Origin of the sequence: Microbacterium istanbulense, assembly GCF_037204145.1 — a bacterium.
GTDB classification, from domain to species: Bacteria; Actinomycetota; Actinomycetes; order Actinomycetales; family Microbacteriaceae; genus Microbacterium; species Microbacterium istanbulense.
The window spans coordinates 507,118-563,190 of sequence record NZ_JBBDGN010000001.1; the positions used below are offsets into that span (position 1 = coordinate 507,118).

A 56,073-nucleotide genomic window follows, 5' to 3' on the forward strand; every position below is an offset into this window, starting at 1 on the left:
GCGGGGATGCGTGAACACCGGCACCCCGGCTTCGCCGGTGAGGTCTGTCGCGAAGATCTTGTCGTCTACGTCGCCGGAGCCGCGCTGCAGCAGGAAGATCGACGAGGCGGGCGTGCGGAAGGTCGTCGACAGGTCGGCGCTCGGCCCGCCGCCCGACGACGTCACCCCGGCGACGTTGACGGTGTAGGTCGTCGAGTCATCGAGCGGGACGGTGAAGCGGATGCCGACATTGCGGCCCGCTGCATCGACCGTGAACGGCACCGCAGGTTCGACCGTGACCTGGTCGGGGTCGATCGCGGCAAGGGACTGGTTGGCGGTGAGGATGACCCGACTGCCGGACGTGTCGATCGCCTGTGCCTCGTTGACGTCGACGCTGCTGAGCCGTGGGCCCTGGACGAGGCTGACCACGCCGAAGCTCACGACGAGCACGGCGAGGACGCCGAGGGTGGCGAGCATACCGAGACGGAACCGGCGCGAGGGGGCCGGCCCTTCGTCTCGCTGCGCTCGCTCAGGGACCGAGGGGGTGAGGGCTGGCCCTTCGTCTCGCTGCGCTCGCTCAGGGACCGGAGGGGTGGGGGCGGGCCCTTCGTCTCGCTGCGCTCGCTCAGGGACCGCGGGGGTGAGGGCGGGCCCTTCGTCTCGCTGCGCTCGCTCAGGGACCGAGGGTGTGGGGGCTGGCCCTTCGTCTCGCTGCGCTCGCTCAGGGACCGGAGGGGTAGGTGTGGGCCCTTCGTCTCGCTGCGCTCGCTCAGGGACCGGAGGGGTGAGGGCGGGCCCTTCGTCTCGCTGCGCTCGCTCAGGGACCTGGTTCTGCTGGGTCGCTGAGCTTGTCGAAGCGTCCTGAGCGTCCTGCTCGGCGCGGAGCGCCCGCAACTGCGCCCGGGTGAGGGGCTGCTCACCGGATCCGTCAGTACTCATACGGATCCTTCGGCTCATCGATCGCGACGACCTCGGTCGGCTCGATGCGCAGCGTGCCATCGGCATCCGCCCGCACCGTACCGGTGACCTCGATCCAGTCGCCCGCCGCGTAGTCCCCGTCCGCCGCCGCGACCGGCACGGATGCCGGTCGCGCGTCGATCACACAGTGCGTGATGACCATGCGCGTGAGGTTCACCTCGCCCGCCTCGGCCGGGGTGACGAAACCGGTGAGCGTCACCGTCGCGCCGTCGTAGGCCTCGGGCCGCGTGGCGGTGGCGAACACGCTCGCCCATTCGCCGACCCCGAACGTCGTCGTATCGGCGACGCCGAGCGCGACGGTGTCTGCTCCGTCGAAGAGCACGGTGGCCTCGCCTGCGCGGGACATCGCCAGCTCAGCCGACAGCGACGCCGGCGGCAGCAGCAGCGCGGCCACGACCGTACCGGTGGCGATCACACCGCCCGAGACGACAGCGGCGGTCGCGAGGGGCCGCCTGGCGCCGGCATCCGCACCGGCCTCCCCACCGTCGTCGACAGGCGCGTGCCCGTGATCGTGCCCGTGATCGCCCTCGGCGCCCAAGGGCAGCGTGCAGGTCCACACCGCGATGGCGAGCGTGATCACGGCCGAGATGCACGCGAACCAGACGGTGTCGGGACTGATGTACAGGTTCAGGCGACCGGTGAGGCCGAGCCCGAGCGTGACGACGGCGATCACCGAGGCCAGGCCCACGCCGAGCCACCGGTTCACGAGCGAGCGGGTGCGGTCAGACAAAGACGTTCACCCCGATCCCGATCGCGCAGGCGGCGAGGATCACGACGCCGACGATGCCGGCGATGATCCGGCCGGTGAACGTGGTGCGCAGCAGCGCGATCATCTTCACGTCGACGACGGGACCGACCAGCAGGAAGGCGATGATCGCGCCAGAGGAGAAGGTCGAGGCGAACGACAGCGCGAAGAACGCGTCGACGTTCGAACAGATCGCGACGGTCATCGCCAGCGCGACCATCGCGAGGATCGACAACACCGGGTTTGACCCGATCGCGATGAGCACGTCTCTGGGCACGAGCACTTGCACGGCACCCGCGAGCACCGAGCCGATCACGAGGGCGGGCATGACCGCGCGCAGCTCGACGAGGAACTGGGTGAGGCTGCGGCGCACCGGGGTGCCCGGTTCGTGCTGCACGTACTCGCAGGTGGCGACGAAACGCTGCGTGAGCATGCCCTGCGGGTCGGGGTGACGGCTGTAGATCCAGCCGATGAGGTTGGCGATCGCGTAGCCGCCGAGCAGTCGGGCGATGAGGATGCCACCGTCCCAGCCGAACGCGGCATGGGTGGTGAGGATGACGATCGGGTTCACGATGGGCGCGGCCATGAGGAACGTCAGCGCGTCGGAGGGCGAAAGGCCCCGCATCATCAGGCCGCGGGCGAAGGGCACATTGCCGCATTCGCACACGGGGATGAACATGCCGAGCGCGGAGAGCACCGCCCGCCGGCCCCAGGCATTGCGCGGGAGCCAGCGCTGGACGGCATCCGACGGCAGCCACACCTGCACGACGATCGAGAGCACGACGCCGAGGATCACCCACGGCAGCGCCTCGATTAGCACGCTGAGCGTGAGCGTCAGGCCGTCCTGCAGACGCGTGGGCAGACCCGTCGGGAACAGCGCAGGTGCGAAGAGGTCGAGCAGCACCAGCACGGCGAGGATGCCGAGCCCGATGCCCGCCCCCGTCAGCGGGGAGACGCGCCGGGTCGGTGCGTGGCGGTGCGGGGTCGGCGCCGTGCGGGTCCCCGTGGTCACCCGGTGGCCTCGCTGTCGCGCAGGTTGGAGCACGAAGCGCACAGCCCGAAGATGTCGACGACGTGCTCGGCCTCACGGAAACCGTGCAGGGCGGCGGTGCGCTGCGCCCACTGCTCGACGTCCTTGGCCTCGATCTCGACCGTGAGGCCGCAGTTGCGGCAGATCAGGTGATGGTGGTGGCCCTGCGTCGTGCAGGCGCGATACAGCGCTTCGCCCTCGGGGCTCTGCAGTGAGTCGGCCTCGCCCGAGGCGGCGAGACCCGCGAGAGCCCGATAGACCGTGGCGAGCCCGATGCCGGTGTTGGCCTCACGGAGTCCCGCGTACAGCGACTGGGCGCTGACGAAGCCGCGGGCGTCGGCGAGCGCATCGCGCACGCGCTCGCGCTGCCAGGTGTTCCGCTGAGCCATGCATCGAGTCTAGGGCGCGCCGCTCGGTCGGGGCTGGGAGCGGCGCATCCCCGTGCGATCGTCAGTCGTTCGACTCGTCGGATGCGTCCGAGTCGGATGCAACAGAGTCGGATGCCAGCTCCGCTGCGTCAGCATCCGCATCTGCGTCGGCATCCGCATCTGCCGTGGCACCGGCGAGGATGCCGTCGGGGCGCACCAGTTCACGCACCTCGGCCATGAAGCTGGTCATCTGCTGCTGCTGCCAGCGCAGCTGGCGGGTGCGATCCTCGGCATCGCGCAGCACCCCGGTGGCGTGCGTCGTGACCGTCTCGACGATCTTCTGCGCCTTGGCCCGCGCACGCTCCAGCGTCTCGCGTGCCTTGACCTGGGCCGCCGCCTCGACGGCCTGCGCCTGCGTGCGCATGAGTCGCTCGTGGTCCTCGGCCTTGGCCGAGATGCGCTTGGCGTGCTCGAGAGACGCGGCCACCTGCTCGTTGGCATCCGCGGTGATGCGCTCGGCGTGCGCGACGGCCTGGTTGTGCAGCACGAGGAACTCCTGCTGGGCGTCGTCCTGGCGGCGGGTGAGGGTCTCTTCGAACTCGAGCACCCGGGCGTTCATCTCGCGCACCTCACGCTCGGCATCCGCCCGCAGGTCGGTCGTCTCGCGGGTGACCATCGCGCGCAGCGCGGCGGCGCCCTTCTCGGCCTCGGTGCGGACGGTCGCGGCCTCGCGTTCGGCCTGCACGACCTTCTCGGCGGCGTGCGCGCCCTCGCGCTCCAGACGCGCCTGGTGCGCGGTGTACTCGGTGTCGATCTTGAGCCGCACCTGGTCGGCGTCGTGCTGCGCCTGCGTAGCGATCCGGGCGATATCGGCCTCGAGCTCGGCGCGCTTGGCCTCCGTCTCCTCGCGGGCGGCGGCAAGCAGGCGCTCGGCCTGGGTGGCGGCGTTACGGATGAGCACACCCGCCTGCTCCTCGGCCACGCGCAGCACGGCCTCGAACTGGGCGCGGTTCTGCGGCTCGTCGTCGCCGGCGGGCGCCTCGGTCAGCTCGGCCGTCAGGGTCTGCACCTGCGCGGCGGCATTCTGCGCCTCGGCACGGGCCGCGGCGAGCTCGTCCTCGAGGCGGGAGATCTGCTCGAGGTTCTCCGCCTGCGCCCGCTCCGCTTCCTCGGCGCGGACGGCCTCCGCGCGCTCGAGTTCGGCACGGTGTCGCGCCTCGACCTTCTCGAGATCGCCCGAGACCCGGGCGAGCTGATCGCGGAGCGTCGCGATAGCGGCATCCACCTCGGCCTTGTCGTAGCCCCGGAATGCCTGCGTGAACGATGAGTGCTCACGGGGAGCATTCACCAGCAGCTGGTCGAAGAAGTCTCCCTGTGGGGACTCGTTGGGCGTGTGTGAATCGCTCATGGCGACACCTCTCTGATGTGTACTCCTGGCCCCCGCATCAATGATCTCACCCAGTGGGCACGCGCAGACACCCGCGTCGATCTGTGACGTCGCTCAGAGACGACGCACGCGCTGCTGGCGGCGCCCGATGACCCAGCACACGGCGTAGATGAGGAACGAGATCGTCGTGATGTAGGGGCTCACCGGCAAGGTGCCGGCGAGCGCCAGCAGGATGCCACCGACGGCCGAGACGAAACCGAACAGGGCGGCCAGCACGGGCACGGCGACCGGCCCTGCGGTCACGCGCATGGCTGCGGCGGCCGGGGTGACCAGCAGCGCCATCACCAGCAGGGCGCCGATGATGTGCACGCTGACGGCGACGATGAGTCCGAGCAACACCATGAAGGCCAGGCCCACCACCCGCGTCGGCACGCCTCGAGCGGCGGCCGACTCGGGGTCGAGCGAGTCGAAACGCAGCGGGTTCCACATCAGCAGCAGACCGAGCAGCACGATCACGCTGATGCCGATCAGCCACCCGAGATCGGGGCTCGACACCGAGACGATCTGGCCGGTGAGCAGGCCGAAGCTGTTGGCGCTGCGCCCGTCGTAGAGCGATAGGAAGAGGATGCCCAGACCCAGGCCGAAGGGCATCAGCACACCGACGATCGAGTTTCGGTCGCGGGCCTTGGCGCCCAGCAGCCCGATGAGGATCGCTGCCACGAGGGCGCCGGCGAGGGAGCCGGCCACGACGCTCCCACCGAACAGCAGGGCTGCGGCGGCGCCGGCGAAGGATAGCTCGCTGATGCCGTGCACGGCGAAGGCGAGATCGCGCTGCATCACGAAGACGCCGACGAGGCCACCGACGAGGCCGAGCACCGCTCCGGCGATGATCGAGTTCGACAGCAGGGCGAGCAGGGCTCCGTAGTCCTGGAACGAGAACACGTCGCTCCAGTCGATCGCGAACGGCATCATTCCAGACCGTCCTCATCGTGTTCGTGGCGCGCCTCGGCATCCGGGGTGCCGACGACGACCAGCCGGTCGCCCGCACGCAGCACGAACACGGGGGTGCCGTACAGGTCGGTGAGCACCCGCGTCTGCAGCACCTCGTCGGGGGTGCCGAGCACGAACCGGCCGCCGGCGATGTAGAGGATGCGGGTGGCGAGCCCCAGGATCGGGTTCACGTCATGGGTGACGAACAGCACGGCGGCATCCCGCTCACGGCGCTGCCGCTCGATCACCTCGGTCACCCCGCGCTGGTTGGCGAGGTCGAGGTTCGACAGCGGCTCATCGCAGAGCAGGAGCACCGGATCATCGGCGAGCGCCTGCCCGACCCGCAGCCGCTGCTGCTCGCCGCCCGAGAGCAGCCCGACCCTGCGCTCGGCGAAGCGGGTCGCCCCGACGGCTTCGAGCAGGCCATCGACGCGAGCGCGGTCACCGCGACGCGGGATCGGGAACCCGAACCGGGTGCCCTGCACGCCGAGGGCGACGAGGTCGCGGGCGCGCATGCTCGTGTCGACGGGCAAAGACCGCTGCTGAGCGACGTAGCCGATGCGGGGGTCGCCACGGCGCACCGGGGCGCCGTCGAGGCGGATGCTGCCCGCCGAGAGCGGCTGCAGGCCCAGGATGCTGCGCAGCAGAGTGGTCTTGCCCGAGCCGGACGGGCCGAGTACGGCGATGAACTCGCCGGGATGAACGTCAAGGTCGAGTCCTGACCACAGTTCGCGGTCGCCACGGCGGAGCGCCGCCCCCTGGATCTGCAACAGGGGCGCGGGGGCGCCGCTCACTTGTCGAGGGCGGCGGCGAGGTCGGTGATCGCGGCGCGCATCCACTCAGCGTACGACTGATCGGAGGCGAGCAGTTCCGTGAATCCGACGACGGGGATGCCGGCATCCTTCGCGGCCTCCTCGACGCGGTCGGTCTCGGCGCCGCCGGTCTGGGCGTTGCTGAGCACCGCGTCGACATTGCCGTCTTCGATGAGAGTGAGGGCGTCGAGCAGCACGGCCGGCGCGACGTCGTTGCCCTCTTCAACGGCTGAGGCGAAGCCTTCGGGGGTGACGTCGTCGAGGCCGACGGCAGCGGCCAGGGGACCGGGCAGCGGTTCGGTGATGATCACCGGGTCGCCCTCGACCTTCTCGTGCAGGGCCTCCTGCTCGGTCTCGATCGCGCCCAGCTCGGCGATCAGCTCGGCGGCGTTCGCCTCGTAATCGGCAGCCCCCTCCGGGTCGATCGCGGTGAGATCGGCGGCGATCTGCTCGACGACGTGGGTGATCGTGTGCACGTCGAACCAGACGTGCTCGTTGAAGCCCTCGATGTGGTCGTGGTCGTCGCCCTCGTGCTCCGCGTGCTCCTCGGGCTCCTCTTCGATGACCGCGTCAGGGTAGTCGTGCGCGTACTCGGCGGCGATGATGACGGTGGCATCCGAGCCCTCGCGCAGTTCGTCCATGAAGCTGTCGTAGCCGCCGCCGTTCTCGATGACGAGGTCGGCGTTCTGCACGGCGAGGCGATCGCGGGCGGTCGCCGAGTAGGAGTGGGGATCCTTCGCGGCGGAGTCGATGAGCGAGGTGACCTCGACGTGGTCGCCGCCGATGGAGGCGGCGAGGTTGCCGTAGACGTTCGTGGATGCCACGACCGAGACCGTGCCGTCCTCGGCGGTCTCGCCTGCCGTCGTGGCCCCGTCGGCCGAGGAGCATCCGGCGAGGGTGAGGGCGGCGACAGCGGTCAGGGCGAGAGCGGGGAGGCGTCGGGTCATGTCTCGAGGCTAATGCATATGAGAATCGTTCTCAACTAGCGGGGGTGATGGATGCCAGCGGAAACACGGATGCCGACCCACCCCCGCTGCAGGGTGAGCCGGCATCCAGTCTCCGGTCGTGCTCAGTGTTCGACGATCCAGACCGTCGACTCACCGGCAACGGCGCCGTCCTGCAGGGGCGTGGTGGCCAGCACCACGCGTCCCTCCCCCAGCTGCAGCGGATACGGCTCCGTGCCGAAGTTGGTGACCACGGTCCACCCGCCCGGCCGCGCGAAGCGCAGCACGTCATCGCGTCCGGTCGGCTCCCAGGCCAGCTCCTCGTCGGTCTGCAGCGCGTGGCGCAGGTGCAGAGCGCGACGATAGAGGTTGAGGGTCGAGTCCGGATCGGCATCCTCGACCGCCACCGCGAAGTCGGTGAACCAGGCCGGCTGCGGCAGGTGCGCACCGTCAGCGCCGAACCCGAAGGACGACCCGTCTGCCGACCAGGGCAGCGGCACGCGGCATCCGTCCCGGCCGAGGCCGTCGTATTCCCCGCCGCGGAAGAAGGCCGGATCCTGGCGCTGCGCGTCGGTGATCTCGGCCACCTCGTGCAGACCGAGCTCTTCGCCCTGGTAGAGGTACGTGCTGCCGGGCAGGCCGAGCAGCAGCATGCTGGCCGCCTGTGCGCGGCGCAGCCCCTGCTCCCGGTCGATCTGCTCGGCGGGTCCGCCGGCGGCGACCCACTCGGTGCCCTGCTTGACCGGTCGTCCGTTCAGAGCGGGCAGGCCGTACCGGGTCGCGTGGCGGGTGACGTCGTGGTTGGAGAGCACCCACGTGGTCGACGAGCCGGTCTGCTTCGCCTGCTGCAGATTGTCGGTGATGATGTCGCGGAACTGCGCGGCATCGAAGTCGGCCTCGAGCAGGTCGAAGTTGAACGCCTGGCCGAGCCCCTCCGCAGAGGCGTACTTCGCCCGACGCTCGGGGCTGGCCACCCAGGCCTCGGCGACGGCCGTGCGCGGCGGGTCATACTCGTCGAACACCGCCCGCCACTCGGCGTACACGTCCTGCACGTCGTCGCGGTCGAACAGCGGGTGATCCCCCGTGCCACGCTCGAGGGCTTCGAGCTCGGCGCGACTTGGCAGCGGCTCCGTGAGGTCCTTCGTGAGCATGTGCGCCACGTCGATGCGGAATCCGTCGACGCCGCGGTCCGACCAGAACCGCAGGGTCCTCACGAAATCGGCGCGCACCTCGGGGTTGGCCCAGTTGAGGTCGGGCTGCTCGACGGCGAAGTGGTGGAAGTACCACTGCCCGTCGGCGACACGCTCCCACGCCCCGCCACCGAAGGTGGAGACCCAGTCGGTCGGCGGCTCGGCGCCGTCGACGCCGGTGCCGTCGCGGAAGATGTACCGGTCACGCGCGGCCGAGCCGCGCCCCGCGACCAGCGCCTCCTGGAACCAGGCGTGCAGGTCGGAGGTGTGGTTGGGCACGATGTCGACGACGACCTTGATGTCGCGCTCATGCAGCGCCGCGACCAGCGCGTCGAAGTCGGCGAGAGTACCCAGGCGCGGGTCGACGTCACGGTAATCGGCCACGTCGTACCCGCCGTCGGCGAGCGCCGACGGATAGAACGGGCTCAGCCAGACCGCGTCGATGCCGAGCTCGGCAAGGTAGTCGACGCGGGAGAGGATGCCCGGAATGTCGCCGATGCCGTCGCCGGAGGCGTCGGCGAAGCTGCGGGGGTAGATCTGGTAGACGGCGGCCTGACGCCACCAGGCGGCGGTGTCGGCCCTGCGTGCCTCAACGAGAAGCGCGTCGGTCATGAGGGGTGGTGCTCCTTTTTCTGGGGGTATCGAAGGATCAGCCCTTGACGGCGCCCTGGGTAACGCCCTCCATCACCCAGCGCTGAGTGAAGAGGTAGGCGACGATGGCGGGGGCCATGGCCATGAGGTACGAGGCGAACGAGACGTTGTAGTTGTTGCTGAACTGAGTCTGGAACAGGTTCTGCCGCACCGGAAGGGTCTGCAGGGCCGGATCCGAGATGATCAGCGACGGCATCATGAAGTCGTTCCAGGCGTAGAGGAAAGCGAAGATGCCGACCGTGGCGCTCATCGGCGCCAGCAGCGGGAAGATGAGCTTCCAGAACGTCTGCCAGGTGGTGGCACCGTCGATGCGGGCGCTCTCTTCGAGTTCGAGCGGGATCGACCGCAGGAACGCGGTGAACAGCAGCACGCTGAAGCTGAGCTGGAACATCGTGGCGAGGATCACCACCCCGAGCGGATTGTCGAGGCCGACCCGGCCGGTGAGCTGGATCTGCGGCAGTGCGACGACGGGGAACGGGATGAACATGGCCGCCAGCAGGTAGAAGAACGACCAGCGGAAGAGGCGGCGATCCCAGTTGCGCACGATCGCATAAGAGGCGAACGCGGCGAGGATGATCGTCGCGATCACGGTGCCGGCGGTGACCAGCAGCGAGATGCTCGCGCCGACGGGGAACTTCGTGAGGTTCCACGCCTCGACGAAGCCCTCGATGCTGAACGGTGCCGGCCACGAGAACGCCTGACCGTCGACTGCCTGGCCTGTGGTCTTGAACGCCATCGTGATGGTGACGTACAGCGGCAGCAGCACGGTCACAGCGCAGAGGATGAGGATGATGGTCGTCGACCAGCTCACCTTCTCCATGCGCACGCGGGGCTTGCGTCGCCCGGTGGCGATCGCCTCGGTGGAGAGGCTGGTTTCGGGGGTGATCAGTGCCTGCGACATCAGAGTGCGTTCCTTCCGCGGGTCAGCGAAAGCTGAAGGAGGGAGATGAGGATGGCGACGATGAAGAAGATCGTCGCGTTGGCCATCTGGTAGGCGTAGTCGCCACCGTTAAACCCGGCGATGATCGTCATCGCGATGCTGCGGGTGGAGGTGCCGGGGCCGCCGTTGGTCAGACCGACGATGATGTCGTAGGCGTTCAGGAAGCCCTTGAAGCCGAGGATCACGTTGATGACCACGTACCCGGCCACCAGCGGCAGGGTGATGCGGAACAGCTGCTGACGCTTGGTGGCGCCGTCGATGGATGCCGCCTCGTACACGTCACCCGGCACCGCGAGCAGACCCGCGATGTAGATGAGCATGGTGCCGGGGATGGCCTGCCAGGCGGTCACGATCACGATCGCGACCCAGGCGAGGTCGGGGTTGGCGAGGAGGCTGGTCTCGAGCCACGGGATGCCGAGGGCGGTGCCGGCGGCGGGGACCGAGTTGGAGAAGAGGAAGTTGAAGACGTAGGCGATGATGATGCCCGAGATCACCATGGGGATCACGAAGATCGTGCGCAGCCCGGTCTTGAAGCGGATCTGAGAGGTGAGCCCGACCGCGAGCAGGAAGGCGACCACGTTCACGACGATCACGGTGGCGATCGAGAATCCGAAGGTGAACAGGTAGCTCTGCAGGATGGCCGGGTCGCTGAAGAGGGCGATGTAGTTCGTCAGCCCGTTGAAGCTCCAGTCGCCGATGCCGATGGAGTCGGTGAAGCTGAAGAAGATGCCGATCACACCGGGCACGGTGATCGCCAGGGTGAACAGCACCAGGCTCGGCAGCAGGAACAGGTAGTAGATCGGCTCGACGCGTCGGCGGCTGCGCCGCGTGGTGCGGTCGCCGGCGGTGACGATGGTGCTCGTGGTGCTCATCGTGCGGACTCCTCGGTCTCGGCCGCCGCGTCGGCGTCGCTCGCGGGGGCGGGGGCGCGGAAGGCCACGCGTGCCCAGTCCGCATCCATGGTGCGCAGGTACGACTCCGGGCTTCCGCCGAGGATCATGGCCTGCGCGTAGTTGAAGACCGGGATGGTCTTGGGCACGAGCACCGAGGGGCCCTGGTAGATCTGGCCGTTCTCGTAGTACTCGATCATTCCCTCCACGCGCGGGTCGTCGGGGGCTGCGGCATCCGTCGTCGGCGTGAAGCCGAGCTGGGAGGCGTTGTAGGCCTCGATGTTCTCGGGCAGGTAGAGGTACTCGAGGAAGTCGCGCGCGGCATCCTGGTGACGCGATCCCTCGGGGATCATCGCGGCGAGGTCCATGTTGACGCGCACGGCCAGGTCGGCCGGGTCGTCGGTCATCGGCAGCGGGAAGGTGCCCAGCTCGAGGTCGGGGGCGGTCTTCGCGATCTCGCTGAAGGCCCAGGGACCCTGCAGGTACATCGCGGCCTCGCCGTTGGAGAAGGCGAGGTTGCCGTCGCCGTAGCCGCGGCTGTTGGCGTCTTCGTTGGTGTATGCGGCGAGCTGGACCATCTTGTCCATCGGCTCGGCGTAGTCCTTCTGGAACGACACGGCCGAGTCCGGGCCGACCTCGGTGCCTTCGGCGGCCATGCCGTCGAAGAACTCGATGACGTCCATCGAGCCGCCCAGCGAGTAGTCGTACCAGCCCTGGCCGACGGTCCAGTCGTCTTTGAAGGTGCCGTAGAACGGAGTGACGCCGGCATCCTGCAGCGTGTCGGCGACCTCGATGAGCTCGTCCCACGTCTGCGGCACGTCGAGGCCGTTGTCTTCGAAGATCTGCTTGTTGTAGATGACGGATGCCGCCATGACCGAATACGGCAGGGCGCTGGTGCGACCTTCGCAGTAGCCGTACTGATCCATCAGCGGCTGCAGGTCTTCGCGCGTGCTGGCCGCGGCCTCCGTGTCGGCGAGGTCGGTGAGGGCGCAGCGCTGCACGAAGCGGGCGATCTCGTAGTTGTAGTTGGCGAGCATGATGTCGGGCGGGTTGCCGCGCACGAAGCTCGCGGAGACGACGTCGACACCCGAGGTGTCCATGACGACCTCGACGTCGTCCTGTGAGGCGTTGTACTCGGCGACGAGCTCGGTCATGAACTCGAGCGCCTCGCGCTTGCTGAACGTGAAGCGGATCGTCTCTCGGCCGTCAGCCGAGCAGCCGGCGAGGCCGGCGGCGGCGAGCACCACTGCCGCGGTGGCCGCGCCTGCGCGCAACGTTCGTCGTGATCTTGAAGACACCGTCGTCCCTCCTGTCGTGGCCGGCGTCCCTACCGGCCGTCATTAGGTTCGATTAGTAGATTTACTCACCGAATCAAATGCGTACGGCATACTCTGACAGAGCACCCGCCGAAAGGTCAAGACCCGTGACCCCCACTGCCCCCGATCTCGGCACCGGACGCGCCAGCCTGGGCCCGGTGCTGGATTTCGCGTGGGGGCGCACGGCCTTCACCGCGAGCGATGCGATGACGGCGGCATCCCTCACCCGTTCTACGACGATCGATGCGATCGACACGCTCGTCGGTATCGATGTGCTGCACGAGCTGCCGAACGCCAGGGATGCCGGCGAGTACCGTGCCGGGCGGCCGGCGCGACGGTTCGAGTTGCCCCGCGATCTGGGCGCGGTGATCGCGATGGATGCCGGCGACACCCACCTCTCGGTGGCGCTGGCTGACCTGCATGGAACCGAGCTGGTGCGCCGCCGTAGTGACCTCGACCCCGAGCACTCGGTGGGGCAGCGGCGCCGGGCGATCCTCGACGAGCTGGAGGCGGCGCTGGCGGCATCCGGTGTCGCCCACGATGACGTACTCGCGCTGTGCGCAGGGGTGGCGGCGCCGGTCGCGCGAGATGGGTCATCACCGCCGCATCCGGAGAACTTCTGGGAGCGGACGAATCCCGGACTGGTCGACCTGCTCGCCGGCTGGGCGCCGGTGGTGCAGGTGAAGAATGATGCGCAGCTCGCGGCCACCGCCGAGGGGTCGATCGGCGCGGCGATCGGATGCCGCGACTACATCGCCCTGCTGGCCGGCGAACGGCTGGGTGCGGGTGCGGTCGTCGACGGGCACCTGCTGCATGGCGCACACGGTGGCGTGGGCGAGATGTTCGTGTTCGACTCGGTGCGCGGTGTCGACTCGGTGTTCGGGCTCGGGCCGGTGACGGTGACCGAGGCCGAGAAGCTGCGGGACGCGGGTGACCTGGATCCGGCGAGCGCGCTGCTGGCACTGCCCGAGCCGTTCGAGGCGCGCGACGTGCTCGCGCTGGCGGCGGCGGGAGACCCCGACGGCCAGCGGGTCGCGAATGCCGTCGGTCGGCGCCTGGGGCGTGCGATCGCGGTGCTCAGCAACATGTTCGACCCGGAGCGCGTGATCATCTGCGGTGCGATCGCCGACGGTATCGAGCCGGTGCTCGAGTCGGCGCGGCGCACGGCCCGCGGCATCCTGCATCTGCCGGCACCGGACCTTGTGCGCTCGGAACTCGGTGCCGACATCGTGCTCACCGGGGCGATCTCGACCGCCCTGCAGAGCGCGCGCGAGATCGCGCTGCCACGGTTGGCGGAGGAGCGGTTGCGCAGGCGCGCGGGGCGGTAGTTTCGGTCCCTTCCCGGTCACTGAACGGAATCTGGGACGAAATGCGGGAAACCTGACATGAACCCGGTAACACGACAGATCGGGAGACGGACATGGACAACGACCTCCTGCGGCTCCGCGCCGCAGACCCTGCCGCGGGTGAACCTTCGCACGACAGTGCGCTCGCCTCGGCGGCGCGCCGCTACGCCCTCAGTGAGGTGCGCCCTCGACGCCGTCGCCGCCTGTGGCTCGCGGCCGGCGCCGCGGGTGCGCTCATCGTCGCGCCGGGTGTCGCGCTTGCCAGCGGCGCTCTGAGCATCGACTTCGGCAATTGGGAGGGCGGCGGGCCGCTGGCGACCTCCGGGCCGGTGTTCAATGCCGACGGGGACACCTGCGGCCTTGCCCTGTGGATGACACCGGTCGACACGATCGGCGAGGACACCGACCACGACGGCTACGTCGACGTGTGGAATGTGGAGGTGGCGTCGGTCGAGAAGGGGCCGCTGATCGGACTCACCGATGAGGCCGTCGCGTCCGAGGAGACACCCACGTACTTCGTCTTCGCCACCTTCCCCACCGACGCTTCGGTGAAGTTCCCGACGACGTTCGCCCAGTCCGACTATGACGAGGTCGCCGCCTGGGCGCAGGCACAGGACTGGAATGACGAGGCATCCGAGATCCTCCGCGCACATGGCGGGGACGGTACGGCGACGTCGCTGATGCTCGACGCGGTGCGCGCCGAAGCGGCCGAAGCCGGTTTCGATCAGGACGTCACTGCCGCGCTGCTGCTGGCAGAGACGTGCACCGGCCGTGGCTGACGCGCGGGATCGGCTGACGCGCCTGGTCGGCGCGGAGGCGGCGGGGCTGCTGGCGTACTTCGTGCGGCGCGTCCCCAACCGGGAGGATGCCGCTGACCTGCTGGGCGAGACGTTGCTCGCCCTCGCTCGTCGCCCTGACCGGATCCCGGACGATCCGGAGGGCGCTCGGCGGTGGGCGTTCGGCGTCGCCCGCACGGTGCTGCGGGCGGGGCGGCGCACCTTCAGCATCCGCACCGCGCGTGATGCCGCGGCAGCGGAGCAGTTGCGAGATGCCGCCCTCCTGAGCATCAGAGAGATCGGCGGCCCGGAAGACACCGAGCAGCGCGCCGTGCGCGAGGCGGTTCGCATGCTGCCCGAGCGGGACCGTGAGCTGCTGATGCTCGTGCACTGGGAGGGCTTCAGCATCGAAGAGGCGGCCGCCCTTCTCGGGATGCCGGGCTCGAGCGCCCGCACCCGACTCGCTCGCGCCCGCCAATCATTGGCGGCGCGTTTGGACGTCAGCGATCGAGTCCAAGCCGTTCAGACGTGAGGGCGCAGGTCCGGCGCGGGCGCTGACGGGCCGCGCACGCCGGCCCTGCGCGCGAGTCAGAACGGTGCGACGACAGCTGCGGGCTCAGGGGACACTGCCGGCGGAGGTGCCGTCGCCGGCCTCTGCCGCAACGGATCGAGGGCGTTCTCGCGTTCGTGCGGATCACCCTGACCCGACAGCCCGGACGGAACGAACATGACCCGTCTCGGCGCGTGGTCGGTGTAGGTACGGCCCTGCGGGCTCGTCCATTCGACGCTCCAGTCGGGGAGCTGCCTCGCCGTCCAGCGGTGCCCGTCGGGTACATCGGGATGCTTGAGCACATGATGCGCCTTGCAGAAGTGGGCGAGATTGTCGGTCGCCGTGCGTCCGTCGCGCGCCCAGTCCTGGTTGTGGTCGATCTCGCTGCGCCAGACCGGCATGCGGCACCCGGGGAAGCGGCAGTGCTCATCTCGCGCCTTGAGGAAGCGGCGCATCGCCTCGGTGGGCGTGTAGGTGTCGGTCTCGCAGACCAGCCCGGTCGGGTCGAGGAACAGCCGCGTCCATCCGGTGTTGCGGCCGGCCACGGCGCGGGCGGCGTCAGGGTGCAGTGGACCGTGACCGTCGAGCTGCGCCGGCGCGTCGTCGAGGTCGGCGAGCGTGGTCGCCGCGACTGTGACCTGGATATGGCCCTGGATGTTGTCGAGCCCGCTGCCGTGCGCCTCGCTCGGATCGGCGGCGAGCAGCAGATCGGTGAAGATGTCGGCGCGCACCTGATCCGTCGTGCGATCGTCGGCGGCCACCTGGATGATCGACGTGCTGTTCGGGTCGAGCTGCGGGTCGGTCGGCCGGGGCATCTCGTCGCCGGGGCACCAGCCCAGGTCGCCGAAGATGCCGTCTGGCTCGACGAAGTCGGGGTCGGTGGATGCGTCATCGGCCGGGTCGATGACATCGAAGACGGGGTCACGGCGTTCCGGGTGGCGCCGCAGGTCACGAGCGATGCGCGTGAGGCGGTCGAGGATCGCCGTGGCGAGGTGCTCGGGCAACACCGCCTGCAGCAGCGCGAGTCCGTCGCCCACGGAGCGAACCGTCACACACCGCTCCTCGCGGGCGCGCGTATGCCGCTCGACCACGGTCTCGCGCGCCAGGGTGGCGGCGATCTCGGCCACCTGCGCGCGCGTACGCGCCGGCGTCTCGCGCTCCGCCACCACGAGGGCGGCCGCCTCGAAGACCTCACGGGTGTCGGCATCCACGACGCCATCGCGAATCGCCTCGGTGATCACGAAGCTCGCGCGCACGACCTCGCGCACATGTGCGGCACGCACCACTCCCGCCTCGAATGCTGCGCGCAGCGCGGGGAACTCCTCGTGCACCGCGTGCGCATCACAGAACGCGTGCTCGACGGTACCCTTGGCGACTCGGCCCGCCGCCGAGAACTCGGCGATCATCGATCGCCAGATCGCCTCACGGTGCAGCGGCGCCTCGCTGATGTCGCTCTCCATCAGCATCCACCGCCGATGGAGCACGTCTGCGGCCCGCGCCTCGAGCACCGCCTTCTGCCGCTCGAGCTCGACCCACTCGTCCAGCAACGCAAGGTGCGTCGCCGGTTCGAGGGATGCGGTGTTGGACATAGCACCAGTTTAGAATATAGCTACGATACTCGCTAGACCTGAAGGCGTAGAATACTGGAACTATAGACGCACGCGTGTGGAAAGCCTCGTGTGATGTACGTTCAGACCGAGGAGTCCGCCATGTCACAGAAGCTGTTCGAACCTTTGACCCTTCGCGGAGTCGAGTTCCGCAACCGCATCTGGGTTCCCCCGATGTGCCAGTACGCCGTAGAGAAGCACGACGGTGTCGCGACCGATTGGCACCTCGTGCACCTCGGCTCCTTCGCACGGGGTGGTGCCGGGGCCATCATCGTCGAAGCGACGGCCGTCTCACCCGAGGGCCGCATTTCCGCGAAGGACCTGGGCCTGTGGAACGACGAGCAGGCCACCGCGCTGGCGCGCATCGTGTTGTTCGTGCACTCGCAGGGAGCGGCAATCGGGATTCAGCTTGCCCACGCGGGGCGCAAGGCCAGCGTCTGGCCTGCCTGGAACGAGCAGGGCGCGGAACGTCGACACACCAGCGTGCCTCTCGACGAGGGAGGGTGGGAGACGATCGGCCCCTCCGCGCTTGCGTACGACGGATATGCGCGGCCCCGCGAAGCCTCTCTGGCGGACATCGAGCAGATCGAGCAGTCCTTTGTCGATGCGTCCCGCCGGGCGATGAGCGCCGGATTCGACTTCATCGAGATCCACGCAGCGCACGGATATCTGCTCCACGAGTTCCTCTCGCCGCTGTCGAACGCACGCACCGACGAGTTCGGCGGATCGTTGGAGAATCGCGCGCGACTGCTCCTCCGAATCGTGCAGTCCGTCCGGCGCGAGATCGAGGAGGACGTGCCGCTTCTGGTGCGGCTCTCCGCAACCGACTGGCTCGAGGACGGCCTCTCGATTGACGACACCGTTCAGATCGCTTCCTGGCTCCGGGAGCAGGGCGTGGATCTGATCGATGTGTCCTCAGGGGGAAATGCGCCCGCCCCCATCAAGGTAGGGCCCGGATACCAAGTCCCGTTCGCCGCCGCTGTCCGACAGCGGAGCAGCATCCCGACCGCGGCCGTGGGGCTGATCCTCGATCCCGGCCAGGCCGAGCAGATCCTGCTCACCGGTCAGGCAGATGTCGTGCTCCTCGGCCGAGAGGTGCTCCGCGACCCGAACTTCCCGCTCCGTGCCGCGCGGGAGCTGCGATACAAGCACGCCCCTGTTCCGTTGCCGTATCTGCGCGCGTACGCCTGAGGCCGGGTGACCGCGCTCCGGCGCAGAGCCTTCCGCGGCATCTCCCAGGAGCTCAGAGTGCGTTGCGGGGTGTAGTTTCGGCTACCGGTCATTCGTGATGCGAGATGACGTGACCCCTGGCCGCACCGACGCGGTCCGCGGACCGTGCCGCGCGGGCGAGCAGACGTTCCGGTGTTGGGTGTGGGGCAACGCCGTGAGTGTGGCGGATGACGATTGAGGCCGTCTGCTCGTGGTGGCGTTCTGCACCGATGTGCCTAGGCAGTCCCCTGTACTGTGAGTTCAGCTCGTCCGTGGGGACGCGAACTAGGGGGTCGATGGTGTCGTCTGCGACGCGAACTCGGGCGGATCTCGCTGCTGAGTATACGGATGACAAGTGGCGGGAGCGGTTCCTCGATCTGCGAACGCTCGTGCACCTTCTCACCCAATCAGTCATCGGAGCCGACTTCAAGACCTCGGATGAGGTGAACCGTGCCATCGTGCTCAGCGACTCGGGAAAGAAGCTACGCGACCAGCTCATCACCAAGGAGTCCGTGGACACGAAGGACGCGAATCTGCTCTGCCTGCTGTCCCTCGCGCACGTCGACCCGCTCATCGACATTGACCGGATCGACATGGACCGGCTCATCGCTGGATTCTCCGAGCTCATCAAAGAGAAGCGCATCCTGTACCCGCTGATCTTCGGCCGGGAGCTCTACGACGCCGCCGCCGAGCAATTCCCGAAGGAACGCCGCTTTCTCAAACATGACGACACGATGGCTCTCCTTGAGGCACGATCGCAGGGCGTTTTTCACGACGGGCACTTCCTGATAGGACCCTTCGGGCTCCACCGACTCGACTTTGAACGTCGGCTATACCCGACCATCGAGATCCCCATTCAGCACTGCAGCGACATCGCGTGTTCAGCGGTGCACCGAGTGCGACTGACGACGAGTCGGGAAGCTGGGGTCAACCATCACCGACCAGCGGTGAGCCGCATCCTCCGGCTGGCCGCCCACGACCCGTCCGACTGGTCCGGCTTCGCTACAGACCTTGCTCGGGACCGCCACAACCCGTACGAGATCAATGATCTCTCGACGTTGCCGTATCTTCTCGGCGACGGCCTCGGTGACGCTGAGCTGCGGACGCTGCTTCAGAGAGTTTGGGACACGAGCAGTGGCCGCACCTACGCCTGGTCGAACGCGTTCGGTCTCTCCGGCGACATCTCAAAGTGGTCGGAAGACTTAGATCGTGCAAGCCTGCTGAATCTCCTGCTGACTGAGACCGATGAGTTCCTTGCGGAGGCACTCGACGCGCTCGTCCGTGACGGGGACATCGTCATCCCTGACGGGGAAGTCTGACGCCCGGTCGTCAATCACCGTGCACGTTCAGGTGCGTGGCAGCTACGGTCGGAGTTGAGCAGCATGGGTTACCGGATCATTCCCAGCAGCTCGACGGTCACTCTCCTTCGACTGACATCCCTAGCCCGATCTCTCTTCGACTCCACCTCGGCGACGGAGATGAATGATCTCGCCTGGCTCCTGCGCGGACGACCCGGCGAGACTACCGAGGACCGCCTCGAAGGCTTCCTACGCAACGCGAGCCCGCGCGAAATCCTAGAAACTCTGGTGCTGTCACGCGAGGAAAGCGCGAAGAAAGCTGCGGAAAGTCTAGGCATTGCGATGGGCGGCGATGACGAGAGCTTCCTCGATTCGATGCTCTGGAAGCTCGGGTTCGTCCCCAATCGCCGGCCGGACGTCCGCGACAACTACTGGAAGAACCACGCCCGGCTGGAGAGCTTCGTCGCCACCGCGCTGGCTGCGACAGAATCCACGGAGGAGGAGTTGCGCGCGATCTCCTCGAACTACTTCGTCGCGTTGGAAGAGCATCTGTTCGATTCGCTCATCTTCGCGACGTGGGCGCTGCTCACAGACCACACATTGAACGGCCGACCGTTTGAATTCCACCTGAAGTCAGCGCGCGAGTTCACTATCGAGCGGCTGAACGCCTCCGTCTTGCGAAAGGCCGGTGCGGAACGGAACGACCTCAGTGAAGGACCGAGTCTGCAAGAGATCGTTCAAGGATTCCTGCGGCTTTCCAGTCACCTTGATGAGCTTCGCCACCACGAGTCTGACCACGCGCGGCATCAAGACGACTATCCGCGCTTTGTCGCCCAGACAGACCTTCAGCGGTTCCCGTTCTCCCACACACTGCCGTATCTGGACCTCACCGCGGCGTCTCAGGTCGGGCTTCGCGAGATTCTCCGGGATGTCGGGACCAAACTCAACGACTCCGGTATCCTCAGCGCGCGAAACGGGCTACTGCACGCAAAGGGGAAGCAGCGGACACCGACAATTGCTGAGGTGAAGTCTGCGCTCGACGGTGCGCGGGTCGTCCTTCGCTCGCTCGAGGAGATCGGGTGCGTGCGAACCACCTTCGAAGTGGTGTCCAGCGAGAGCGACCAGTGGGGCCGGTCCTCGACTCTGCTTCGCGCCAACGGGACGGAGATCCGCCTTACTGGGCCGTCCACGTACGAACTTGTCGGCCTGCCTTCGCTGCACCGCAAGGTTTACCTCATGCAGGGGGCAGTCTTTGCGCCGCCGAACGAGATGCTGCGCTTCCGCGAAGGGTTCGACTCGGACTATGCCGAGTACTGGAGAGACTTCATGAGGCGCCCGGAGCCTGCGAGCCGTCCGCCTGGAACGCAGCTCGCCGATGCCGGAGCGGAGATGGAAGCGACCGGCACGAATAGCTGAGCTACGCGGGCGGCAAGATGCGAAGCTGAGGACGCTCGTCCACCACGCCGAGTACCTCGCGCACCCGCGCGGGCTTCCATCTGAGCTCGCGGGCTAGGTTCGCGATGGAGTACCCAGTCTCGTCGGCGAGCGTCGCGGCTTGCCTGAGCATGCTCGGCATCTCTCCGGGAAAGTTCGAGACGGGCTCTGCTGGGTCACCGCCTGCAGCTCGGAGCTGATTGAGACGCTGATAGCCACGGCGCACCGACACCTCGGACACCGTTCCCGTCTCCTTCATCCGGATGAGAAGCGAGTCCACGGAAACGCCCCAGTGCTGGGAAAGGGTGGCGAGCTTCGGCAAGTTGACGGTGCGCGGCAACATGTTGGTGATCTGCGCGCGGGGGGTCAGCAGCTCAGCGGCGAACTGGTCTGCCTCACGTTCCTGTTGCGCGTCGCCCGGCGCTGCATCACGGTGCAGGATCAGGTGCCCGAGTTCGTGCGCGACGGTGAACCTATGCACATACACGGACATCGCACGTTCCGGTGTGATGACCACCACGGGCCGCGGCAGGTGCGAGGTTGAGAAGGCTCCGACTCTCGCCACGTCGGCGCTCGCCAGCGACAGGATCGACACGATGAGCCCGCGGGTCTCGAGTTGGGCGACCAGGTGCTTGATGGGCTTCGCCCCGAAACCCCACCTTGCCCGTAGGTCCTGCGCCGCAGCGGCAGGGCTGGTGATGTCGAGGTCGAGCGGCAGCGCGAGTTCGGGAAGCCGCACTCGCCGCTCCAACGCGTTCGCGAGCTCCCACACCTGTTCAATGAACGCCAACGCCTTCTGGCGGTCGCGGGTGGTGGTCGACCGTAGGCTCCGGAAATGCGCCTTCATCCCGTCCACGCGGGTGAGCGGTCGACCGACAGTGAGCGTGAAGAAGTCCACAGGGACGTCGAGCACGTCACTCAGCGAGGCCAGAACGTCTGGCCTCGGGCTCATCTGCCGCGACTCGTACTGCCCGATGGCAGCCGGGGTTACGCCGATCTGCTCGGCCAGCTTCGCTTTGGACAGGCCAGCGGCGTAGCGCGCCTGTGTCAGGCGCTCCGCGTCGAAGGTGCCACCGGCAACGGCGGGGTCGATGGAGGAGAACAGTGAGAGTGGTGGCTCCCAGTCAGTCATCGGACCCTCCCTGCGCTTCCTTCACCTCCAGGATGGCGGTGGGGACGTCTCCGCTGTCGAAGCTCTCCTCGGCGTTCACGTCGACGAGCGCGACCGAGGCAAGTTCCATGAGCGATTCGCTGGTGGAGAAGACAAGGAAGCCGTCCTGGCCGAGCTTCGCCTCACCCCACATCACATTGTGCAGGCCGGAGGAGTTGCTCGCGTAACCGACGACCACGACGCGCGAGTACTGACGCATCACTGCGTCGAGCGCCTCGTGCTGGCGCTTGTCGACGAGTTCCATCTCCTCGGCGGTCAGCTCCGGGTGTTCGAACCCGAGATCGAGCTGCTGACCGCGCTTGTCGTTGACCGTGCGGAACAGGGAGACCCGTGCGTCAGATACGGCGAACTTCCGGGAGCCGATCTCGACGCCCGCGTCGCGGGAGTACCGCCAGGGGAACAGGACGACGTCGCCGAACGCGACCACCGAGTATCCGGCGCCGGGCACCGGGACTCGCTCGGCGGAGGGGAGCCGGCCCAGCTGGGATGCGAACTCCTTCAGGCACCGGTGCCAGATGTTGCCGTAGACGCCCTGGTGCTCCATGTCGGCCTCGACCTGGGCGTTGGCGAGCTTGTCGTGGCATTCACGGACGATGGCCGGAGCCAAGGTCCGGACCTGCACACCATCGGCACCGAACGTCTCAACGGCCCACAGGCGACCTTCGTTGTCTTCCATCGCGTCCCCTTCACTGTTTGTCCCCGACCGAACACTATAACTTCATTTTCAGACAGAAATAGAACATTTGAGAGGGCGTGCCTCCTAGCACCTGGTCCCGCTATGGACTACCTGGCGTGTGCAACGAGAGGGGCATCGATAGAGCGATTCGGTTAGTTTGCGCCAGGGTAGAGGTTTACGCCGAGCGCGAGTTCAAGCTGCGAGATCGTCCGAAGGTCTGGCCACACAGATCCTGCGAGTACGTGCCGGATGGTGCGCTCATCGACACCCGCGTCCCACGCCAACCCGCGCACGCTTCGATCTCCGATAGCGGCGCGAAGGTTCAGCACGAATCGGCGAACGGTTTCACCGGCCGGGTCTGTACTCGAGGTCTCAGGCCAACGCTCGACGAGGGCGGCGGGTGGCTTCCGGGGCATTCGGTCCATCATCAGGGCTCTCCTGTCGCCTCTGACAGCGATCTCAGTGATCCCATGGAGCCACTATCGAATCTGGAGCAGATCCGATTTTCTGGAGCAACTTGGATGTTCCGTTGCCGTATCTCCGCGCGTACGCCTGAGTCCGGGCGTCAGTCGACCAGCAGTGCAGGCTCCTCCAGCACCGAGGCAACATCCGCGATGAAGCGACTCATGCCGTCGCCGTCGATCACCCGGTGGTCGAACGACCCTGCCACCGTGGTCACCCAGCGCGGCCGTACCTCGCCGTCGACGACCCACGGCTTCTGACTGATCGTGCCCATGGCCACGATGCCTGCCTCGCCCGGGTTGATGATCGGGGTTCCGGCATCCATCCCGAACACACCGATGTTCGTGATCGTGATCGTGCCGCCCTGCTGATCGGCGGGGCTCGTCTTGCCCTCACGTGCGGTGAGCGTCAGACGGTTCAGCGCACGGGCGAGATCCTTCATGCCCAGATCCTGGGCGTCCTTGATGTTCGGCACCAGCAGGCCGCGCGGCGTCGCGGCCGCGATGCCGAGATTCACATAGTGGCGCAGCGTGATCTCGGCGCCGTTCTCGGTCTCGACCCACGCGGCGTTGACCATCGGGGTGCGCCGGGCGGCCCAGATCACGGCACGCGCCATGATCAGCAGCGGCGACACCCGGATGTCGGCATAGTCAGGCGAGGCCTTCAGCCGCTTCACGAGCTCCATCGTGCGGCTCGCGTCGATCTCCTTCCACACCGTCACGTGCGGGGCGGAGTACGCGCTCTGCACCATCGCCGAAGACGTGGCCTTGCGCACGCCCTTGACCGGGATCGACTCGGTGCGCCCATCCTCTCGCGGCGCGCGCTCGGCGCCCGCCGCATCCTGCGACGCCTGCTCAGAAACCGCAGCGACCGGCACGGTCTCCTCGCGCACATCGCCCCACTCGGGCGTCTCGATATTGCGAAACACGCTCGCCTGTGAGGCGTGGCCCACGACATCATCACGCGTGACCTCGCCATCGGCGCCCGTCGGCGTCACCTGCGTGAGGTCGACGCCCAGATCGCGTGCGAGCTTGCGGATCGGCGGCTTCGCGATCACACCGACGCTGGAGCGCACCGGGCGCTCGGCCGGGCGCTTGCGCCGCGAGGTGGCCCCTCCCCCGGTGCCGTACCCGACGAGCACCGCACCGCCGCCCTCTTCAGCGGCCGGAGCCGCCGGCGCGGCGGGCGCGGCCGGGGCGGCATCCGTCACGAACGTGATGATCGGCGCACCCACCTCGACCGTCGCGCCCTCGGCGGCGAGCAGCTCACCGACGGTGCCGGCGTGCGGCGAGGGGAGCTCGACGAGCGACTTGGCCGTCTCGATCTCGCAGATGACGTCGTTGATCGCCACGGTGTCGCCGGGGGCGACCTTCCACGTGACGATCTCGGCCTCGGTGAGGCCTTCACCGACGTCGGGAAGGGTGAAAGTCTGAGTGGTCATCGCGAGTCCTCTCGGATGGATGCGGATGAGGTGCGGGGCCCTTCGACAAGCTCAGGGATCCAGGGTGGTGCGGGGCCCTTCGACAAGCTCAGGGACCCAAGGTGGTGCGGGGCCCTTCGACAAGCTCAGGGACCCAAGGTGCTGGGGCCCTTCGACAAGCTCAGGGACCCAGGAGCGGTGTCAGTAGGCGAGGGAGCGGTCGACGGCCTCGAGGATGCGATCGGCATCCGGCAGGTACGTGCCCTCGAGCTTGGCGGGAGGGAACGGCGTGTCGAAGCCGGAGACACGCAGCACGGGAGCCTCGAGAGCGTAGAACGCGCGTTCCTGCACGGTCGCGGCGATCTCACTGCCCAGGCTGGTGAACCCGGGCGCCTCCTGTGCGTAGACCATCCGCCCGGTGGATCGCACCGAGTCGAGGATGGGCCCGTAGTCGACGGGCGAGAGCGAACGGACGTCGACGACCTCGCAGCTGGTGCCCTCGGTCTCGGCGAGCGCGGCCGCCTGCAGCAGCGTCGTCACCATCGCGCCGTGCCCGACAAGGGTGACGTCGTTGCCGCGGCGGACGATCCGCGACGCGTGCAGCGGCAGCGCGGATGCCTCGAGGTCGACCTCACCCTTGGGCCAGTACCGGCTCTTCGGTTCGAGGAAGATCACCGGGTCGTTCGAGGCGATGGCCTCCTGGATCATCCAGTACGCATCGTTCGGCGTCGACGGCGACACCACCCGCAGGCCCGGGGTGTGCGTGAAGTACGCCTCGGGGCTCTCCTGGTGGTGCTCGACGGCGCCGATGTGCCCGCCGTAGGGGATGCGGATGACGATCGGCATCGACACCGCGCCCTCGTGCCTGTTGGTGATCTTCGCCAGCTGCGAGGTGATCTGGTCGAAGGCCGGGAACACGAACCCGTCGAACTGGATCTCACACACGGGGCGGAAGCCGGTCATCGCCAGACCGATCGCGGTGCCGACGATGGCCGACTCGGCCAGCGGAGTGTCGAGCACGCGACGGTCGCCGAAGTCGCGCTGCAGGTGCTCGGTCACCCGGAACACGCCGCCGAGCGCGCCGATGTCCTCGCCCATGAGCAGCACGCGGTCGTCGTTCTCCATGGCCTTGCGCAGGCCCGCATTGAGCGCCTTCGAGAAGGGCATGTTCTCCAGAGTCACTGCTGGCCTCCCTCGAACGATGCCTCGTAGTTCGCGAGCCAGGCGCGCTGCTCATCCATGAGCGGATGCGGGTCGGTGTAGACGTTCTGGAACATCGTCTCGTGCGTCGGTGCGGTGAGCGTCAGGGTGCGGGCGCGCAGGTCTTCTGCCGCATCCGCCGCCTCGGTCTCGACCTCGTCGAAGAAGGATGCCCCAGCACCGCGGTTCTGCAAGAAGGCCCGCATCCGCGCGATCGGGTCGCGCTGCGCCCAGGACTGCTCCTCGTCAGAGCCGCGGTACTTGGTGGGGTCGTCGCTCGTCGTGTGCGCACCCATGCGGTAAGTGACCGCCTCGATCGCGCGCGGGCCGAGCCCGGCGCGCGCCTGGTCGAGCAGCGCGCGGGAGACGGCGTAGCTGGCGAGCACGTCGTTACCGTCAAGCCGCACCGAAGGGATGCCGTAACCGGCGCTACGGCCAGCGAGCGGCACCCGCGACTGAGTCTCGACGGGCACCGAGATGGCCCAGTGATTGTTCTGCAGGAAGAACAGCACGGGGGCGTCGTAGCTCGCGGCGAACACCATCGCCTCGTGCACGTCACCCTGACTGGAGGCACCGTCGCCGTAGTAGACGACGACGGCCTCGTCACGCTCCGGGTCGCCGCTGCCGGTCTTGCCGTCGAACGCGAGCCCCATGCCGTAGCCCGCCGCGTGCAACGTCTGCGAGCCGAGCACGAGCGTGTAGATGCGGGTGTTGCCGTTCTTCGGGTCGGTGGGGTCCCATCCGCCGTGCGAGGTGCCGCGCATGAGCTTGATGATGTCGACCGGGTCGACGCCGCGGATGCGGGTGACCACGTGCTCACGGTACGAGGGGAAGATCGTGTCCTGGCGGCGGGCGGCGTGCGCGGATCCGACCTGGGCTGCTTCCTGGCCGCGGCTCGGCGGCCACAGGGCGAGCTGCCCCTGCCGCTGCAGATTGGTGGCCTGGGTGTCGATGGCGCGGATGACGACCATGTCGCGGTAGAACTGCTCGAGTTCGGCATCCGTCAGGGCGTCGATCAGGGGCAGGTACTCGTCGGCGGCGGGCGACGGAGCGTAGGTCCCGTCCGCTTCCAGGACGCGAACGAGGGGCATGTCGGTCGAGGTCACGGTCATACGCTACCGCCGTCGGCATGCCAGGGCGCGTATAACTCGGGACCCCTAAGAGTCGCTCGGAAGGCGGAACGGCGGGCAATCCGCCGGGATCAGCGCAGGGTCGCGGCGGTGCGCAGCACCCGCTCGATCGACTCGTGCTCGCCGACCGAGACGCGGATGCCGTCGCCGGCGAACGGCCGCACGATGAGGTCGGCGGCGTCGAAGGCGGCGGCCGCCTGCTCGGTGGCATCCCCCGTGGGCAGCCAGACGAAATTGCCCTGCGCATCGGGCACGTCCCAGCCCTGCGCGCGCAGCCCGTCGACGAGCAGGGTGCGTCGGGCGACGACCTCGGCGACCCGGGCGAGCAGTTCGTCTTCGGCGTCGAGGCTGGCGATCGCCGCGTGCTCGGCGGCCGAGGTCACCGACAGCGGGATGCCCGTCGAGCGCGCCCCATCGAGCACGCGCGGGTGACCGATGGCGTAGCCGACGCGCAGACCGGCGAGGCCGTAGGCCTTGGAGAAGGTGCGCAGCACGACGACGTTCGGATACGCCTCGAAGATCCGCTCCGCAAGCCCGTCGACCGCGTCTTCGGCGGTGACGAACTCGGCGTAGGCCTCGTCGAGGATCACCAGGCAGTCGGCGGGCACCCGCGCGATGAAGTCGGCGAACTCGGCGCTGGTGATGATCGGCCCGGTGGGGTTGTTGGGCGTGCAGACGATGATCGCGCGCGTGCGGTCGGTGACGGCATCCGCCATCGCCGGAAGATCGTGCCGCGCGCCGTCCGTGAGCGGCACGGGGATGCCCGTGGCGCCGGCGACCAGCGGAAGACTGGGGTACGCCTCGAACGAGCGCCAGGCGTAGATGACGTCATCGCCCACCGAGGCGGCGGCGAGGATCAGCTGCTGCAGGATCGACACCGAGCCGGCCGCGACGTGCACGCCGTCGGGGGTGACGCCGTAGCGCTCTGCGAGACGGGCCCGCAGGGCGCCGGCCGTGGCATCCGGATAGCGGTTGATCGGTGCGGTGTGCGCGAGGGCTTCGACGACAGAGGGCAGCGGATCGAAGGGGTTCTCGTTGCTGGAGAGCTTGAACGCGTTCTCCCCCGCCTGCTTTCCCTGGCGGTAGGGCGGCAGGGCGGCGATCTCAGGACGGATGCGGGGCAGGATCGGCTCAGTCACGGGATCAGTCTAGGTTCCGGCCGCGGCCCTTCGACAGGCTCAGGGACCGTCGACAGGCTCAGGACCCTTCGACGGGCTCAGGAACCCAAGGGGGGCGTGACACACTGGTGGCACTATGCGCTTCATCATTCGCGTCGTCATCAACGCCTTCTCGCTCTGGGTCGTCTCGCTGATCTCCGTGCTCGCGGTCGACATCACGCCGTTCCCCCCGGGCGAGATGCTGCAGCTGGTGCTCACGCTGCTCGCCGTCGGCGCGATCTTCGCGCTGGTGAACACGATCATCGGCACGGTGATCAAGGTGATCGCGTTCCCCCTCTACATCCTCACCTTCGGCCTCATCGCGCTGATCGTGAACGGCTTCCTGCTGTGGCTCACCGCTTGGATCACCTCGGGCTTCGGCTGGGGCCTCACGGTCGGCAACTTCTGGTGGGGGATCGTCGCGGCGCTGCTCATCGCGATCATCAACGGCATCTTCGGTTTCATCCTGCGCCCGCAGAACAAGCGTCACGACTGACGCCGGGCACCCGCTAGAAGGGCCGCTTGGCCTTGTAGTCGGTCGAGGTCACACTCACCGCCTCGCTCAGCTGCGCGCGGCGCTGCTGGATCGCGGCGGCACGCGGGTCGCTGGACGCATCCAACTGGCCTGCGGTCGTCAGGTACTGCTCCATCATGTGCGGATCCAACGGCGAGTCGAAGTTGATGAGATCACCCTTGTCGCCCTCGCGGGTGACGATGATGCTGTCGCTTGATCCGGTGGTGCCCGCCCACCCGCCGCCGGCGAGCGCGGCCACGGGGTCTGCCGTGTGCGCCAGCTGCATCAGTGTCTGATCGTCTCGCAGCCCGGGCACGGTGGGACTGCCGATGAGCGTGATCTCACCGACGTTGTACTCGTCGCCCACCGCCAGGTACGTCGCCACGATGCCGCCCTGTGAGTACCCGACGACATCAAGAGGCTCATCGGGGCGCACGCCTGCCATCTCCAATGCCTGGCGCGTGGCTTCGAACGAGGCGAAGTTCCGGCGGGCATAGCCATCCCAGTTCGACCCCATGTCCCAGGGCTCCACTGACCCCGCCCAGAGACTCTGCGTGCCGGCGATGTACACCTTGTGGTGCCGAGTGCCGTCTGCGAACGTGTACGTCTCCACCCGCACCTGGGCGTCGGAACCGGTCGGCAGCCGCTTGAGCGTCTGAACGGTGCTCTTCGGTGGCCCGGAGGGGGTCGAGCGGGCGACCTCCGCGACCACGACGGGCGGTTTCGGTCCGCTCAACGCTGTGCCCTGCGGGACGATGCCGGCGTGACGATCGGCGAGGTCGGTGACCGCCTTGTTCGCGAGGCCACCGATCGAGATCCCCATCAGCACGCTCGAGAGCACCAGATCCCAGGATTGCGAGCTCAGTCCGTCGAAGCGCCTCCCCTCCCAGTCGGCGACGACCTGATCGGCCAGCTTCACCAACTGCGGGTTGGCTGCGGTCAGGGCCTCGATGCGCTCCTGCAACCTCATGGATGCGCGCGCATCATCGATTGCCAGCATCTCCTGCCGCGAGCGCAGATCGACCAGCTCGTAGACATCCGCCATCTCGCGTGTCGCAGCCACCTGACCGCGGCAGATCACCGCGTCGTCGGTCAGCTTTCCGGACATGCCCGACATCATCCCTGCCGTCATATGGAACGCCAGCGGAGCGCGCGACAGCGTGCTGAACACCAGATTCTCCGCACGGCTCAGTTGGGCGGCCGCCTCATCCAACCGGCATCCGATGCCGTCCAAGCGCGCCGCGACCAGCCGCAGGGTCTCGGTGTCAACCGCGATCGCCCCACCCGAGCGGATGTCGACGTCGTCGCCCATCACGCCACCATCGCCGCGACGCCGGCGCGTAGAGCTCGCACGCGGTCGGCGTAGACCGGGACGTTGTCACCATGCACCGCGAGCACCCGCCGCACCTCGGCCGGCCCACGACCCTGCTGGCTCACATCCCAGGCCGCATCCGCCGCCAGTTGCCGGGCTTCCTGCGCCGCGACGGTGAGCTCACCCAGCGCATCGTCGAGAGCACGGAGGGCGGCGAAGCACGCCCACAACTCGTCGGAGGTCAGGGCTTCAGAGCTCAGTGCGTCGTACATGACGTCACTCTGCCGCGCGCGGCATCCCCGCCGGGTGCCGCATCTCGGCGGCTGTGGACAACCGCTGCGTCAGAAGGGATGTGGACAGGCAACCCTCGCCGGGCACAATGGAGGGGTGACATCGTCGGATCCCTTCCGCGTCATCTTCGTCTGTACCGGCAACATCTGCCGCTCCCCCATGGCCGAGGTGGTGCTGCGCGCCCTCAGCGAGGCGCGCGGGCTGTCTGACCGCGTCATCTCGCGCAGCGCCGGCACCGGCGACTGGCACGTCGGCGAGCGCGCCGACGCCCGCACTCTCCATGCGCTCGACCGGCGCGGCTACGACGGCGCCGCCCACCGGGCCAAGCAGTTCACCACGGCATCCTTCGCGGATAACGACCTCATCGTCGCGCTCGATCGCACACACGAGCGGGTGCTGCGCTCCTGGGCGCGCACCGACGACGACGAGGCGAAGGTCACCCTGTTGCGCACCTTCGACCCGCAGGCCACCAACATGGATGTGCCCGATCCGTACTACGCCGCCCCGGAGATGTTCGACGCCGTGCTCGGTATGATTGAAATCGCGACCCGCGGGCTGTTCAGCCAGCTCGAACCGGCTGTGCGGATGCCGCATCCGACGCCCCGCGCCTGAGCAGGCGCCCAATCAGGAGGACTCCCCTGACTTCTCAGCCCTCGCTCCCCGTCCAGCCGCTCAGCCCCCTCGACGGACGCTATCGCGCCGCGGTCTCGGGCCTCGCCGACTATCTGTCCGAGGCGGGCCTGAACCGCGCCCGTGTCGAGGTCGAGGTGGAGTGGTTGATCGCGCTCACCGACCGCTCGCTGTTCGAGACCTCACCGTTGTCGGATGCCGACAAGGAGCGCCTGCGCGCCCTGTACCGCGACTTCGGACAGGCCGAGATCGACTGGCTCGCCAAGAAGGAAGCCGTCACCCGCCACGACGTGAAGGCCGTCGAGTACCTGGTGCGTGACCGCCTGGCATCCCTCGGCCTCGACCGCGTCGCCGAGCTCACCCACTTCGCGTGCACGAGCGAAGACGTCAACTCCGCCTCCTACGCGCTCACCGTCAAGCGCGCCGTCGAGGGCGTGTGGCTGCCCGCCCTGGATGCCGTGATCGTGAAGCTGCGGGAGCTGGCCGTCGAGCACGCGGATGCCGCGATGCTGTCGCGCACGCACGGCCAGCCGGCCACGCCGTCGACCATGGGCAAGGAGCTCGCCGTGTTCGCGTGGCGTCTCGAGCGCGTGCGCGCCCAGATCGCGGCGAACGACTACCTGGCCAAGTTCTCGGGAGCCACCGGCACCTGGTCGGCGCACCTGTCGGCCGACCCCGACGCCGACTGGCCGACCATCGCCCGCGAGTACATCGAGGGCCTCGGCATCGACTTCAACACCCTCACCACGCAGATCGAGTCGCACGACTGGCAGGTCGAGCTGTACGACAAGATCCGTCACGCCGGCGGCATCCTGCACAACCTCGCCACCGACATCTGGACCTACATCTCGCTGGGCTACTTCGCGCAGATCCCCGTGGCGGGCGCGACGGGCTCGTCGACCATGCCGCACAAGATCAACCCGATCCGCTTCGAGAACGCCGAGGCCAACCTCGAGCTCTCTGGCGCCCTGCTGAACTCGCTGTCGCAGACCCTGGTCACCAGCCGCCTGCAGCGCGACCTCACCGACTCGACCACGCAGCGCAACATCGGTGTGGCCCTCGGCCACTCGCTGCTCGCGCTGGACAACCTGCGCCGCGGCCTGAACGAGATCTCGCTGTCGCGCGATGTGCTGCTCGACGACCTCGACCACAACTGGGAGGTGCTGGCCGAGGCGATCCAGACCGTGATCCGCGCCGAGGTCGTCGCCGGCCGCTCGACCATCACCGACCCGTATGCCCTGCTCAAGGAGCTCACCCGCGGACACCGCGTGGGTGCGGCCGAGCTGGCCGCATTCGTCGAGGGGCTCGAGATCGGGGATGCCGCGAAGCAGCGCCTGCTCGAGCTCACCCCCGCCACCTACACCGGCATCGCGGAGCGCCTCGCCCGCTGATCCCGGCCCTGTCGTGTGCTGACCCCTTGCCCCGTCGCGGGTGAGGGGTCAGTTCTTGTCGAGTCGCGTGCGGTGCGCCGCACGCGGTGTTCACTAACGCTTCGGAAACGACCATTCTGGATGCACTTTTGAACACCGCGCGCGCGGGGTTACCCTTCGCGAGGAGGGGATCGTGCGCGGAGCGAGATGGGCGGGGGCGGCAGGGCTCATCGTCGTGCTCAGCGGATGCACGGCATCCCCCGCCGCGGTCGAATCGGAGGCCACCACAGCGCCGACGACCCTGGCCGACGGCCTGGACGCCCCGTGGTCGGTGGTGCCGCTGCTCGACAATGAGGATGCCCCCGGCGCGCTCATCTCGCTGCGCGGCGACGGCACGGTGCTCGAACTCACCCCCGACGGGGCGCTGCGCGAGGTCGGGGTGGTGCCGGGCGTGGTCTCCGGCGGCGAGTCCGGTCTGCACGGTCTCGCCGTGTGGGAGGAAGGCGACACCCGCTGGCTGTATGCGTATCACGGCGCATCCGGCGACAACCGCGTGGTGCGGATGCCGCTGACCGGCGACCCTGGCACGCTCGCGTTCGACCCCGCCGCCACGCAGGTGGTGTTCTCGGGCATCCCGCGCGCGGGCAACCACAACGGCGGACGGATCGGCTTCGGCCCCGACGGGATGCTGTACGTCACCACCGGCGACGCCGGGCGATCGGAGACGGCCCCTGACCCGAACGCGCTGGGAGGCAAGATCCTGCGGCTCACGCCCGAGGGCGAGCCGGCACCGGGCAACCCCTTCGACAACGCCGTGTACAGCCTGGGGCACCGCAATGTGCAGGGCATCGCCTGGGACGACGACGGCACGTTGTGGGCGAGCGAGTTCGGCCAGAACACCTGGGACGAACTGAATCGCATCGAGCCCGGCGGCGACTACGGCTGGCCCGCGCACGAGGGCATGGCGGATGCCGAGGGCGTGATCGATCCGGTGACCGTGTGGGCGCCGAGCGAGGCGAGCCCGAGCGGCATCGCCGCGATCGACGGAGTCATCTATGTGACCGGCTTGCGCGGCGAGCGCCTGTGGGTCGTCGATCCCGACGCCGACCCTTCCGGCTGGGCCGTCTTCACCGGCGAGTTCGGCCGCCTGCGCGACGTGGCGGCCGGGCCGGACGGCACGCTCTGGCTCTTGACCAACAACACCGATGGCCGGGGTGACCCGCGCGAGGGTGACGACCGCCTGCTGCAGGTGACGCTGCCCGAGGGCTGAGCGAGATCAGCGACCGGACGAATCGGAGGCGTCGGTCGTGGTGTCTCCGGCATCCGTCGTGCCCGCCTCGGGCTCGTCGTACAGCACCGGGCGGTCGACGGTCTTGGTGACGTCGGCCGGGTCGACCGCGAGCATGAGCATCGAGAGCCCGAGCAAGGTCACGATGAACGCGCCGCCACCGATGACCAGGCCGAGGCCGATCGGGGTGAGGCCTTCGTACGTGCCGTTGGCGATCGCGAGGTTCACCCGCGAGGTGAAGGCGCCGGTCGACACCAGCGTCACGACGGTGGCGAAGACGCCAGCGGCCAGCGCCAGGCCGACCAGGTGCAGCGGCCGCAGAATCTCGCGGCGGGTGGGCTTCTCGTCGGTCATGCGCGTCCTCCACGGTCGGCGTCGGTCACGCGATCGCTCTGCGTCACGGGGTCGGTGGGGTTGTCGGCATCCGCGACGGTCGATGACGCGGCGGCAGTGGCACGGGGGGTGAGCGCGGCGATGCCGAGGAAGACGGCGACGATCGCGGCGTAGCCACCGAAGATGCCCACGCCGAGGATGATGCCGGTGAGCTCGAACGAGCCCGCCTTCTCGATCACGTACGGCTGCACGAACCCGGAGGGGATCAACAGCAGTGCGACACCGAGCTCGATCGTCAGCGCGCCGATCGTGATCGCGTCGCGTGCGCCCTCTTCACGGCGGTGGCGGATGCCGGCCAGCAGCTCGACCAGACCGGACAGCAGCGCCCAGCTGATCACCAGCACGAAGAACAGATCTTCCGTGCGCCAGCTGGGCACGGATCCGGCCATGCCCGCGGCCAGGGCGATCGCGGCCATGAGCACGGCGGGCCAGCGGCGACCAGACGGGTAGACGAGCCCCGCAGCGAGACCGAGCACCACCGCCGTGACAATCGCGAAGCCGCCGAACACCGACAGGCCGACCGCGGCGGAATGGTCGGGAGAGAACGTGACCATCAACGCGGCCACGGCCGCGAGAACGGCGCGCGCGAACTGCACGTTACGCGCCGTGAACGGGCGAGAGGGGGCGGGCATGGCGATTCCTTGGTCGACGACAGTTCCAGTCTACGACGGGGCCCGCACTCCCGAGGGTGGGCGGGGTTCGACGGCACTCCCCAGTAGACCGTCGAACCCCGATCCATGCAGAGCGAACGGGGGGTTCGCCCTGCGAGGGGCGAGGGGGCGGAGCGCTTGGCGCCGGGCTGCCGACTCCCCTACCTGTGATTTCGAGTGCCGACCCTCCCCAGAGGCGACCCCGACGGGTTCACGTATGCCAATCTAGGCGAGGGATCTTCACATACCGAGGGGGCACTGTGACGGAGATTCAGGCAAGCAGTCCGCGCGCGCGCCCGTTCGCGACAGCGCTGCGCGAGGGCATCGACGCACGCGGCGTGACACTGGCCTGGTTGCGCGAGCGACTCGCTGAACGGGGCAACCCCGTATCCATGGCCACGCTCAGCTACTGGCGCTCGGGTGCCAGGCGCCCCGAGGGCGCGCAGTCGCTCACCGCCATCCGCGACATCGAAGACCTGCTCAACCTCGACGCGGGGTCGCTGCGCAATCTGCTCGGCGCAAGTCAGCGCACCGGCCCCCTGGGCACCAACACGTTTCCGCTGAACGCGGTGGATCTCGAAGAGCGGGTGCGTCAGACGTTCCTCGCGATGGGAGCGAGCTACCCCGACCCCACCCGCGAGCTCACCGTGCACTCGATCAGCGACATCGGCCCCGATGGCGCCCTGCAGCGCCGCACCACGCGGATGCTCGTGCAGGCCACCTCCGGCACGGTGACCGCCATACCGTTCGTAGAGGTGTCGCCCGGCATCCCCGTTCCCGCGCCGCGCTTCGAGGCGATCGCGGGCGGTCGGGTGTCGGTGCTGCATTCCGACGCGACCAATGAGGTCCACGGAATGATGTTCGAACTCGACCGCCCCATCACGTCGCCGGCGACCGCGATGATCGAATGGACGGTGGAGTACCCGGACGGCGGTGCCGCCGAGACCGATGAGATCGGCCACGCCGTGGCGCTGCAGTCGCGCGAGCTGGTGGTGTGGACGCGGTTCCATCCCGACGCCCTGCCCGACTGGGTCGAAGAGGTCGATGAGACCCCGCACGACGTGAACATCGTGCGCCGCGACCTCCAGGGCGCCCACTCCGTGCACGCTGTCCGGCGCGGTTTCGGCCCTGGCGCCCTGGCGATCCGGTGGGGTTACGGCGAATGGACTCCGCGCCCGGAGAGCTGAGCAGGCCATACTCTCCTCTAGGACGACGTCGTCACTGCCGCGGCGTCGCGGAGCCGCCTGGGGAGGCACCATGAGCACCGCCGACGAGTATCTGCGTCGTGTGCGCCGACATCTCTACGCGATCGCACCCAACCGACGGCGCGAGGTGCTCGCCGACCTGCGGGCGCACTTCGCGGATGCCCGAGAGCTCGGCCTGCCGATGGACGAGGTCGTCGCGAACCTCGGCAGCCCTGATGAGGTCGCCGAACGCGCCCGGCTCGAGTTCGGTGGCGAGAGCGCGCTGGCGGACACCGCCTGGCGCGCGCTGGTGTGGGCGGCGGTCAGCGCGGCGGTGGTCACGGCCGCGGTCATCCTGTTCCTCTCGCCCGGCGATCTGTTCGGGCCGCATGTCGCGCCGTATGCGGCGACGCTCAGCACACCCGTGATCGTCGCCGTACCGGTGCTGCTCGCCGCGGCCGCGCTGCCCTTCCCGTTGCGGATGCGCACGGTCGCCACCGCCGCGGCGGCCGTGGCGCTCACCTTCGCCTGCGTGATCGGCGGCATCGAGGCGGGCGCGTTCTTCGCGCCGAGCTGCCTGCTGCTGTGGGCGGCACTGGTGACCTGGGTGCGCCTGCGGGGCGACGGCTTCGGTCCGTTCTGGCACCTGGGCGCGGCACTGCTGGCGATCGCACCTGCCGTCGCGATCGCCGTCACCTGGCCCGCAGCCCTGGCCGGCACCCTGCGCCGCGCCGCCGCCGAGTCTGCCGCAGGCTTCGACGTGTTCTCGCCCGTGCCGTGGACGTGGGCGAGGCTGGCGGTGGTCACGCTCAGTGCCGCGCTGATCGCGTTCGGCATCCGTTTCGGTGGCTGGATGCTCGGGGTGGTGGGCGGCATCGTGATGGTGTTCGCTCTGGTGGCCGGCGGCCCCCTGACGCTGGGCATGCTGGGCCTCGGTGGTCTGTGGCTGACCATCGGTCTCGCTCACGCCGTCGCGACTCCGCCCCGCGACTGAGCGGCGACGCGGCGCGCGGCACGACACACAGAGACGGGGCGAGCGGATCGTGTCCGCTCGCCCCGTCTGGGTCGGTCGCCTAGGCGGCCGAGGATCGCGCGTGGCTGACGCGGTGTCCGATCCAGAACCCGATCGCGATGAGACCGAGCAGAGCGATGCCGAGCATCCAGGGGAGCATCGACGGGGCCGCCTCCGCGGTGCCGGTGGCCAGCTGGCCGGAGCCGTCGGCGATGCGCGTGTTGCCATCGGCCAGAGCGGATGCCCCGGTCGCCAGGTCTCCGCCGCCGTCGGCCACCTTGTTCGCACCGTCGGCGAGTTCCGCTGCGCCGCCGGACAACTTCTCGATGCCCGCGTTGAGCTCCGTCGCACCGGAGTGCAGCTTCTCGGTGCCGTCGACGAGCTTCGTCGCACCGGCATCGAGCTTGTCGGCGCCCGCGGCGAGCTTCTGATTGCCCGCATTCAGACGGGTCGCGCCGTCGGAGAGCTCGACGATCTTGCCGGCGAACTCAGAGGCACCGGACGAAAGCGTGAACGTGCCGGCCGACAACTGGCTGGCACCGTCGGAGAGGCGCGTGGTGCCGGCCTTGAGTTCGGTAGCGCCCGACGCCAGGCGGGAGGTGCCCGCCTTGAGCTTGGTTGTGCCGGCGGCGAGGTCGGTGGTGCCGGCCTTCAGCTTGCCACTGCCGTCCTTGAGGGCGGCTGCGCCATCGCTGAGCTGAGTCGTGCCGGCCTTGAGCTCGGAGGCACCGGCGGAGAGCTTGCTCGTGCCCGCCTGCAGGCTGCTTGCACCCTGCGCCAGGTTCGCGTTCCCTGCACTGACCTGGCTGGCCCCTGCCGAGAGCTGCTGCAGACCCGACTCGAGCGTGCCCGCGCCGGCGGCGAGGTCGGCCGCACCGGCGCTGACCTTCTTTGCGCCTGCGGCGAGCTGCGGTGCGCCAGCGCTCGGGTCGGCGAGCCCGACGGTTCCGGGCCACCCCTTCGCGGCGTCGCCATTGACCAGAGCATTCGCTCCTCCGGCGAGCTGCTGGGCGCCCTGCGATGCACCGATCAGGCCCTGAGCGAGCTTGGACGCCGCGGCCGTCGGCGCGGCCATCGCGTCGACCTGCTGGTCGACGCCTGCGGCCAGCTGTGCGAGCTGTGCGAGCTGCGCGTTGCCGGGGTCGGCGGCCGACAGCGCAGCGAGCTGGTTGGCCAGCGTCTGGGAGTTGCCGGGGGCGGATGCGGCGAGCTGGGCGAGCTGATCGCCCGCTCCGGCGAGCGTGCGCACGTCACCGGTCACCCCGGCCGAGAGCGATGCGTTGAGGTCGTTCGCCCCGGCGAGCAGCTGCGACGAGATGCCGTGTGCGGCGGTCACGCCGGCACTGATCTTCTCGGCACCGGCAGCGACCTGCTCTGCTCCGGCCTTCAGCTGCGTGGCGCCGGCGTTCAGCGCCGTGGAGCCGGTGTAGGCCTGGCTCGCTCCGGCGTCGACCCGCGCGGCACCGCCGGCGAGGGTGGAGGCACCAGCCGACAGGGTCTGCGCTCCCGTGTTCAGCTCGGCGGCACCCGCATCCAGGCGCGCGGCCCCGTCGGCGGCGGCCGTGCTGCCCGCAGACAGCCGCGCCGCACCGGTCGCGAGCTCGGCAACGCCGGCGTCGAGTCGACCGGCACCCGCGTTCAGGTCGGTCGCACCGGCGTCGAGTTCCTTGGCCCCGGCACGGAGCGTGGTGACGCCCGCATCGAGCTGCGACGCACCCGCGCTCAACTGTGCGGCGCCGGACGACGCCTTCGACGCGCCGGCCGACAGGCGCTGGGCGGCGGCCTCGGCCCGGTTCGCACCCGCATCCACCTTGGCGGCACCGGCCGCCGCGGTGTCGGCACCGGATGCCAGCGTGCTCGCTCCCTCCGAGAGCGTGGTCGCCCCACTGAGGGCCGTCGTGAGTCCGTCACGAAGCTTCATCGAGCCCTCTTCGGCGCTGCCCGCACCGGCCGCGAGCTTGTCACTGCCGGCTGCGACCTTGTCCGCGCCGGCAGCCAGGCTGTCCGCCCCGTCGACGAGCTTCGCCGACCCGTCGGCAGCGGTGGTCGTGCCCGCGGCCAGTTCGGATGCTCCAGCGGCAATCTTGCCTGTCGTGGCGAAGTACACGAACAGCATCGCCGCCAACAAAAGGCTGATCACGATCACGGTGATGCGCATGCCGAGGCCATGCGCGTGAGGTTTTGCGCTCGTCATTGAGAGACTCCAGAGGGTAGAGGCGACCTTGCCTCCGGCGAGTGTAGGGTCGCGCCTCACTCGTCTGACCGAGGTTCCCGTTCGGAACCAAGTTCCATGCGTGTTGAAACTCAGTTTCTTGTATAGGAGTCACAAAAGCACAGTGCGGCATCCTTCACCGCACTCTCCTTCTCTGCGCGTGTTCGGAGCGAACGCCCGTCAGATCGTCGCCGGCGCCGGTCGGCGCAGCACCAGGCGGGCGATGCCACCCAGCACGAGGGCGACCGCCAGCGCGCTGAGCGACACGAACACCGGCATCCACTCGCTCGCAAACGACGCCGACAGGCTGAGCATCGTTCCCACGATCCACACGCCGACGGCACCCCCGCACAGCCCCGCTGAGCCGCGCGCCATCGCGAACGCCGCGATCAGTGCGCACACGAGGGCGATCACCGCCCCCGCGATTCCCACCGGTACGAACACCGATCCGAGCGTGCTCGTGACAGCCAAAGTCGACATGGCAGACCCCCCAGTCATCGCGCGTCCCACAACGCGCTTCCAGATACAAGGTTACGCGGGAAAACTCCCGCCAGCATCCCCCGTTCGGGCGACACGCCTCATCCCTGAGGATGACTCTTTCGCGCCCGACGCAGCCGCGACAGCCGCGGCGGCACGACCTGGATCGGCGCGGTGATGACGCCGTCCACGACCATCGAGCCGTCGGTGGGTCCGATGACCGGAATCTGGGTCGTCTCGGTGACGAAATCGGGGGTCACCGGCATCCGTCCCAGCATCTTGTGCGCGGCGATGTACGACGGGATGAGCACGGCGAGCGCACCGATCCACGCGAGGGGGTTGCTGAGCACCACACCCACGAACCCGAACGCACCGCCCAGCACGACGGCGGCGATCACGCGCGCGACCAGCTCGATGACACCCGTGACCGTCGGGATGAGGGTGCGGCCGAGGCCTTGCAGGGCACCGCGGAACACGAACAGGGCGCCCAGGAAGACATAGGTCGCGCCGTTGATCACCAGCATGAGGTGTGCCATCTCGACCACTTCGTCGGATCCGTCGCCGATGAACATGCGCACGAGCGGCGTCGCGAAGAGGATGAGCAGCGCACACAGCGCGATCGAGGCGATCAGCGACATCCACAGCGCCTGGATCGTGCCCCGGCGGATGCGGTCGGGGCGCCGAGCGCCGATATTCTGCGCGACGTACATCGAGACCGCGAGACCCAACGACTGCAGGAAGGCCACGCCCAGGCTGTCGACGCGGGCGGCGGCGGTGTAGGCGGCCACCTCTGCGGAGCCGAGCGTGTTCAGCGCGACCTGCACGGTGAGCGTGCCGATCGCGATGATGGATGCCTGAAATCCCATCGGCAGGCCGAGGCGCAGGTGCTCGGCGAGATCGGCCCGGCTGACCCGCCAGTCGCCGCGGCGCAGGTGCAGCATGGGCAGCTTGCGCCACAGGTAGAGGTAGCAGAGCACGACCGAGACGAGCTGCGCGACGACCGTCGCGAGGGCGGCGCCGGCCACTCCCCACCCGAGGGGGCCGACCATGAGGATCACCAGGCCGACGTTCAGTGCGCACGAAACGGTGAGGAACACCAGCGGGGTGCGTGAGTCACCGATCGCGCGGATGATCGCCGAGAGGTAGTTGAAGAACATCATGGCGCCCGCGCCGATGAAGCTGACCTGCGCGAAGACGGTGGCGTCGGCGAGCAGCTCGGGCGGCGTCTGCAGCAGCACAAGGGCGGGGCCGGCGAGGAACGGGGCCCCGACGGTGAGGATCACGCTCGTGATCGCGGTGAGCACGGTGCCCGCGGCGACGGACCGGCGCACGCCGTCGGCATCCCGCGCGCCGAATGCCTGGGCGGTGGGGATCGCGAAGCCCGAGGTGAGACCCCAGGCGAACCCCAGCAGCAGGAACAGCAGGGCACCGGTCGCACCGACTGCGGCGAGGGCGTTCACGCCCAACTGGCGGCCGACGACGATCGCATCGGCGAACTGGTACAGCTGCTGCACGATGTTGCCCAGCAGCAGGGGGACGCAGAAGAAGAGGATGACGCGCCAGGGGCGTCCGGTGGTCAGGGTGGTTGCCATGGGGATTCCGGAAGAGAGGGGATGGATGCCGGATGCCGGCGGCCCGCTCGGCATAGTTGTCAATTGTATCGAATCGATTCGAGTGCATGCGAGGGGCGGGTGCGGATTCGGCCCGTCGGGTGCATTCCGGAGCATGATGGACGGGTGGCCGTTCCTCTCGCTGACATCACCCGCATGCCTGACCCGCAGTACGTCATCGTCGGCGACGGCGTGAGTCTGGCGACGTACTCCTGGGGCGACCACGATGCCCCGACCGTCGTGATCGTGCACGGCTTCGCTTCGAACACGCGCGACAACTGGGTGCTCACCGGTTGGATAAGAATGCTCGAGCGCGCCGGGTATCGGGTGCTCGGCATCGACCAGCGCGGGCACGGACTGAGCGACAAGCCGCACGACGCCGATGGCTACACGGTGCGCACGCTGGCATCCGACATCGAGCAGGTTCTCGACACCTTCCTCCTCGATGAGGCGCTGTACGTGGGCTACTCGCTGGGCGCCCGGGTGGGGTGGCAGGTGGCGCGCGACCTCGGCGACCGCATCCCGCGCGCCGTGCTCGGCGGAGTGCCGGATGGCACGCCGCTCGCCCGCCTCGACATCGATCAGGTGCGGCAGTACATCGCAGACGGCACGCCCGTGACGGACCCCGCGACGCAGAGCTACATCCGACTCACCGAACGCGTGCCGGGCAACGACCTGAACGCCCTGCTGGCGCTGGCGCTCGGCATGCGGGCATCCCACTCGATCGACCCCGAACCGTCGACCGCGCCGCTGCAGCCGATCCTGTTCGCCACCGGCGCGGAGGATGCCGTGATCGAGGGGTCGCGCACCCTGGCATCCGCCGCCCCGCAGGGCACGTTCTTCGAGATCCCCGGCCGGCACCACTTCAACGCGCCGGGATCGCGGGCCTTCCGCGAGGCCGCGCTGGCGTTCTTGGCGGGGTGAGCGTGCGGTGAGCGCGAATGCACCGGGGATCGCGTATTCACCGACATTTCTGCTCACCGCGTGCCCGCTGGCTACCCTGAGGGGTGATGTTCGACAGCCCGCTCGCCGCCTCGCCCTATGAGGTGCTGGGCGTCGACCCGGCCGTGGGCGACGACGACCTGCGCCGCGCCTACCGGGTGCGGCTGCGACAGACGCACCCGGACACCGGCGGGGATGCCGCGGTCTTCATCCGCGTGCAGCACGCGTGGGAGCTGATCGGCACAGCCGAGGCCAGGGCACGGTACGACCGGGGGCGTGATGAGGATGCCCGCCGCCGCTGGGCAGGCCCGGCGTCTCGCGCGGCATCCAGCGGCACCCGGCCCCGCTCGCGCGTGCACGGACAGGCGGGCGCCTGGCGCCGACGGCGCTACCTCCAGCTCGCGGCCGACTGGGCGGGGCACGAGCTGTCGGAGCACCAGGCCTACGACCCGACGTTCGTGCGCACGGCGCCGTGGGAGGTGCGCCGCATGCTCGCCGACGCCCTGGCCGAAGAGGCCACCGGTGAGATGGTCGCCGAGCTCGGCATCGGCTTCACGGTGTGGCACGACGTGGCGGTGGGAACGGATGCCGCGCACAAGCTCGACCATGTGGTGCTCAGCCCCTCGGGTCTGTACGCCGTGATGTCGGAGGATGTCGGCGACACGGTGCGGTTCCGCCAGGGCGAGGCGATCGGGCAGGCCCTCGGCGGCAGCACCCCGATCGCCGACCTGCTGGGGCGAGCACGTGCAGTCGCCAGGACGGCGAAGGTGCGCTTCGGCGGGGCCATCCTCGTGCTGCCCGATGACGATCTCGATCAGGTGGTCGTGCCGCTCGGCGAGCGCCGCGGCATCCCGACCGTGGCTGTGCGGCGCTCGGCGCTGCGCGGCATCCTGCGCTCGGGAGTGCCAGGGGCGCGCACGATCGGCGGCAATGAGCTGTTCGATGTGCGCACGCGGCTGCAGCAGACGGTGCGCCTCGTCTGAGCTGGGCGGGGGCGGGGCCGAGACGCCGCTCCTGCGCCGAAACGCCTGTGCTGCACGGGCGTCTCGGCGCAAAACAGGCGTCTCGAGGGGAGGCCCCCGGTAGGGTCATCTCGTCAGCACAGGCCGTGCTGCACCTGAAGGAGTACACGGATGACCGACGTCCCCGCACACATCACGATCGAACGCGACATCGCAGCCTCGCCCGCTGCGGTCTTCGAGGCCTGGACGGATGCCGGCTCTTTCGCACGCTGGTTCGGCACCGAGGCCGTGCAGATCCCGGCCGAGTCGCTCGACTTCGTCGCCGAGCCCGGACGCACGTGGACCGCCCAGATGGTGCTGCCCGACGGCAACACCATCGACTGGACGGGCGAGTTCCGCGAGGTCGAGGCGCCGAGTCGTCTCGTCTTCACCCTGACCGACCAGCCGGCCGACGACGCGCGCGCCGCCGTGACGGTCGACCTCTCCCCCACGGACGAGGGCACTCACCTGCGGATGTCGCAGGAGACCCCCGGCTTCACTCTCGAGCAGCAGGAGGGACTCGTGGCCGGCTGGCAGGGCTTCCTCGACGTGCTCGCGGAGATCGCCGCCGGTTGAGACACGGGAGCAGCGGATGCGACGTGGTGCGCTCGCGGTCAGCCTGACCGCACTGGGACTGGGGCTCAGCGCCGGCTTCGCGCTGCGCGTGCGCCGGCTGCTCGAGGCTCCGCGCGACCTGCGCCACGTCGGGCTGCTGCTGCCCGTGAACGTCTACAACGGGCACATGCTCAAGCTCGGGCGCGTGTTCGTGCCGCGCGGCGACGCCATGCTCGATGACCCGATGGTGCGGCACGTCGAGATCCCCGGCGGCCTCGACGGATACGTGAACGACCCGCCGTGGCGCACCAAGCCCGGCGGCGCGGTGCTCTGGCTCCACGGCGGGGGGCTCATCGCCGGCAAGCCGGAGCTCGAGCAGGTCACCGCGCACACCATCGCGACCGAGCTCGGTGTCTTCGTGCTCAATGCGCGGTACCGGCTGGCTCCGGAGCATCCGTTCCCCGCGGCATCCGACGATGTCTTCGCGGCACTGAAGTGGATGCACGACAACGCCGACGAACTCGGCATCGACCCCGCACGGATCGCCGTGGCCGGCGAGAGCGCCGGGGCGGGACTCGCGGCAGCGCTCGCGCAGCGGGCGCTCGATGAGGGCCTGCCGGTGGCGTTCCAAGCGCTCGTGTACCCGATGCTCGACGACCGCACCGCCCTCGCGCTCGACCACGAGGGGCGGGGTTCGGTGATCTGGACACCGCCGTCGAACCGGTTCGCGTGGACGGCCTATCTCGGGCATCCGCCGCGGCTCGACGCTCCGCCGCCGTACGCCGCCGCCGGACGCCGCGAAGACCTCACCGGTCTGCCCCCGGCGTGGATCGGCGTGGGCGACCGCGACCTCTTCTACGCCGAGGACGTCGCCTACGCCGGCCGGCTCGCCGACGCGGGGGTTCCCGTCGAGGTGCTCGTCGAACCGGGCATGTACCACGGGGCTGATGAACTGGCCTCACACGTGCCGCGCATGCGGGCATTCCGCGAGGCCATGCGCGATGCCCTGCGCCGCGCGATCGGGTGAGCAGACGCGCCCGGGTTCCGAGAGTCGACACCGCGGCATCCTGCCCTCTACTGTCACTGTCATGGACAGCACAGTGGCGTGCCTCACCACCTGGATGCCGCGGCAGCGGTGGTACGGCGCGAAGGCGCGCGATCCCCAGTTGCGGGTGGTCGCGGCGTGGGATCTTCCCGACCCGTTCGCGGCCCGGGGAACGCCCCGCGCCGTCGTGACGACCCTGCTCGTCGCCGATGACGGCGCCGACCCGGTGGTGCTCTATCAGGTGCCGGTCGTGGCGCGGCCGACCGCCAGCGTCGACCCCGATTCGCCGCACATCATCGGTAGCCCTGATCCCGGCACGACGCTCATCGATGGCGCCTTCGACCCCGCCTACACCGAGGCGCTGCTGCGCCTGGTCACCCGAGGAGGCACCGGCGAGGGCGAGCGGGCGACAGCCCACGGGCATCCGACCTCCGCAGTCTCGGACGAGGCCCCCTACGTCGGCGGCGTGCTCAGCGGCGAGCAGTCGAACACCTCGATCGTGTTCCGCGCCGGCGAGGCGTGGATGCCGATCATCGTGAAGGTGTTCCGGCAGTTGCACGCGGGCGTCAACCCCGACATCGAACTGCAGACCGGACTCGCGACCGCCCGCTCGCCGTTCGTGCCGGGCGCGATCGGCTCGGTGTCGGGTGAGTGGCCGCATCCCGCGACCGGATTCAAGGTGGAGGGTTCGCTCGCCTTCGCGCAGGAGTTCCTGCCCGGAGTGGAGGATGCCCGGCGCGTAGCGCTCGCCGCCGCCGAGGCCGGGGAGGACTTCACCATCCCCGCCCGCGACCTGGGCATCGCGACCGCGGCCGTGCACACCGCCCTCGCCGAGGAGTTCGGCACGGTGCCCGCCTCAGAAGCCGAACGCGAGCTGGTGGCCGCGAGCTGGCAACGCCGCCTCGACATCGCCACGATCGAGGTGCCGGCGATCGCCGACGTGCGCGCCGAGATCGAGGCGGCCTACGACCGCGCCCTCGCCGAGGAGTGGCCCGCCCTGCAGCGCGTGCACGGCGACTACCACCTGGGCCAGGTGATCCTCGTACCAGGGCGCGGATGGGTGCTGCTCGACTTCGAGGGCGAACCCATGCGTCCCATGGTCGAACGCCGGCTGCCCGACCTCGCCGCCCGCGACGTCGCCGGCCTGCTGCGGTCGTTCGACTACATCGCCGGATCGCTGGAACTGGAGGGCTCGTCGGCGCCGGGAGTGCGGGCGTGGGCGGATGCCGCGCGCGCGGCGTTCTTGGCGGGCTACGCTTCGGCATCCGCCGTCGACCTCGACGCCCATCGCGCGCTGCTCGCGGCGTTCGAGCTGGACAAGGCCGTCTACGAGGCGATCTACGAGGCCCGCAATCGTCCGGCGTGGATCAGCATCCCGCTGGATGCGGTGCGGAGGCTTGCGGGGCGGTAGGAGTGTGGGGCGGGGTGCGGCCTGGCGCCGAGACGCCGGTTCTGCGGCGAGACGCCTGTTCTGAGCAGGCGCGTCGGGGCGGATGCGGCGCGTCGAACGGGGCCGCGCCCCCTCAGTCGCCGTCGGCGCGCGCGGCCCGGACGAGCACCTTACCCACCACGCCACCGCCGTCGATGCGGGTCAGCGCCGCTCCGGCATCGTCCAGCGGGTAGATGCGGTCAATCACGGGCACGAGATCGCCGGATGCCGCAAGCGCGAGCAACTGCCCGGTGATCTCCGGCTTCGCTGTGGCGGTGAGAGGGCGGATGCGGCGGCGCGAGCCGATCGAGCGGAGGGCGGAAGCCAGCATCCGCCCCACCGGGCCGACCCTGTTCTCGCCGACCGAGATGCCCACCACCGTTCCCCCCTCGCGAACGAGACGCTGCAGGGCGGCGAGCGGCGCCCGACCACCGAGGTCGAGCACCGCGTCGAAGGAGTTCGGGGGCAGTCCATCGAGGCCCGCCGCCCGATCGGCGACGCTCGCCGCGCCGAGGCCGGAGACCGCCTCGATCGCCCGCGCACTGCACAGCGCATGCACCTCCGCCCCGCGCTGCACGGCGAGCCGCACCGCGTAAGTGCCCACCCCACCCCCGGCTCCGAGTACAAGAACGCGTGAGCCGGCCGTGACGCCTGCGGCATCCAACGCCTGCCACGCCGTCCCGCCGGCCATCGGCAGCGCCGCCGCGGTGAGGTCATCGACCTCGTCGGGCACGGGCACGAGCCGGTCGGTGCTGGCGATGACGTACTCGGCCAGACCCCCGGCGGTCGACAGCTCGCCGACCACCCGGTCGCCGACCGCGAACAGCTCGACACCCTCGCCCTCCTCGATGATCGTGCCTGCGACATCGCGCCCCGGCACGGGGGTCTTGGGCCGCCGCAGCCCGAAAGCCAGCCGCACGAGCAGGGGTTCGCCGCGCATGATGCGCACATCGGCGGAGTTCAGCCCGACGGCACCCATCTGGATGAGCACCTCGCCCGCCCCCGGATGCGGCACGGTGCGGTCGATGAGGTGCACCACGTCGGCGGTGCCATAGCGATCCTGCAACCAGGTGATCATGATTCCTCCGGATAGTCGAACGCGTCGTCGATGCGGACGCCGTAGACGCGACACAGCTGGAAGGCGAGCTCGAGCGTCGGCGAGTACTTGCCCTGCTCGATCGCGATAAGGGTCTGCCGGGTGACGCCCACGCGGCGGGCGACCTCGGCCTGGGTGAGTCCCGCCTGCTCGCGAATCGCGCGCAGCGAGTTGGTCACGCGGGTGGGCCGCACCATCACGGCATCCCGGTGCGGTAGACGATGACGCGGGCAGTGCAGTCGACGAGCGCCGAGAGTGCGGCGCCGACGTACAGCGTCTGGGCGATCCAGAACCACTCGGCGGTCAGCGCGCAGAGCACGAGGGCGCCCAGGATGCCGAGGACGAGGAATCCCTGCCCGACCCGGCTGCCCATGCGCGAGATGTCGCGGTCGCGCACGTCTTCGACCGGGCGGTCGTCGTCGTGCCGCATCCGCACCAGAGTGCCCCAGACGATGCCGGCGAGGACGGATGCCACGATGCCGCCGACGATCGTCCACAGCATCGGCTGCGCCCAATCGATATCGGCGACCGGCGTGCTCGCGAGCTGCGGCACAACGAGCAGCAGGTAGACGGTGATCGAGGCGATCGCGACGACCAGCCCGATCCAGGAGTTGCGTTCGCCGTACCCCATGGTGTCCTCCGTGTCTAATATTCTTTACACGGAGCGTACGACTCGTTCGGCGGCGGTGTCAAGAATTATTTACATGAGCGGATGCCGACGCGGCTTCGGCTGTCGGATGGCGGGGATGATCCTGGCGCGCGGCGGCGTGTCACTGCCCCGCCGGATGCGACACGCCGAAAGCATCCCTCACACCCGTCACGCCTCCGGTGCCCGTCATGCCTCCGACGCCACACGGGCCGGCTCGCGCCTGGGCCAGATCGTGTAGCTGACCGCCCAGACCGTCTCGGCGCCGAGGATGATCGCGAGCACCCGGTACGTGGCGGCGAGCGCATCGGTGTCGGCACCGGGCGCGGCGATCGCGATGAGCAGCACGAGCACACCCGCGGCGATGCCTGCGGCGAGCGCAGTGCGCACCACCCCCTGCCAGCACGCCTTCGCATACGCGGCACCGTAAAGGCGCACCGGTCGCGGGCCGTCCGCGAAGCGGTGCGCGAACCAGGCATCCGCCCATCGGATCATCCGGTGCCCGTACACGATGGAAAAGCCCAGGTAGATGGCGGCAATCGCGTGCGCGCGGGTCGCGTCGCCGCCGGTGCGCAGGTCGACGCCGACGGCGAGCAGCAGCACCAGGTCGACCACCGGCGTGAGCACCAACAGCACCGCCCCGAGTCGCGGGCGACGCAGCACATAGCGGGCGATCAGGCCGAGCGCGATGAGCACCCAGAAGCCGATCTCGCAGGCGATGATGAGTCCGACGATCATGGTTCCCCCTTGTTTGGTAGCACAGTCGTACTAGCAAGAGGAAACTAGCACGGTCGTGCTAATTTGTCTGCATGCCCCGCAGAATCGACCTCGACGAGCGCCGGGAACACCTGGCGCAGGCGGTGTGGACGATCATCCGCGAACGCGGCATCGGCGCCGTCTCGGTGCGGGTCGTCGCCGCCGAGGCGGGCGTAGCCGTCGGCTCGCTCAGGCATGTCTTCCCCACACGCACCGAACTTCTGCAGTTCTCGGCCGAACTCATGCTGAGCCGCGCGACCGATCGCATCCGCTCCACCCCCCTCAGTGGTGACCCGGAGGCCGATGCCCTCGCCCTGCTCAGCCACGTGCTGCCCCTGGAACCCGACAGCCGCGCCGAGCTCGAGGTCAACCTCGCCCTCATCGCCGAGGCTCCGGCGGTGCCCGAGCTCGTGCCGATCCGCGATCAGACGTACCAGCAGCTCACCGCGATGTGCGAGGGCATCGTGGAGATGCTCGCACCCGAGCGCGACGCCATGACCCGCACCGACGAGGCCCGCCGGCTCTACGCGCTCGTCGACGGGCTCGCGCTGCACCTGCTGATGGAGACGCCGGCGGCCGACGATGGGTGGGCGGTGCGGATGCTGCAGGGCGAGATCGCGCGGATCAGGGCGTAGTTGCGGGGCGGCGTGTGTGGGGGCTGGGGGCGGCTCGGGGGGTCGAGACGCCGCATTCCCGGCGAGACGCCGGTGGAGAACAGGCGCGTCGGCGCAGAAGCGGCGCGTCGAGGGGGCACGCGCCGACCGCGGAGTCGAGACCGGGGTGGCGCGTCGAGACCGGGGTCGTGCGTCGAGACCGGGGTCGTGCGTCGAGACGCCGGTTGCGCGTCGAGACACCTGCACAGAACAGGCGTTTCGATGCAGAACAGGCGTTTCGACCCCCGTCACCGCGCCGCGCGAGCGTCGATCTGCGCGAGACGGTCGGGGTTGCGGAGGATACGCACCTCTTCGAAGCGTCCGTCGGCGACGACGAACTGGAAGATCGCGATGAGCTCCCCCTCCAGGCGGATGTCGACGGCGACGCGCCCGTTGTAGTCACGCAGATCGAAGGTCGCCTCGGGGTTCTTCTGCAGCAACCCGAGCAAGAACCGCATCACATGGTCGGCTCCGACCACCGGCCGGCGCGCGGCACTGACCAGACCACCGCTGTCGGTCGTGGCGACGACGCTCGGCGACAGCATGGCCAGCAGGCCGGCGATGTCGCCCTCCTGCGCCGCGGCGACGAACCGGTGCACGATCGCGCGGTGCTCCCCCGCCGACACCGCGAGCAGATCGTCGCGGGCACGCACCCGCACGCGCGCGCGGTGTACCAACTGGCGCGCGGCCGCCGCTGTGGTCGCGAGCGCCTCGGCGACATCCTCGTACCCCAGGTCGAACACATCCCGCAGGATGAATGCGGCACGCTCTCGCTCGCCGAGATTCTGCAGCACGATGAGCATCGCGGCCGAGACCGCCTCGGCGGTGAGCGCCGCGCGCTCGGGGTCATCAGCGGGTGACGCCGCTGTGGCCGCCTGAGTGGGCAGCGGGTCGGGCAGCCACGGCCCGACGTACTCCTCGCGCCGGCGGGAGATCGTCCGCAGATGGTTCAGGGCGACGTTCGCGGCCGTGCGAGCCAGGTAGGCGCGCGGGTTGGCCGGATCGGCGGGGGCGGCGATCCACCGCAGGTAGGTGTCCTGGCTGACGTCCTCGGCGTCGGCGATGGATCCGAGGATGTCGTAGGCGACCTGGAACACGAGTCCCCGGTGACGGGCGAAAATCGCGTCCCGATCCGTCGCGTGCGCGGCATCCGTCATCGGCATCCCTCCCGTTCTGCCTTCCCTCTCATCTTGTCGTGACCGGCTGGCGTGTGACAGCCGTCTGGGCGAGCTGGCGGCGCAGCCAGATGTAGGAGCCGCTGCGCCGCGCCTCGCTGCGGGCGGCACCGACGGTGAACCGGCAGATCGTCTCCTTCGCCCAGGCGCCCAGGCCGCGGCGCCACACCAGGCGCGTCGGTCGATCGTCGAGGCGCACGAACTGCACGACCGCGTCCTTCCGGCCGAGGCTCACGCACTGCGCGGCGAATCCGTTGGAGTGCGGGCGCGGTGCGCGACCGCGCAGCGCGCGCAGCACGGTGTCGGCGACGTGTCCGCCGAGCGGCATCGCGGTGGCGCAAGCCATGCGCAGATAGTCGTAGCGGGTGTCGTCGATGCGTACGGCGTCGCCGGCGCCGAGGATGCGGTCGTCACTGAGGCTGTGCAGGGTCGGGGTGACGAGCATCCGCCCGTCGGCATCGGTGAGGAGCCCGCTGGAGGCGGCGAGCGCTGGGACGGCGAGCCCTGCGCACCAGACGACGTGGTCGGCGCCGAGGCGCTCGAGCTCGGCCGGGTCGACGGAGACGCCCTCGTCCAGAGTCACCCCGAGCCGGTCAAGGGTCGCGCGGACATGGGCGCGCCCCCGCTCCCCGAGGGATGGACCGAGGGTTGCGGCATGCAGCTCCACCTGCAGCGCGGGCCGGCTCTCGGCGATCTCGGTCGCCGTCTCGATCGCGGTGAGACCTCCCCCGACCACGGCGACGTGATCGCCCGGCCGCGCGGCGTCCAGCGCCCGGCGCAGTCGCTCGGCGCTGGCAGCATCCGCCACCGTGTGCGCCGCTGTCGGCGCCGAGCGGGCACCGCTGCCGACGGCGTAGATGAGGTGGTCGTAGGGCAGGTCCTCGCCGGTGCTCAGGCTGACCGTGCGGGCGCGGGGGTCGATCTCCGTCGCATGAGCGATGACGAGGCGGATGCCGGGATGCAGCACCTCCCGCAAGGGAAGGGTGGCGTCGCCACGGGATCCGGCGACATACTCGTGCAGCCGGATGCGTTCGACGAACCGCTCCGTGGGGTTGACGAGGGTGACGGCGAGCGCGCCGCGGCGTCCCTCCCTGCTGCCGGCGAGCCTGCTGGCGGCGATGACGCCCGCGTAGCCCGCTCCGATGACGACGACCTGGTGTGCCACTGCTCCTCCTTGCCCCGTGGATGGGGTTCTGTGCATGTGACACCGCTGGCGGGCGAGTTGTGACATGGAGGTGGGGCCGGCGGGGGGCTGCGGGAGGGCGGATGCCCCGAGACGCCGGTTCTGCGTCGAGACGCCTGCACAGAACAGGCGTCTCGACGCAGAAGTGGCGTCTCGGCGCAGCATCCGGGTCTCGCGGGATGCGGAGGCTGCGGGGCGTGGAGCGCGCGCCCTCAGACCTCGTCGCGCATGACGCCAGGGCGGGAGCGGCCGCGCGTCAGGCGGGCGGCCACCAGCAGCGCCACCGTGAGGCCCGCGGTGAGCAGCAGCTGCGTGCGGGCCGCCTCGTTGAACATCGCCAGGATGACGACACCGGCGAGCAGCACGAGCACGAGGATCGACAGCCACGGGAACGCCCACATGCGCATCGGCAGGTGCGTACCCTCGGCCTCGGCGCGGCGGCGCAGGATAATCTGCGAGATCGCGGTGGCCGTCCAGATCACCAGCAGCGTCGAGCCGACGACGTTCAGCAGCGCGGGCAGCACCATGTCGGGGAACAGCCAGTTCAGCAGCACCGTGACGAAGCCGAAGGCGACGGATGCCAGCACGGCCACCCGCGGCACGCCGTGCTCGGTGACGTTCGTGACGGCCAGCGGCGCGAGCCCCCGCTCACCCAGCGAGTAGAGCATGCGCGACGAGCCGTAGATCGTGGCGTTCATGGCCGAGAGCAGGGCGATCACGACGATGAGCGACATGAGCAGGTCGACGCCGGGGATCTGCAGATGGGCGAGCACCGCCGAGAACGGTCCGGCCTTGACGCTGGGGTCGTTCCACGGCAGCACGGCGACGATCACGAGGATCGACCCGACGTAGAAGACGAGGATGCGCACCATCACCTGACGCACGATGCGACGGATGTTGCTCGACGGGTCATCCGATTCGGCCGCGGCGATCGCGACGATCTCGGTGCCGCCGAAGGCGAAGATGACGATCAGCAGGGCACCGGCCATGCCGGCGATACCGGTGGGGAAGAAGCCGCCGTTGTCGACGAGGTTGGAGACGCCCGCGGCGGGCTGCCCGGGGATGAGCCCGAAGATCGCCAGGGCACCGACGACGAGGAACGCGATGATCGCGAACACCTTGATCGCGGCGAACCAGTACTCGAAGCGCCCGTAGTTGCGCACCCCGAACAGGTTCACGGTGGTGAGGGCGACCACGAAGACCAGCACCCACACCCACGCGGGCACCCCTGGCACCCAGGTCGCGACGATGCCGGCGGCACCCGTGGCCTCGGCCGCCACCACGACGACGAGCGTGATCCAGTACAGCCACCCCACCGCACTGCCGGCGCTGCGCCCCATCGCCTTCTGCGCGTAGGAGCTGAAGGCCCCCGAGCTGGGGTTGGCGGCGACCATCTCGGCGAGCATCGCCATCACCAGCACGACGATCGTGCCGGCGACGAGGTACGAGATGATCACGGCGGGGCCGGCGATGCTGATCGCCTGACCGGAGCCGACGAACAGGCCGGCGCCGATCGCGCTGCCCAGGCCCATCATCGCGATCTGGCCGCGGCTCAGCCCGGACTGCAGGCCCCTGGTGGTCGTGGTGACGACGGGAACCTCGGTCATGCGCGTGCCTCCTCGGCGGTCGTGGAAGAGACGGTGGATGCGGCGAGCGCCCGCTCGACCCGGTCGATGTCCTCCTGCGAACCCGACGAGATGCGCACCCCGTCGCCGGGGAAGGTGCGGACGACGACATCGCCGGCCTGCAGCAGCTCGTCGAGCTCGATGGCCCGCTCACCGGCGGGCACCCACACGAAGTTCGCCTCACTGGCGACAGCCGGCCATCCGGCATCCTGCAGCACCGACACGAGCCGCTCACGCTGGGTGACGACCTCGGCGATGCGTTCGCGCAGTTCGTCTTCGGCGTCGAGCGAGGCGACGGCGGCGGTCTGGGCGAGGTCGGTGACGCCGAACGGGATGGCGACCTTGCGCTGGCTGTCGGCGATCTCGCGCGGCGCGATCGCGTATCCGATGCGGAGCCCCGCCAGCCCGTAGGCCTTGGAGAAGGTGTGCAGCACGGCGACGTGCGGGTAGCGGTGCAGCAGGTGGATGCCGGCGCCCGCGTGCGCGTCGTCGAAGTATTCGGAGCGGTCGAAGTGCACGTAGGCCTCATCGATCACGACGAGGATGTCGCGTGGCACGGCGGCGACGAAGGCTTCGAGCTCGGCGGGGCCGACGACCGTGCCGGTGGGGTTGTTCGGGTTGCACACGAAGATGAGGCGCGTCTGCGGAGTGATCGCCGCGAGCATGGCATCCAGGTCGTGGCGGTGGTCGGCATCCAGCGGCACCTGCACCGGCGTCGCGCCTGCGATGCGCACGAGCGAGGGGTACGCCTCGAACGACCGCCAGGCGAAGATCACCTCGTCACCCTCGCCGGCGACAGCGTGGATGAGCTGCGCGGCGAGCTCCACCGAACCGGCGCCGACGGTCACCTGCGCAGCATCCACCCCGTAGCGCTCGGCGAGACGACCGATGATCTCGGGCGCGGCCATGTTCGGGTAGCGGTGGATCGTCTCGATGCGCTCGCGGACGGCGTCGATCACCGACGGCAGTGGCGGATGCGGCGACTCGTTCGAGGAGAGCTTGGAGGCGCCGGGCGCCGCGGGGCGGCCCTGACGGTAGGTGGGAATGGCGTCGAGACCGCGGCGGGCGGGGAGTGTCATCGTGGGGAGGCTCCGTTGCGTCGGGACGGCAGCGGCGCCGTCGCTGAGTCAGCGTAGGCGCGCGGGTCTTACGTGGGCAATCCGAGCGCATCGCGCTGGGCAGATGGTGCAGGATGCCGACGATCCCGCATCCAGGAATGGGCAATCTGTCCAGGATGGGGGCAGGCGGGTCAGACGAGCAGGCCGATCGCGAGGAGGATCACCGCGAGCAGCGGCAGGGTGCCCTGGGTGAGCGCCGCGCGGGCCTTGTCGGGGCTGGTCACCAGCAGCACGAGGGCCGCGGCGAGCATGGAACCGGCGCCCGCGAACACGAGGGTCGCACCGATCACGGGGCTGCCGGCGGCGAAGAAGACGATGCCGAGGACGACGAGCAGGGCGAGGAAGAGGTTGTAGAAGCCCTGGTTGAAGGCGAGTTCCTTGGACGAGGCGGCCTGCGCCTCGCTGGTGCCGAAGGTGGCGCGCACGCGCGGGGTCGTCCAGGCGAACGACTCCATGTAGAAGATGTAGACGTGCAGGGCGGCGGCGAGGGCGGCGAGCACGAGGGCGGCGATGATCATGGGTTTCTCCTTCAGGGCATCCGCCCCACTGTAACGACGGATGCCCGCACCGTGCCGGTGCGAGCGGAGTAGCGTGGCGGGGTGGACGTCATCGACCCGCTGCCAGATCACCCCGCCCCCGACAACCCGCAGGGCAAGCTGGTGCTGCTGCGGCACGGCGAGACCGAATGGTCGCGCACCGGGCGGCACACCGGCCTGACCGACATCCCTCTCACCGCGCGCGGCGAGGAGCTCGCCCGTGGTGCCGGCGAACTCGTGCGCGGCTACGACTTCGGTCTCGTGCTCACCTCGCCGCTCGAGCGGGCGCGGCGCACGGCAGAGCTCGCGGGCTTGGATGCCGAGGTCGATCCGATGCTGCTGGAGTGGGACTACGGCGGATATGAGGGACGCACGACCAGGGAGATCCGCGCCGAACTCGGCTACGACTGGACGGCGTTCACGCACGGAGTGATCCGCGGAGACACCCCCGGCGAGACCGTGGAAGAGGTCGCGGCACGCGCGTCGCGTGTGCTGCCGCGGGTGCTGGATGCCATGGAGCACGGCGACGTCGCACTGATCGCGCACGGGCACTTCCTGCGCATCCTCACCGCCGTGTTCCTGCGGCAGGCACCCCGGTTCGCGGCGATGATCACGCTCGATGCCGGCTCGGTGTCGGTACTCGGGTACTACCGCGAACAGCCGGCGATCCTCGCCTGGAACCACGGGCCTGCCCTGCCGCTGGCGCCGTCTGAGTCGTAATGCGACACTCGTCTCTTGCGCCCGAGCGGCCCCTGGGTGTCGACTGATCCCAGCGACGGCGAAGGGAGCGCCCATGACCGCGGCAGCCAAGACCGGATCGGGGTGGAGCGCCCTCGAGGTGTCACCGAAACGCTGGGTGGTCTCGGTCGCCACCGAGAGTGAGGTGCTCGGCGCGCTCACGGACTTTCTCACCGTCCAGGGCATCACCAGCGGTTCGATCACCGGGCTGGGTGCCGCGCATCGAGTGACGATCAGCTTTCGCGACCCGGTATCGAAGGCCTACATCGACACGGTGGTGGACGAGCAGATGGAGGTCGTCAACCTCACCGGCAACGTCTCCACCGTCGACGGCGCGCTCTCGGTGCACCTGCACGGCACGTTCGGCAAGCAGGATCTCGGCGCGATCGCCGGGCATGTGAAAGAGGTCTGGATCCGTGGCGCGGGCGAGATCATCGTCAGCGCCTACGACGAACCCACCCACAAGGTGCTCGATGAGGGCACCGGATTGAATCTGTACCGGCTCTGATCCCTCCGGTAGCGGCCGGACCCGGAACCACGCACTCGACATGGGGAGGTCGGATGCCGATCATCACTGAAGCCCGCGCGGTCATCGCCGCCCCGGCGGCCGTGGCCTGGCGGTTGCTCGCCGACTACGCCAACGACCCGCTCTGGCGTGCCCGGGTGCGACGGATGGAGCAGTCGCCTCCCGGGCAGGTGTTCCCGGGAGCCACCGCCGTCGAAGAGATGCGCGTGCTCGGCACGCTCAGCCGGGCCGTGGTCGAGGTGGTCACGGTCACCCCCGGCACATCGTTCACCTGGCGCGCCATCGACGGCGCCGATGCTGAGGGGCACCGAACCATCACCGCGCTCGGCGACGACCGCTGCGAACTGCACACCTGGCGGGTGATCCGGCTCAGCGGCGCGCAGGCATGGGGCGAACCGCTCGCACGGTGGGCGCTCACCCGCGGCGAGCGCGCCGACGTGCAGCGTGCGG

56 protein-coding genes (2 of these 56 cut by a window edge) are annotated in these 56,073 nt (G+C 69.3%); 21 read left to right on the plus strand and 35 right to left on the minus strand.

All coding sequences use genetic code 11. The features are described 5' to 3' along the window. The 12 genes from WDU93_RS02505 to WDU93_RS02560 all read right to left on the minus strand — a co-directional run. A protein-coding gene (locus tag WDU93_RS02505; RefSeq protein ID WP_337317032.1) for an Ig-like domain-containing domain crosses the window boundary here: on the minus strand, positions 1–456 show its 5' portion. It extends 897 nt beyond the left edge of the window; 456 of the gene's 1,353 nt are visible here — the first part of the coding sequence; its start codon is at positions 454–456; its stop codon lies beyond the left edge, outside the window. Between the two features lie 451 nt (positions 457–907). Continuing rightward, positions 908–1,687, minus strand: a complete 780-nt coding sequence (locus WDU93_RS02510) for a TIGR03943 family putative permease subunit (protein WP_337317034.1) — start codon at positions 1,685–1,687, stop codon at positions 908–910. Further along, positions 1,680–2,714, minus strand: a complete 1,035-nt coding sequence (locus tag WDU93_RS02515; RefSeq protein WP_420064032.1) for a permease — start codon at positions 2,712–2,714, stop codon at positions 1,680–1,682. Before WDU93_RS02515 ends, WDU93_RS02510 begins: the two co-directional genes overlap by 8 nt. After that, positions 2,711–3,121, minus strand: coding sequence for a Fur family transcriptional regulator (locus WDU93_RS02520; RefSeq protein WP_337317035.1), 411 nt, complete (start codon positions 3,119–3,121; stop codon positions 2,711–2,713). The genes WDU93_RS02515 and WDU93_RS02520 overlap by 4 nt, the downstream gene beginning before the upstream one ends. 61 nt (positions 3,122–3,182) lie before the next feature. Beyond that, positions 3,183–4,508 carry a DivIVA domain-containing protein gene (locus WDU93_RS02525; RefSeq protein ID WP_337317037.1) on the minus strand — a complete coding sequence of 442 codons (1,326 nt, stop codon included), beginning with the start codon at positions 4,506–4,508 and terminating at the stop codon, positions 3,183–3,185. Positions 4,509–4,601: 93 nt separating this feature from the next. Next, positions 4,602–5,459 (minus strand): metal ABC transporter permease, encoded by an 858-nt coding sequence (locus tag WDU93_RS02530; protein ID WP_337317039.1) that lies wholly within the window; start codon positions 5,457–5,459, stop codon positions 4,602–4,604. Further along, positions 5,456–6,271, minus strand: a complete 816-nt coding sequence (locus WDU93_RS02535; RefSeq protein WP_337317041.1) for a metal ABC transporter ATP-binding protein — start codon at positions 6,269–6,271, stop codon at positions 5,456–5,458. Before WDU93_RS02535 ends, WDU93_RS02530 begins: the two co-directional genes overlap by 4 nt. Beyond that, entirely contained in the window at positions 6,268–7,236 is a 969-nt protein-coding gene (locus WDU93_RS02540) for a metal ABC transporter solute-binding protein, Zn/Mn family (protein WP_337317043.1), read from the minus strand. The genes WDU93_RS02535 and WDU93_RS02540 overlap by 4 nt, the downstream gene beginning before the upstream one ends. 122 nt (positions 7,237–7,358) lie before the next feature. Further along, complete coding sequence (locus WDU93_RS02545) at positions 7,359–9,035, minus strand: glycoside hydrolase family 13 protein (protein ID WP_337317045.1); 1,677 nt, start codon at positions 9,033–9,035, stop codon at positions 7,359–7,361. A gap of 37 nt (positions 9,036–9,072) precedes the next feature. After that, on the minus strand, positions 9,073–9,975 hold the full coding sequence (locus tag WDU93_RS02550; RefSeq protein WP_420064033.1) for a carbohydrate ABC transporter permease: 903 nt from the start codon (positions 9,973–9,975) through the stop codon (positions 9,073–9,075). After that, complete coding sequence (locus tag WDU93_RS02555; protein WP_337317047.1) at positions 9,975–10,886, minus strand: carbohydrate ABC transporter permease; 912 nt, start codon at positions 10,884–10,886, stop codon at positions 9,975–9,977. Before WDU93_RS02555 ends, WDU93_RS02550 begins: the two co-directional genes overlap by 1 nt. Next, a complete protein-coding gene (locus WDU93_RS02560; protein ID WP_337317049.1) occupies positions 10,883–12,202 on the minus strand; it encodes an ABC transporter substrate-binding protein in 1,320 nt (439 codons plus the stop codon). The genes WDU93_RS02555 and WDU93_RS02560 overlap by 4 nt, the downstream gene beginning before the upstream one ends. A 125-nt stretch (positions 12,203–12,327) precedes the next feature. On the opposite strand from WDU93_RS02560, the gene WDU93_RS02565 reads away from it, so the two are divergent. The 3 genes from WDU93_RS02565 to WDU93_RS02575 all read left to right on the plus strand — a co-directional run bounded on the left by WDU93_RS02565 (position 12,328) and on the right by WDU93_RS02575 (position 14,874). Beyond that, positions 12,328–13,548: an ROK family protein gene (locus WDU93_RS02565; RefSeq protein WP_337317052.1), complete on the plus strand. Its 1,221-nt coding sequence runs from the start codon at positions 12,328–12,330 to the stop codon at positions 13,546–13,548. A gap of 92 nt (positions 13,549–13,640) precedes the next feature. Continuing rightward, positions 13,641–14,345: a hypothetical protein gene (locus WDU93_RS02570; RefSeq protein WP_337317056.1), complete on the plus strand. Its 705-nt coding sequence runs from the start codon at positions 13,641–13,643 to the stop codon at positions 14,343–14,345. After that, a complete protein-coding gene (locus WDU93_RS02575) occupies positions 14,338–14,874 on the plus strand; it encodes an RNA polymerase sigma factor (RefSeq protein ID WP_337317058.1) in 537 nt (178 codons plus the stop codon). Before WDU93_RS02570 ends, WDU93_RS02575 begins: the two co-directional genes overlap by 8 nt. 56 nt (positions 14,875–14,930) lie before the next feature. Here the strand turns inward: WDU93_RS02575 and WDU93_RS02580 are convergent, their stop codons facing one another. Further along, positions 14,931–16,481: an HNH endonuclease signature motif containing protein gene (locus WDU93_RS02580; RefSeq protein ID WP_337317060.1), complete on the minus strand. Its 1,551-nt coding sequence runs from the start codon at positions 16,479–16,481 to the stop codon at positions 14,931–14,933. A gap of 120 nt (positions 16,482–16,601) precedes the next feature. Between WDU93_RS02580 and WDU93_RS02585 the strand changes: the two genes are divergently transcribed. From WDU93_RS02585 to WDU93_RS02595, 3 genes are all read left to right on the plus strand, one after another. Continuing rightward, positions 16,602–17,690: an NADH:flavin oxidoreductase/NADH oxidase gene (locus tag WDU93_RS02585; protein ID WP_337317062.1), complete on the plus strand. Its 1,089-nt coding sequence runs from the start codon at positions 16,602–16,604 to the stop codon at positions 17,688–17,690. Between the two features lie 206 nt (positions 17,691–17,896). Then, complete coding sequence (locus WDU93_RS02590; protein WP_337317064.1) at positions 17,897–19,027, plus strand: hypothetical protein; 1,131 nt, start codon at positions 17,897–17,899, stop codon at positions 19,025–19,027. A 159-nt stretch (positions 19,028–19,186) separates the two neighbouring features. Then, positions 19,187–20,422 carry a hypothetical protein gene (locus WDU93_RS02595; RefSeq protein WP_337317066.1) on the plus strand — a complete coding sequence of 412 codons (1,236 nt, stop codon included), beginning with the start codon at positions 19,187–19,189 and terminating at the stop codon, positions 20,420–20,422. A gap of 1 nt (position 20,423) precedes the next feature. On the opposite strand, the gene WDU93_RS02600 is transcribed toward WDU93_RS02595, so the two are convergent. From WDU93_RS02600 to WDU93_RS02625, 6 genes are all read right to left on the minus strand, one after another. After that, positions 20,424–21,572, minus strand: coding sequence for a helix-turn-helix domain-containing protein (locus WDU93_RS02600; RefSeq protein WP_337317068.1), 1,149 nt, complete (start codon positions 21,570–21,572; stop codon positions 20,424–20,426). Then, positions 21,565–22,287 (minus strand): hypothetical protein, encoded by a 723-nt coding sequence (locus WDU93_RS02605; protein WP_337317070.1) that lies wholly within the window; start codon positions 22,285–22,287, stop codon positions 21,565–21,567. The genes WDU93_RS02600 and WDU93_RS02605 overlap by 8 nt, the downstream gene beginning before the upstream one ends. Before the next feature lie 565 nt (positions 22,288–22,852). Then, the gene (locus WDU93_RS02610) at positions 22,853–24,190 is read right to left on the minus strand and encodes a dihydrolipoamide acetyltransferase family protein (protein ID WP_337317072.1); all 1,338 of its coding nucleotides are present in this window, start codon (positions 24,188–24,190) and stop codon (positions 22,853–22,855) included. Positions 24,191–24,370: 180 nt separating this feature from the next. After that, entirely contained in the window at positions 24,371–25,336 is a 966-nt protein-coding gene (locus WDU93_RS02615; RefSeq protein WP_337317074.1) for an alpha-ketoacid dehydrogenase subunit beta, read from the minus strand. An 11-nt stretch (positions 25,337–25,347) separates the two neighbouring features. After that, positions 25,348–26,481, minus strand: a complete 1,134-nt coding sequence (locus WDU93_RS02620) for a thiamine pyrophosphate-dependent dehydrogenase E1 component subunit alpha (RefSeq protein ID WP_420064034.1) — start codon at positions 26,479–26,481, stop codon at positions 25,348–25,350. Positions 26,482–26,570: 89 nt separating this feature from the next. Further along, positions 26,571–27,638: a histidinol-phosphate transaminase gene (locus tag WDU93_RS02625; RefSeq protein WP_337317076.1), complete on the minus strand. Its 1,068-nt coding sequence runs from the start codon at positions 27,636–27,638 to the stop codon at positions 26,571–26,573. Between the two features lie 115 nt (positions 27,639–27,753). On the opposite strand from WDU93_RS02625, the gene WDU93_RS02630 reads away from it, so the two are divergent. Further along, positions 27,754–28,152: a phage holin family protein gene (locus WDU93_RS02630; RefSeq protein WP_337317078.1), complete on the plus strand. Its 399-nt coding sequence runs from the start codon at positions 27,754–27,756 to the stop codon at positions 28,150–28,152. Between the two features lie 13 nt (positions 28,153–28,165). On the opposite strand, the gene WDU93_RS02635 is transcribed toward WDU93_RS02630, so the two are convergent. Both WDU93_RS02635 and WDU93_RS02640 read right to left on the minus strand, forming a co-directional pair. Then, on the minus strand, positions 28,166–29,482 hold the full coding sequence (locus WDU93_RS02635) for a hypothetical protein (RefSeq protein ID WP_337317080.1): 1,317 nt from the start codon (positions 29,480–29,482) through the stop codon (positions 28,166–28,168). Beyond that, positions 29,482–29,754 carry a hypothetical protein gene (locus WDU93_RS02640; protein ID WP_337317082.1) on the minus strand — a complete coding sequence of 91 codons (273 nt, stop codon included), beginning with the start codon at positions 29,752–29,754 and terminating at the stop codon, positions 29,482–29,484. Before WDU93_RS02640 ends, WDU93_RS02635 begins: the two co-directional genes overlap by 1 nt. 178 nt (positions 29,755–29,932) lie before the next feature. Between WDU93_RS02640 and WDU93_RS02645 the strand changes: the two genes are divergently transcribed. The 3 genes from WDU93_RS02645 (at position 29,933) to WDU93_RS02655 (ending at position 33,043) form a co-directional block, all read left to right on the plus strand. Beyond that, on the plus strand, positions 29,933–30,385 hold the full coding sequence (locus WDU93_RS02645; RefSeq protein ID WP_420064036.1) for a low molecular weight protein-tyrosine-phosphatase: 453 nt from the start codon (positions 29,933–29,935) through the stop codon (positions 30,383–30,385). A gap of 26 nt (positions 30,386–30,411) precedes the next feature. Further along, entirely contained in the window at positions 30,412–31,794 is a 1,383-nt protein-coding gene (gene purB / locus WDU93_RS02650; protein ID WP_337317285.1) for an adenylosuccinate lyase, read from the plus strand. A 172-nt stretch (positions 31,795–31,966) separates the two neighbouring features. Beyond that, positions 31,967–33,043: a PQQ-dependent sugar dehydrogenase gene (locus WDU93_RS02655; RefSeq protein WP_337317086.1), complete on the plus strand. Its 1,077-nt coding sequence runs from the start codon at positions 31,967–31,969 to the stop codon at positions 33,041–33,043. Positions 33,044–33,049: 6 nt separating this feature from the next. Here the strand turns inward: WDU93_RS02655 and WDU93_RS02660 are convergent, their stop codons facing one another. Together WDU93_RS02660 and WDU93_RS02665 are read right to left on the minus strand one after the other, a co-directional pair. Next, on the minus strand, positions 33,050–33,415 hold the full coding sequence (locus tag WDU93_RS02660; RefSeq protein WP_337317088.1) for a hypothetical protein: 366 nt from the start codon (positions 33,413–33,415) through the stop codon (positions 33,050–33,052). Then, entirely contained in the window at positions 33,412–34,086 is a 675-nt protein-coding gene (locus WDU93_RS02665; protein WP_337317090.1) for an acyl-CoA synthetase, read from the minus strand. The genes WDU93_RS02660 and WDU93_RS02665 overlap by 4 nt, the downstream gene beginning before the upstream one ends. Before the next feature lie 278 nt (positions 34,087–34,364). On the opposite strand from WDU93_RS02665, the gene WDU93_RS02670 reads away from it, so the two are divergent. Together WDU93_RS02670 and WDU93_RS02675 are read left to right on the plus strand one after the other, a co-directional pair. Further along, positions 34,365–35,291, plus strand: a complete 927-nt coding sequence (locus WDU93_RS02670) for a hypothetical protein (protein WP_337317093.1) — start codon at positions 34,365–34,367, stop codon at positions 35,289–35,291. 70 nt (positions 35,292–35,361) lie between these two features. Continuing rightward, positions 35,362–36,282, plus strand: a complete 921-nt coding sequence (locus WDU93_RS02675; RefSeq protein WP_337317095.1) for an HAAS signaling domain-containing protein — start codon at positions 35,362–35,364, stop codon at positions 36,280–36,282. A 79-nt stretch (positions 36,283–36,361) separates the two neighbouring features. Here WDU93_RS02675 and WDU93_RS02680 read toward each other — a convergent pair whose 3' ends face one another. The 3 genes from WDU93_RS02680 to WDU93_RS02690 all read right to left on the minus strand — a co-directional run bounded on the left by WDU93_RS02680 (position 36,362) and on the right by WDU93_RS02690 (position 40,581). Beyond that, positions 36,362–38,494: a hypothetical protein gene (locus WDU93_RS02680; RefSeq protein WP_337317097.1), complete on the minus strand. Its 2,133-nt coding sequence runs from the start codon at positions 38,492–38,494 to the stop codon at positions 36,362–36,364. A 198-nt stretch (positions 38,495–38,692) separates the two neighbouring features. Further along, positions 38,693–38,992: a hypothetical protein gene (locus WDU93_RS02685; protein WP_337317099.1), complete on the minus strand. Its 300-nt coding sequence runs from the start codon at positions 38,990–38,992 to the stop codon at positions 38,693–38,695. Positions 38,993–39,090: 98 nt separating this feature from the next. Beyond that, positions 39,091–40,581 (minus strand): MATE family efflux transporter, encoded by a 1,491-nt coding sequence (locus WDU93_RS02690; RefSeq protein WP_337317102.1) that lies wholly within the window; start codon positions 40,579–40,581, stop codon positions 39,091–39,093. Between the two features lie 174 nt (positions 40,582–40,755). Here WDU93_RS02690 and WDU93_RS02695 point away from each other — a divergent pair, with 174 nt between their 5' ends. The 5 genes from WDU93_RS02695 (at position 40,756) to WDU93_RS02715 (ending at position 45,553) form a co-directional block, all read left to right on the plus strand. Further along, positions 40,756–41,523: an alpha/beta fold hydrolase gene (locus tag WDU93_RS02695; RefSeq protein ID WP_420064037.1), complete on the plus strand. Its 768-nt coding sequence runs from the start codon at positions 40,756–40,758 to the stop codon at positions 41,521–41,523. Between the two features lie 86 nt (positions 41,524–41,609). Then, on the plus strand, positions 41,610–42,524 hold the full coding sequence (locus WDU93_RS02700; protein ID WP_337317108.1) for a J domain-containing protein: 915 nt from the start codon (positions 41,610–41,612) through the stop codon (positions 42,522–42,524). A 150-nt stretch (positions 42,525–42,674) separates the two neighbouring features. After that, on the plus strand, positions 42,675–43,118 hold the full coding sequence (locus WDU93_RS02705; protein WP_337317112.1) for an SRPBCC family protein: 444 nt from the start codon (positions 42,675–42,677) through the stop codon (positions 43,116–43,118). Between the two features lie 16 nt (positions 43,119–43,134). Next, positions 43,135–44,124 carry an alpha/beta hydrolase gene (locus WDU93_RS02710; protein ID WP_337317115.1) on the plus strand — a complete coding sequence of 330 codons (990 nt, stop codon included), beginning with the start codon at positions 43,135–43,137 and terminating at the stop codon, positions 44,122–44,124. A 61-nt stretch (positions 44,125–44,185) separates the two neighbouring features. Beyond that, the gene (locus WDU93_RS02715) at positions 44,186–45,553 is read left to right on the plus strand and encodes a maltokinase N-terminal cap-like domain-containing protein (protein ID WP_337317118.1); all 1,368 of its coding nucleotides are present in this window, start codon (positions 44,186–44,188) and stop codon (positions 45,551–45,553) included. A gap of 112 nt (positions 45,554–45,665) precedes the next feature. Here WDU93_RS02715 and WDU93_RS02720 read toward each other — a convergent pair whose 3' ends face one another. The 4 genes from WDU93_RS02720 to WDU93_RS02735 form a co-directional block, all read right to left on the minus strand. Further along, positions 45,666–46,649 carry an NAD(P)-dependent alcohol dehydrogenase gene (locus tag WDU93_RS02720; RefSeq protein WP_337317121.1) on the minus strand — a complete coding sequence of 328 codons (984 nt, stop codon included), beginning with the start codon at positions 46,647–46,649 and terminating at the stop codon, positions 45,666–45,668. Continuing rightward, entirely contained in the window at positions 46,646–46,864 is a 219-nt protein-coding gene (locus tag WDU93_RS02725; RefSeq protein WP_337317123.1) for a helix-turn-helix transcriptional regulator, read from the minus strand. Before WDU93_RS02725 ends, WDU93_RS02720 begins: the two co-directional genes overlap by 4 nt. After that, the gene (locus tag WDU93_RS02730; protein ID WP_337317124.1) at positions 46,864–47,298 is read right to left on the minus strand and encodes a hypothetical protein; all 435 of its coding nucleotides are present in this window, start codon (positions 47,296–47,298) and stop codon (positions 46,864–46,866) included. Before WDU93_RS02730 ends, WDU93_RS02725 begins: the two co-directional genes overlap by 1 nt. A 204-nt stretch (positions 47,299–47,502) precedes the next feature. After that, positions 47,503–48,051 carry a hypothetical protein gene (locus WDU93_RS02735; RefSeq protein ID WP_337317126.1) on the minus strand — a complete coding sequence of 183 codons (549 nt, stop codon included), beginning with the start codon at positions 48,049–48,051 and terminating at the stop codon, positions 47,503–47,505. A 71-nt stretch (positions 48,052–48,122) separates the two neighbouring features. Between WDU93_RS02735 and WDU93_RS02740 the strand changes: the two genes are divergently transcribed. Continuing rightward, positions 48,123–48,704: a TetR/AcrR family transcriptional regulator gene (locus WDU93_RS02740; RefSeq protein WP_337317129.1), complete on the plus strand. Its 582-nt coding sequence runs from the start codon at positions 48,123–48,125 to the stop codon at positions 48,702–48,704. A 266-nt stretch (positions 48,705–48,970) separates the two neighbouring features. Here WDU93_RS02740 and WDU93_RS02745 read toward each other — a convergent pair whose 3' ends face one another. The 5 genes from WDU93_RS02745 to WDU93_RS02765 form a co-directional block, all read right to left on the minus strand. Next, a complete protein-coding gene (locus WDU93_RS02745; RefSeq protein WP_337317132.1) occupies positions 48,971–49,879 on the minus strand; it encodes a sigma-70 family RNA polymerase sigma factor in 909 nt (302 codons plus the stop codon). 28 nt (positions 49,880–49,907) lie between these two features. Beyond that, positions 49,908–51,062 (minus strand): NAD(P)/FAD-dependent oxidoreductase, encoded by a 1,155-nt coding sequence (locus WDU93_RS02750; RefSeq protein ID WP_337317135.1) that lies wholly within the window; start codon positions 51,060–51,062, stop codon positions 49,908–49,910. Positions 51,063–51,292: 230 nt separating this feature from the next. Further along, a complete protein-coding gene (locus WDU93_RS02755; RefSeq protein ID WP_337317138.1) occupies positions 51,293–52,687 on the minus strand; it encodes an amino acid permease in 1,395 nt (464 codons plus the stop codon). Continuing rightward, positions 52,684–53,784, minus strand: a complete 1,101-nt coding sequence (gene hisC / locus WDU93_RS02760; protein ID WP_337317141.1) for a histidinol-phosphate transaminase — start codon at positions 53,782–53,784, stop codon at positions 52,684–52,686. The genes WDU93_RS02755 and hisC overlap by 4 nt, the downstream gene beginning before the upstream one ends. 170 nt (positions 53,785–53,954) lie before the next feature. Then, a complete protein-coding gene (locus WDU93_RS02765; RefSeq protein ID WP_337317143.1) occupies positions 53,955–54,341 on the minus strand; it encodes a DUF1304 domain-containing protein in 387 nt (128 codons plus the stop codon). 81 nt (positions 54,342–54,422) lie between these two features. Between WDU93_RS02765 and WDU93_RS02770 the strand changes: the two genes are divergently transcribed. From WDU93_RS02770 to WDU93_RS02780, 3 genes are all read left to right on the plus strand, one after another. Beyond that, positions 54,423–55,079, plus strand: a complete 657-nt coding sequence (locus WDU93_RS02770) for a histidine phosphatase family protein (protein WP_337317145.1) — start codon at positions 54,423–54,425, stop codon at positions 55,077–55,079. 73 nt (positions 55,080–55,152) lie between these two features. Continuing rightward, a complete protein-coding gene (locus tag WDU93_RS02775; RefSeq protein ID WP_337317148.1) occupies positions 55,153–55,605 on the plus strand; it encodes a PPC domain-containing DNA-binding protein in 453 nt (150 codons plus the stop codon). A 53-nt stretch (positions 55,606–55,658) separates the two neighbouring features. Beyond that, positions 55,659–56,073 carry the 5' portion of an SRPBCC family protein gene (locus WDU93_RS02780; protein ID WP_337317150.1) on the plus strand. 29 nt of this gene lie beyond the right edge of the window, so only the first 415 of its 444 coding nucleotides appear in the window; it begins with the start codon at positions 55,659–55,661; its stop codon lies off the right edge, out of view.

Bases quoted from the DNA above. Each gene is read 5' to 3' on its own strand.
- WDU93_RS02520 (WP_337317035.1), bottom strand. From the start codon at position 3,121: ATGGCTCAGCGGAACACCTGGCAGCGCGAGCGCGTGCGCGATGCGCTC.
- WDU93_RS02525 (WP_337317037.1), bottom strand. From the start codon at position 4,508: ATGAGCGATTCACACACGCCCAACGAGTCCCCACAGGGAGACTTCTTC.
- WDU93_RS02530 (WP_337317039.1), bottom strand. From the start codon at position 5,459: ATGATGCCGTTCGCGATCGACTGGAGCGACGTGTTCTCGTTCCAGGAC.
- WDU93_RS02540 (WP_337317043.1), bottom strand. From the start codon at position 7,236: ATGACCCGACGCCTCCCCGCTCTCGCCCTGACCGCTGTCGCCGCCCTC.
- WDU93_RS02545 (WP_337317045.1), bottom strand. From the start codon at position 9,035: ATGACCGACGCGCTTCTCGTTGAGGCACGCAGGGCCGACACCGCCGCC.
- WDU93_RS02550 (WP_420064033.1), bottom strand. From the start codon at position 9,975: ATGTCGCAGGCACTGATCACCCCCGAAACCAGCCTCTCCACCGAGGCG.
- WDU93_RS02555 (WP_337317047.1), bottom strand. From the start codon at position 10,886: ATGAGCACCACGAGCACCATCGTCACCGCCGGCGACCGCACCACGCGG.
- WDU93_RS02570 (WP_337317056.1), top strand. From the start codon at position 13,641: ATGGACAACGACCTCCTGCGGCTCCGCGCCGCAGACCCTGCCGCGGGT.
- WDU93_RS02580 (WP_337317060.1), bottom strand. From the start codon at position 16,481: ATGTCCAACACCGCATCCCTCGAACCGGCGACGCACCTTGCGTTGCTG.
- WDU93_RS02585 (WP_337317062.1), top strand. From the start codon at position 16,602: ATGTCACAGAAGCTGTTCGAACCTTTGACCCTTCGCGGAGTCGAGTTC.
- WDU93_RS02590 (WP_337317064.1), top strand. From the start codon at position 17,897: ATGACGATTGAGGCCGTCTGCTCGTGGTGGCGTTCTGCACCGATGTGC.
- WDU93_RS02595 (WP_337317066.1), top strand. From the start codon at position 19,187: ATGAATGATCTCGCCTGGCTCCTGCGCGGACGACCCGGCGAGACTACC.
- WDU93_RS02600 (WP_337317068.1), bottom strand. From the start codon at position 21,572: ATGACTGACTGGGAGCCACCACTCTCACTGTTCTCCTCCATCGACCCC.
- WDU93_RS02605 (WP_337317070.1), bottom strand. From the start codon at position 22,287: ATGGAAGACAACGAAGGTCGCCTGTGGGCCGTTGAGACGTTCGGTGCC.
- WDU93_RS02610 (WP_337317072.1), bottom strand. From the start codon at position 24,190: ATGACCACTCAGACTTTCACCCTTCCCGACGTCGGTGAAGGCCTCACC.
- WDU93_RS02615 (WP_337317074.1), bottom strand. From the start codon at position 25,336: ATGCCCTTCTCGAAGGCGCTCAATGCGGGCCTGCGCAAGGCCATGGAG.
- WDU93_RS02620 (WP_420064034.1), bottom strand. From the start codon at position 26,481: ATGACCGTGACCTCGACCGACATGCCCCTCGTTCGCGTCCTGGAAGCG.
- WDU93_RS02630 (WP_337317078.1), top strand. From the start codon at position 27,754: ATGCGCTTCATCATTCGCGTCGTCATCAACGCCTTCTCGCTCTGGGTC.
- WDU93_RS02635 (WP_337317080.1), bottom strand. From the start codon at position 29,482: ATGGGCGACGACGTCGACATCCGCTCGGGTGGGGCGATCGCGGTTGAC.
- WDU93_RS02640 (WP_337317082.1), bottom strand. From the start codon at position 29,754: ATGTACGACGCACTGAGCTCTGAAGCCCTGACCTCCGACGAGTTGTGG.
- WDU93_RS02645 (WP_420064036.1), top strand. From the start codon at position 29,933: ATGGCCGAGGTGGTGCTGCGCGCCCTCAGCGAGGCGCGCGGGCTGTCT.
- WDU93_RS02660 (WP_337317088.1), bottom strand. From the start codon at position 33,415: ATGACCGACGAGAAGCCCACCCGCCGCGAGATTCTGCGGCCGCTGCAC.
- WDU93_RS02665 (WP_337317090.1), bottom strand. From the start codon at position 34,086: ATGCCCGCCCCCTCTCGCCCGTTCACGGCGCGTAACGTGCAGTTCGCG.
- WDU93_RS02675 (WP_337317095.1), top strand. From the start codon at position 35,362: ATGAGCACCGCCGACGAGTATCTGCGTCGTGTGCGCCGACATCTCTAC.
- WDU93_RS02680 (WP_337317097.1), bottom strand. From the start codon at position 38,494: ATGACGAGCGCAAAACCTCACGCGCATGGCCTCGGCATGCGCATCACC.
- WDU93_RS02685 (WP_337317099.1), bottom strand. From the start codon at position 38,992: ATGTCGACTTTGGCTGTCACGAGCACGCTCGGATCGGTGTTCGTACCG.
- WDU93_RS02690 (WP_337317102.1), bottom strand. From the start codon at position 40,581: ATGGCAACCACCCTGACCACCGGACGCCCCTGGCGCGTCATCCTCTTC.
- WDU93_RS02695 (WP_420064037.1), top strand. From the start codon at position 40,756: ATGCCTGACCCGCAGTACGTCATCGTCGGCGACGGCGTGAGTCTGGCG.
- WDU93_RS02700 (WP_337317108.1), top strand. From the start codon at position 41,610: ATGTTCGACAGCCCGCTCGCCGCCTCGCCCTATGAGGTGCTGGGCGTC.
- WDU93_RS02705 (WP_337317112.1), top strand. From the start codon at position 42,675: ATGACCGACGTCCCCGCACACATCACGATCGAACGCGACATCGCAGCC.
- WDU93_RS02710 (WP_337317115.1), top strand. From the start codon at position 43,135: ATGCGACGTGGTGCGCTCGCGGTCAGCCTGACCGCACTGGGACTGGGG.
- WDU93_RS02715 (WP_337317118.1), top strand. From the start codon at position 44,186: ATGGACAGCACAGTGGCGTGCCTCACCACCTGGATGCCGCGGCAGCGG.
- WDU93_RS02720 (WP_337317121.1), bottom strand. From the start codon at position 46,649: ATGATCACCTGGTTGCAGGATCGCTATGGCACCGCCGACGTGGTGCAC.
- WDU93_RS02725 (WP_337317123.1), bottom strand. From the start codon at position 46,864: ATGGTGCGGCCCACCCGCGTGACCAACTCGCTGCGCGCGATTCGCGAG.
- WDU93_RS02730 (WP_337317124.1), bottom strand. From the start codon at position 47,298: ATGGGGTACGGCGAACGCAACTCCTGGATCGGGCTGGTCGTCGCGATC.
- WDU93_RS02735 (WP_337317126.1), bottom strand. From the start codon at position 48,051: ATGATCGTCGGACTCATCATCGCCTGCGAGATCGGCTTCTGGGTGCTC.
- WDU93_RS02740 (WP_337317129.1), top strand. From the start codon at position 48,123: ATGCCCCGCAGAATCGACCTCGACGAGCGCCGGGAACACCTGGCGCAG.
- WDU93_RS02745 (WP_337317132.1), bottom strand. From the start codon at position 49,879: ATGACGGATGCCGCGCACGCGACGGATCGGGACGCGATTTTCGCCCGT.
- WDU93_RS02755 (WP_337317138.1), bottom strand. From the start codon at position 52,687: ATGACCGAGGTTCCCGTCGTCACCACGACCACCAGGGGCCTGCAGTCC.
- hisC (WP_337317141.1), bottom strand. From the start codon at position 53,784: ATGACACTCCCCGCCCGCCGCGGTCTCGACGCCATTCCCACCTACCGT.
- WDU93_RS02765 (WP_337317143.1), bottom strand. From the start codon at position 54,341: ATGATCATCGCCGCCCTCGTGCTCGCCGCCCTCGCCGCCGCCCTGCAC.
- WDU93_RS02775 (WP_337317148.1), top strand. From the start codon at position 55,153: ATGACCGCGGCAGCCAAGACCGGATCGGGGTGGAGCGCCCTCGAGGTG.